The organism is Bacillus cereus group sp. BfR-BA-01382 (genome assembly GCF_022663475.1).
In the GTDB taxonomy this organism is placed as follows: Bacteria; Bacillota; Bacilli; order Bacillales; family Bacillaceae_G; genus Bacillus_A; species Bacillus_A thuringiensis_S.
Genome location: NZ_JAKUFQ010000018.1, coordinates 1 through 57,671 on the forward strand (window position 1 = coordinate 1; position 57,671 = coordinate 57,671).

Consider the following 57,671-nt stretch of genomic DNA (forward strand, 5'->3'; position numbering starts at 1 on the left):
CAACCACAACAGCAGCAACCTTATGTGAATCAGGCTCAACAACCACAACAGCAGCAACCTTATGTGAATCAGGCTCAACAATCACAACAGCAGCAACCTTATGTGAATCAAGCTCAACAATCACAAGCTCAGCAACCATACATGAATCAACAACAGCAGCAGCCTTATATGAATTCGCAATATTATATGCCACCACCATCGCCCTATGCTAATCAACAAGCGATGTTTTATCCACCAAAACAGCCGTACCCGACGCAGAGTAAACAAAAGCAACAACAGCCAAGTCAGTTTTCTAGTTTTGTTTCTCAATTTAAAACATCCGATGGTAACTATGATGTAAATAAAATGATGAATACAGCTGGACAAATGATGAATGCGATGAATCAGGTGACAGGTATTGTAAAGCAAGTTGGAGGCTTTTTTGGTAAGTAATGTTGAAGAGTTGTCTATGAAAGTATGGTATATGAAATAAAGGACTAGACAAATTTCCTTGTAATAAATGGGTATATATAACAAACGGCTTTCTCTCTTTTCTCATACTGTAAAGTGTAATCAGATTTTTTTAACGAGAGAGGAGAGAAAAAACTATGCATCATTGTCATCCTTGTTTTGGAGGGCATAAGCCTGTAGGACCTATTTGTACAACTGCTCCTGTCGTTCATCCGACGAAACAATGCGTAACACACTCTTTTTCAACAACGGTGGTGCCACACATTTTCCCAACACATACAACACATGTACATCATCAACAAATTAAAAACCAAAACTTCTTCCCACAAACAAATTCAAATGTAAATGTTGTGGACCCAATCGACCCAGGATTCGGCGGTGGATGTGGACCGTGTGGCCATGGTCATCATCACCACGGTCATCAAATATCTCCATTTGGGCCAGGACCGAATGTATCACCGTTTGGACCAGGACCAAATGTATCACCGTTTTTACCAAACAATGTATCACCAGTAGGTCCAAATATCGGACCAAACGTTGGTGGAATATTTAAAAAGTAAATGATATGTTAGAACTAGCGAAATGCTAGTTCTTTTTTTGTAATTGGAGTGTTGATATGAAAGTTATTGCAGTAACAGGATATAAGCCATTTGAACTTGGAATATTTAAAAATGATCATCCAGGGGTGGGGTGTATAAAAAAGGCATTACACCGTAAATTAACCACTTTTGTAGAAGATGGTTTAGAATGGGTTATAATAAGCGGCCAGTTAGGTGTAGAATTATGGGCTGCTGAAGTTGTTTTTGAAATTCAAGTAGAATATCCAGATTTAAAATTAGCGGTATTCACTCCGTTTTTAGAACAAGAAGAAAATTGGAAAGAAGATAATCGTGAATATTACGAATTTATTCTTTCTCAAGCAGACCATGTTGATAGTATCACGAAACGGAAGTATGAAAGCCCAGAGCAATTTAAATTAAAAAATCAATTTTTTATTGAAAAAAGTGATGCACTTTTAGCGGTATACGATGAAGAAAAACCAGGAAGTCCCAAATATATTGTAGAAACAGCAAAGAAAAAAGGGGAAATAGAAAATTATCACAGTTATTTCATTCTTTTTTCTGAGTTACAAGATATAATAGAAGAGGAACAGTGGAATAATGCAGAATAATATGTAATATAGTACTCGTATATATGATTGACAAAAAGCATTGTTTCTGAAAAAATTTAGTTAATGAAAGTTTTGGTAAAAATTTGAGGTGAAGAAAATGATTTCGGATAAAATTAAATTAACAGCGAAAGATATTTTAGAAAAAGAATTTAAAACAGGTATGAGAGGTTATCAGCAAGAAGAAGTAGATAAGTTTCTTGATATGATCATTAAAGACTATGAAGCTTTCCACAAAGAGTTTGAGCAATTAAAGCAACAAAATGCTCGTTTAAAGCGTGAATTAGAGGAACAAAAACTAGCAGTAACGCAAGTTCCACAACAACCTGTACAAACACCAGTTGCACAACCGGTTTATAACAACACGAATACGGATATTTTAAAACGCTTATCTAACTTAGAAAAAGCTGTATTTGGAAGTAAGTTATACGAATGATGTAAGGTGGGAAAAGGTTTAAGCATTTTACATAGAAAAAAACGTTGCAAAATCTTTTTGTTTCCACTATACTAATGGATGTCATAACGTTTGGGTAATCGCTGCAACGCCAACGTTGTAGAGGAAAGTCCATGCTCGCACGGCCTGAGATGGCTGTAGTGTTCGTGCCTAGCCAATTCATAAGCTAGGGTATTCTGGCTGTAAGGCTGGTTTAACGGCAGGGAAAAAACCTAAGTCCTTTCGGATATGGTTTGACTACCTTTAAAGTGCCACAGTGACGAAGTCCTTGAAGAAATGATAGGAGTGGAACGAGGTAAACCCCACGAGCGAGAAACCCAAATAATGGTAGGGGAATCTTTTCCAAGGAAATGAACGACGGGAAAGGACAGGTTTTATAACCTGTAGATAGATGATTGCCACCGGAGTACGAGGCGTGGGCCGTTTGTAGTACAAAGGAACAGAACATGGCTTACAGAACGTTATGAACCAACTATGAAATAACTCAGCTCTCCTTTGTTAGAGGAGGGCTTTTTATTTGTATGAAGTTATAAAGTATGAGTTAAAATGGTTAATGAGAAAATTTTTCGTAAAATGTAATGATTAATAGGAACAATTGCTATTAATTATTGTTTGAATATACATAAGAGGTGAATGCAAATGGGAAAAGTTACTTTAATTGCAACAGCGGCAATGGGTATTGAAGCGTTAGTTGCCCGAGAAGTTCGCGATCTTGGTTATGAATGTCAAGTAGAAAACAGCAAAGTAACATTTGAAGCAGATGAAAAGGCGATTTGTCGCACGAATTTATGGTTACGTACTGCGGATCGTGTAAAAATTAAAGTTGGCGAATTTAAAGCAACAACATTTGATGAGCTATTTGAAAAAACGAAAGCATTAAACTGGGGAGATTATATTCCAGAGAATGGCGAGTTCCCTGTTATCGGTAAATCTTTAAAATCTGAATTATTCAGTGTTTCGGATTGCCAACGTATTGTTAAAAAGGCTGTCGTTGAAAAATTAAAAACAACATATAAACGTACAACTTGGTTTGAAGAAGATGGTCCGTTATTCCGTATTGAGATTGCAATGCTCAAGGATATTGCAACATTAACAATTGATGCGAGTGGTGTTGGACTTCATAAACGTGGATACCGTATGGATCAAGGGGAAGCTCCGTTAAAAGAAACATTAGCTGCGTCTTTAATTAAATTAACAAACTGGAAGCCAGATCGTCCATTTGTTGATCCATTCTGTGGATCAGGTACAATTCCGATTGAAGCGGCATTAATTGGGCAAAACATTGCGCCAGGATTTAACCGTGGTTTCGCATCAGATGAGTGGGGCTGGGTAGGTAAACAAAACTGGCGTGAAGCGCGTCAAGAAGCTGAAGATTTAGCGAACTATGATCAACGATTACAAATCATAGGATCAGATATTGATCATCGTATGATTCGAGTTGCTCAAGATAACGCAGAAGAAGTAGGTTTAGGTGATTTAATTACATTTAAACAAATGCAGGTAAAAGATTTCACAACAAAAGAGGATTATGGCTACGTTGTAACGAATCCTCCATACGGAGAACGTTTAAGTGAAAAAGCAATCGTTGAACAACTGTATAAAGAAATGGGACAAGTATTCCGTCCGTTAGATACATGGTCAGCGTATGTATTAACAAGCTACGAAGCATTTGAGAAGTGTTACGGAAAAGATGCGTCGAAGAAGCGTAAACTGTTTAACGGATTTATCCGTACAGATTACTACCAATACTTCGGAAAACGTCCACCGCGTAATTCATAGTATAAAACTCCTCCAGCGCGCATATACTGGCTATTATGTAATGCGTAAAGGAGGAAGTGATATGGATAGTTTCCAATTATCAATGATTCAAAAAGCTATTCACCGTACGTATGATGAGCTCGGAAAAGAAGTGGATAGTCAAGGTGCGATTGTAGATGAAATACAAAAAGCACAAGAAGAATATTTGTCAGCTCTTTCACATGAAACAGCGATTGATAAACGGTATTTAAAGTCATTAATATAGAAGAAAATTTTCCTTTTTCGAAAGGAAAATTTTTTTTCGTGAATTTCTATGTATGGCAACAGGGGAAAGCAAATGCATACATATGCGTAGCAGTTGCTATTATCTTTTTATAGAAAAACTTTTTGGTTGGAGGCTAAGGATGTTTACTGAGAAGAGATTACCATTTGAAGTAGGAAAACAAGATAATTTTTATGATAAGTTGAATGAGTGGATTGGAGATGTGTTTTACGACATCCTTCCGGAAAAAGGCTTTGAAGAGCGTGATGAACAAATTTTTATGGCGTTTCAGTTAGAACGCGCTTTCCAAGAAAAGAAAGTTATGTTCGCAGAAGCGGGTGTAGGAACAGGGAAAACAATTGTATATCTTCTATATGCAATTTGTTACGCGCGTTATACTGGGAAACCAGCTATTATTGCTTGTGCAGATGAAACGTTAATTGAGCAGCTTGTGAAAGAAGAAGGGGACATTGCTAAGTTATCTGAAGCATTAGGGCTATCTGTTGATGTAAGGCTTGCAAAATCAATGGATAATTATTTATGCTTACGTAAACTTGAAGATGTTATGAGTGGACGAGCTCCAGAAGTAATTGAAGACGTATATTACGAGTTACCACAGTTTGTATTCGATCATGGTACGATGCAAAACTTTACTCACTATGGTGACAGAAAAGAATTTCCACTTTTAAATGACGAAGAATGGTCAAAAGTAAATTGGGATTACTTCCAAGATTGCTTTACTTGTGATTCTCGTCATCGCTGTGGACAAACTCTTTCTCGTGAACATTATCGTAAAGCAGCAGATTTAATTATTTGTTCTCAAGATTTCTATATGGATCATATTTGGACGTACGATGCTCGTAAGCGTGAAGGGCAAATTCCATTATTACCAGAAAGTAGCTGCGTTGTATTCGATGAAGGACATCTTGTAGAATATGCAGCTCAAAAAGCTTTAACATACCGTTTAAAGCAAACGATGATGGAGCAACTTTTAACGAGATTGTTGCAAAACGATATTCGCGAGGAGTTTGCACATTTAGTAGAAGAAACAATTTGGCAAACAGAGCGATTCTTTGATGTGTTACAAGAGAATAAAAAGGAAATTGCCGGTTCTGATCGTTTAGAAATTACTGTGACAGAAAAAGTAACAGCTGAAGCGAAGCGACTTTATGCAAAAATTGGTGAAGTCGGTGATGCATTAGTATTTGAAAGTGAAATGCATACAGTAAACACGTATGACTTAAATATCGTTGATGAGCATTTAGATGTGTTAGAACATTCACTTCGTCTGTTTATGCACGAGAAAAATGTAATTACATGGGGTGAAGAAGGTGATGGTGCCTTCACGTTAGTTATTATGCCGCGTGCAGTTGAAGAGGTGTTACAAGAGAAAGTATTCTCGAAGAAAATCCCGTATATTTTCTCTTCTGCGACATTATCGAACAACGATTCATTCGCATTTACAGCAAATAGTCTAGGGGTAAAAGATTACTTATCATTCTCAGTTGCCTCACCGTTTGATTATGAGGAGCAAATGGCGGTAAACTTACTATCGCATACGAAAGAAAATGAATGGGAAAGAAAGTGTCAATATACACTTGAAAATATACAAAAAACAAATGGACGTACGCTTGTATTATTCCGTACAACACAAGAACTTGCAGCGTTTAAAGAATATGTAAGTAAAGAACAAATGTCAGTTCCGTTCCTATATGAAGGAGATCAGGAAATTAGTCAGCTCGTTTCTCGTTTCCAAAATGAAGAAGAGACTGTACTTTGTGCCGTTCATTTATGGGAAGGTTTAGATATTCCAGGTTCATCATTATCACATGTTATCATTTGGTCATTACCATTCCCTCCAAACGATCCTGTGTTTGAAGCGAAACGTAAGCACGTAAATGATCCATTCTGGGATGTAGATGTACCGTATATGATTTTACGACTTCGTCAAGGGATCGGACGTTTAATTCGTACGAGCGACGATAAAGGTGCTATATCAATCTTCTTATCTGATTCAGAAGATGAGAAAGTAGTTGCAGCTGTGAAAAATGTACTGCCAGTAGAAGGTAAAGAATTATAAGGAAAAAGCTTGGCGCTTGCCAAGCTTTTTTCTATTATAAAAGGAATTTATGTTTCCGTGTCGAATTAAGTTTGAGGTAGAAAAAGGAGGCTTTTATACGATGACAGTTGCTACATATGAAGTAGAAAAACAATTTTTAACATACGTGAAGAAGATACAGAATTATGGAGAAGCATTAAGTTTAATGTTTTGGGATTTAAGAACAGGTGCACCAAAAAAAGGTGTGGATCAGCGTTCTGAAGTAATTGGTATGCTTTCGTCAGAAGTGTTTGCTATGTCGACTTCAGATGAGATGGGAAACTATTTAACAGAGCTTGAAGCTTTAATACGCGAAGATAAACTTTCTGAAACGACGAAGAAAATGGTTGAAGAGTGCCGGAAAGAATATGATAGAAATAAAAAAATTCCACAAGTTGAATATGAGGCTTATGTGAAATTAGAAGCGAAAGCGGAGAGTGTGTGGGAAGAAGCTCGCGAAAAATCTGATTTCGAAATGTTCCGCCCGTACTTAGAAAAAATTGTGGAATTTAAAAAGAAATTTATTACATATTGGGGTTATGAAACATATAAATACAATACATTATTAGATATGTATGAGCCAGGTATTACAGTGGAAGTTTTAGATCACGTATTTGGTCAACTTCGTGAGCGCATCGTACCGCTTGTAAAAGAAATCTCTGAGTCTAAAAAAGGATTAAAAACAAGTGCTTTATCGGAACGATTTTCAAAAGAAAAACAAAAGAACTTTACATTAGAATTATTGAAGCAATTGAATTATGACTTTGAAGCAGGTCGTCTTGATGAAACAGTACATCCTTTCGAAATTACATTAAATAGAGGGGATGTTCGTATTACGACACGCTATGATGAAAAAGATTTTCGTATGGCTGTTTTTGGAACAATTCATGAATGTGGTCATGCAGTATATGAACAAAATATTGCAGAACAATTTGAAGGTACACCACTTTGCAGTGGTACATCTATGGGTATTCACGAATCACAATCATTATTCTTTGAGAACTTTATCGGCCGTAATAAATCATTCTGGAAGAAGAATTATGATTTATTAAAAGAGTATAGCAATGGTCAATTTGATGATATGTCAGTTGATGAGTTTTATGATGCAATTAACGAATCGAAACCGTCATTCATTCGTATAGAAGCAGATGAGCTTACATACCCGCTTCATGTTATGGTTCGTTATGAGCTTGAGAAAGAATTATTTGATGGTACATTACAAGTGAAGGACTTACCAGCAGCTTGGAATGATAAGATGGAAGCATATTTAGGCATTCGTCCGGAAAATAATGCACAAGGTGTATTGCAAGATGTTCACTGGGCTGGTGGTTCATTTGGATACTTCCCATCTTATGCGCTTGGTTACATGTATGCAGCACAGTTTAAGCAAAGAATGTTAAAAGACATTCCGAACTTTGACGCATTATTAGAAGAAGGAAACGTAACACCAATTCGTGAATGGTTAACAGAAAATATTCACCAATACGGTAAAACGAAAAAGCCACTTGAAATTTTAGAAGATGTGACAGGCGAAGGATTAAATGCAAACTACTTAGCAGATTATTTAGAAGCGAAGTATAAAGAAATTTATGAGTTATAAAAAAGAGCTGCTTAATTGCAGCTCTTTTTTTAAGGGGGATAAAAGAATGCTTTATACATATACAGTAATGACGCAAGAAGAAGCAGAAGAGATTGCATATAACTGGCACTATGAAGGGAAATATTCTTTTTATGATATAGCGGCAGATGAAGAAGATTTAGATGAGTTTTTACATGATGAGAGTAGAGGGAATCATACATTTTCTATAAAGGAAAATGGCACTCTCATTGGTTTTTTTACTGTTTGTAAAATGAATAATGGAACGGTTGATATAGGACTTGGAATGAGACCTGATATAACTGGCAATGGATTTGGTTTACAGTTCGTGAATGCGGGACTAGCTTTTAGTGAAGAAAAATATGGGTGCAATTATATAACACTATCAGTAGTGAAATTTAATGAGAGAGCTATTAAAGTATATAAAAGGGCAGGGTTTGAAGCAGTTGGGACGTTTATACAAAAAACAAACGGTAGTTGTTTTGAGTTTTTGAAAATGAATTATATATGTGGAAAATAACAAAAAACAGAAGAGGGTTCTTCTGTTTTTTGCAACTTCATTAACTTTCAGTTGATAGCATGTGTACAGCTATTTCATGCATGTCTTTCAAACCTGATACTTGAGCGTATTCAGCAACAGTGATACTATTTGTTGTTAGAAGTTCGATAATATGTTCATCCATTCTTGACCAAGTTTTACCGCCAGAATTGTCATAAGAATTAATTAACTTTGTTAGTCCATCTTTCCCAAAGAGCAGATAATGGGAAGCGAAATCGATAGATACATCAGCTATCCCTACTTCTGTCCAATCGATTAAGCCAGTTACATTATTTTTCTTATCAATCAGGATATGACCTGGATGTATATCCCCGTGCTTTACTCCTACATGAGATGGCCAAAAAGAGTCTTCAGCTAGCCATGCTTGCCAACGATCCCATAAGTTTTGATTGATGTGGTATTGTTCCTTCACTCGATTCATCCTTTGTTTCATAGAAGTTCTTAATTCATTAGCAGTAAGAATTTCAACACCTATATTATTAAATTTTTGCTGAGGTAATGAGTGTAAATTCGCTAGAACTTTTCCTAATGAAATATTGTATTCAGTTGGTGCATTCTTTTCATTAAAGTTCCATATATATTCTTGTCGTTCTATATCGATAGTAGCGGCAGGAACGTCACTTAGTTGTTTATAAGCGATTAGTTCCTCAGAGAATATAGACCAATCAGGAACTTGGAATTCTACATGTTTTTTCATAAGTTCTAATGCTTTTTTTTCTCGTTGGACATGTCTCATAGATTCTGGTCTACGAGGAATTCTTAGTATCCATTTATCTCCGTTTTGTTCTTTAACGTGTGCTACTTGAAAGTCAACGCCAGATTCATTAATTACTATTGAATCTTCTAATATATTTAGTCCTTCCTTATTTGCTAATTGTTTAACTTTAAGTGTATTCATTCCCATTTCCTCCAAATGTTTATTCTAATTTTAATGTTTTCTGTTACTAATTGTTTCTAACTACATCAATATGATTAAAGTAGCGAGATATAAGGAAATGTAATCATAAAAAAACCACAGACGAGCTTCTGTCTGTGGTTAAGAGTAAACGAGGATATAATGAATAAACGCCTCTCTTTGTATGAAAAAATATACGAAAAAAAGACAGACGTATATCTGCCTTTCTTCATGTGGAAAGTGTACTCTTCCGTTGAAGATTATTAAAAATGTGCAGACTAATCCCGTTTACTCTGCTTTATGAAAACAGAGCCTTTGAACATATTAAGTTACTTATTGTTCAAAGTTTGCTGACGTAGTCTTCCTGCGTGCATCATCTTTAATAATCCTCCTTTTAATAGTATGGTAACACTATACTTTGTTTATAAGTAAATATCAATAAAAAATACTAGATATAATATCTTAAAAATCGAATTAACTAAAAATTTATATTCGGAAAATAGAGATAAAGGATATTTGCTTTTGTAATTGGAAATTGTGGAAGAAGATGTGTATGATAGAATTTTAGTAGTAAATAGTAGGTTTAGCAAGGAAAGGTAGAGGTAGTATGATTACAATTAAAACGAAAAATGAAATAGATTTGATGCATGAATCTGGAAAATTACTTGCTTCATGTCATAAAGAAATTGCGAAAATGATAAAGCCAGGTATAAAGACACAAGAGATTGATACGTTTGTTGAAATGTATTTAAAACAGCATGGTGCCACATCTGAACAGAAAGGTTACAATGGGTATCCATATGCGATATGTGCATCTGTAAACGATGAAATGTGTCATGGGTTTCCGGCCGATGTTCCTTTAAATGAAGGAGATATTGTAACAATTGACATGGTAGTAAACTTAAATGGTGGTCTTTCAGATTCTGCTTGGACGTATAGAGTTGGAAATGTTTCTGAGGAAGCGGAAAGGTTAATGGTAGTAGCTGAGAATGCATTGTATAAAGGGATTGATCAGGCGGTAATCGGTAATCATGTAGGAGACATTGGGTATGCAATTGAGAGTTACGTAGCAAATGAAGGTTTTTCTGTCGCAAGAGACTTTACGGGACATGGAATAGGTAAAGAGATCCATGAAGAACCAGCAATTTTTCATTTTGGGAAACAAGGACAAGGGCCTGAGTTGCAAGAAGGAATGGTAATTACAATTGAGCCAATTGTAAATGTAGGTATGCGATATTCGAAAGTAGATTTAAATGGATGGGCTGCAAGAACGATGGACGGGAAATTATCAGCGCAATATGAGCATACAATTGCAATTACAAAAGATGGGCCAATTGTTTTAACGACGCTTTGAAATAATATGTAAGAGTTTACAAAACTCGAACGAAAATGATGTTTTTATAAAATTTGTACGTGTTTTGTTAATAAATACTTTTCAAAGTATAAAAAGTGCGTTATAATCCATCTATAAAATAAATAGTTAGCTACACTCATATAATCGCGGGGATATGGCCTGCAAGTTTCTACCGAAGTACCGTAAATACTTTGACTATGAGTGAGGACGAATATATTGCTTGTTTAGCATTCTTTTTTGCGAAACTCCAAAAGCGCGTCTCTCACTTGTAACGAGTGGTGGCGGCTTTTGGAGTTTTTTATTGCATAAGAGGGGGAACAAACATGAAAGTATTACAAGAAAAGATTTTGAACGAAGGAAAGGTTTTATCTGGTGACGTATTAAAGGTAGATGCATTTTTAAATCATCAAATTGACCCAGTACTTATGCAAGAGATTGGAAAAGAATTTGCTAAACGTTTTAAAGAAGAGAACATTACAAAAATCGTAACGATTGAATCTTCAGGCATCGCACCAGCAGTTATGGCTGCATTAGAGCTTGGTGTAAAAGTAATCTTTGCAAGAAAACGTAAATCGTTAACGTTACAAGATAATATGTACGTTGCAAACGTATACTCATTTACGAAACAAGAAACGAATGAAATTTCATTATCTCGCAATCATATCGATGAAAATGATCGTGTATTAATCATCGATGACTTTTTAGCAAACGGTCAGGCTGCTTTAGGTTTAATGAGTTTAGTAGAGCAAGCTGGAGCGAGTATTGCAGGAATTGGAATTGTTATTGAAAAAGCATTTCAAGATGGAGGAAAGAAGCTTCGTGAACAAGGCGTTCGTGTTGAATCACTAGCAGAAATTGCATCACTTGATAACGGCACAGTTGCATTTGTACAGCATGAAACTGCGGAGGTGAAATAAGCAATGAAGCAGCATCCATTTAAAATTGCATCGCTTGGTATGCAGCATATGCTTGCTATGTATGCTGGCGCAATTATCGTACCGCTTATTGTAGGCGGCGGACTTGGTTTAAATCAAAAAGAGTTAACATACTTAGTCTCAATTGATTTATTAATGTGCGGCGTTGCGACAATTTTACAAGCATTATCAAATCGCTTTTTCGGTATTGGACTCCCAGTTGTACTTGGTTGTACATTTACAGCGGTTGGGCCGATGATTGCAATTGGAAAACAATACGGTGTGTCTTCTATCTATGGGGCAATTATTGCTGCCGGGTTATTCGTTGTTATTTTTGCGAAATTATTTGGAAAGCTTGTAAAACTGTTTCCACCAGTTGTAACAGGGTCTGTCGTTACAGTAATTGGAGTTACACTTGTTCCAGCCGCTATTAATGATATGGCTGGTGGAGTAGGAAGCAAAGATTTCGGAAGTCTTGAAAACTTAGCGTTAGCATTTGGAGTGTTATTATTTATCATCATTATGTATCGTTTCTTTGATGGGTTTATCCGTTCAATTTCTATTCTATTAGGTTTGTTGTTCGGTACTATCGTTGCAGCATTTATGGGGAAAGTAAGCTTGCAAGCAGTTGGAGAGGCGGATTGGTTCCATGGTATTCAGCCATTTTACTTCGGTACACCAACATTTGAATTAACACCAATTATTACAATGATTCTCGTTGCTTGTGTAGGGATTGTAGAAGCAACAGGTGTATACTTTGCATTATCTGATATTTGCAATAAAAAAATCGGTGAAAAAGAATTAACAAAAGGGTATCGTGCAGAAGGATTAGCGATGGTGTTAGGTGGTATTTTTAACGCGTTCCCATATACAACATACTCTCAAAACGTAGGACTTGTTCAATTAACTGGAGTAAGAAATCGCGTTATTATTTATACTTGCGGTGGTATGTTAATCGCTCTTGGGTTTATTCCGAAAATTGCAGCTATCACAACAATTATTCCGAAGTCAGTACTTGGCGGTGCTATGCTCGCAATGTTTGGTATGGTTATGGCATATGGTATTAAAATGTTAAGTAGCGTTGACTTTGGAAGACAAGAAAACTTATTAATCGTTGCATGTTCTGTTGGAATTGGGCTTGGCGTAACAGTCGTTCCTACATTATTCTCACAACTTCCAGAAAGCATTCGTATTTTAACAGATAACGGAATTGTACTTGGAAGTGCATCAGCAGTATTGTTAAATATCGTATTTAATATGGTGCCGCAGCGCAAAGTGAAAGTAAAAGAAGAGCCGGTGTCTATGCAAAGTGCAGTAAGAGAAGCGTAAAAAAGCAAGGTCTCGTTATGAGACCTTGCTTTTCTTTTTAAGTGGCATCATTTTCCCGTAAGTACCAAGACGCCAAATGTACTCAAGTGGCCCGTATTGGTAATGTGAAAGCCACCAGCGGCTAATAAAGATTTGTAACGTGTAGAAACCGACGCAGAATAGTGGTCCAACCCATAATGGAGCAAGATAATCATTTTTGAATAGTAGCCCAAATACAAGTAATGTAACAATTGTATGTGAGATGTAATTCGTTAACGCCATTCGTCCAACGTATTGGAATGGACGTAATACTGTTTGCCATTTTTCTTTTTGTAATAAACGCATTAACGTGACAATGTAGAAGATGAACAATGTCTTTCCGCTTATCATCGTAATACCCATAAGTGAAAATGGTGTGTATGGTTGATTGTTCATAAAGAAGTAAACCATAATAAACCACATCGGTAATGTTAAAATGAACATAATGATTTGCCATTTTTTAAGTTTTGGATCTAATTCCTTAGCACGGCGGAAAATGTCTTTTTTACCGGCATATAATCCGAGTAAAAACAATCCTAGTGTTTCAGGAAGCATAATAAGACTGTTACTTATTGCTTCAGAATAGAAAGAATAGAATCTGTCTGTAATTTGTAAGCCCCAGTTTTCTAACGGCATAATGGCTATGGAAAGGCCTAGTTCATCTACCGGCACTAATAACATGACAAGAGAACCTAATAATGTGAACAATTGCATGAAACTTAATAGTACAATTGACCATATTAAAATAGTACGTGTCTTTCTTTTGTAAAATAAAAATAAGAAAAACCCGGTAATTGCATAAGTATGTAAAATGTCACCGTCCCATAAAAGAACGTAATGTAAGAACCCAAATAATAATAAGATAAGTAAGCGGCGAACAAACAAAGTTTTTGGACGATCGGTCTTCGCCTCAGCACGATTCATAAAAATATAAAAACCTAATCCGAATAAAAACGAAAAAATTGTATAAAATTTCGTTTGAATAAACATATCGTAAAATAGGCGAATATAGCTGTCTATCCCTTCGTAAATTCCTGTAATATCACGTGAGTCAACCCCGGCAATAATTGGCCAGTTAACAAGAAAAATACCTAATACAGCTATTCCTCTAATAATATCGATGGAATGTATCCTCTCGCCTTGTGAAATGTTTTGTGTCATTATTTTCCTCCTTGTTAAGTAATTCCCTTTTATTATACAAAATGTAAAGAAGAGGGTATATAGGTAATTTCCAATTTTTAAAACTGTTAAGATGCGTATTATGAGATATAATAAGAGTGCACAACAAGTTTTAACCTTCTTCAAAACAGGCAGTAAAGCTCCTTCCTATAAGGGGCTTTCTTTATGAAAAGTGTTGATAATGATTCTCTTTAATGATAAACTGTATTCAAAAGTGATAATCATTATCAAAAAAGGTTGGTGCGTAAGTATGGTATATGCATTAGTAGCAGGTACAGTCGTTGTATATGCAGTTATTACAAAGTATGTTTTAAATGGAGTAGGAACAGCAAAATGAGTGATATGACATAAAATCCCTTTCATTTGTAAAAAGAATGAAAGGGATTTTTTATTTTTAATGAGAATATGCTGAAAATTTAGTATGATAGTAAAGTGAAACTGTAATCAATGGGTAGGTGTAACTCTCACTGGTTATGAGCTCGCAAATAGCAGGGAAAAGTATATACATCTTGGATAAAGGGGAACAAGGGGATGACAAACATAGTACAGACAAACGGTATGAGAAAACTTGTTTGTTTTTATGAAGAGTGGCAAAAACACGGCGATGCAGAGAATAGTTTAAAGTTGTTTGAGGTGATTCAAAAATATAAACAAGAACAGCTTATGATAGCGTTCTGCGGTCACTTCTCTGCAGGGAAATCAACGATGATGAATCATCTATATAAAGCACAGTTGTTACCAACAAGTCCAATTCCGACAAGCGCTAACGTCGTTAAAATTGAAAAGGGATTTGATCGTGTTGTTGTAACGATTAAATCTGGAGAACAGTACGAATATGATGGTGCATATTCAGCGGAAGAATTAAAACAAATTTGTAAAGACGGTGATGAGGTAATTGGTGTTCATATTTATCGGAATGATGCGCCAATTCCTGAGGGTGTTATGTTAGTTGATACACCAGGGATTGATTCAACAGATGATGCCCATCAATTAGCGACAGAATCAACGCTGCATCTAGCAGACGTAATTTTTTATATGATGGATTATAATCACGTCCAATCGGAAGTGAATTTACAATTTGTTAAAGAATTGAAACAACGTAATAAAACGGTTTATCTCGTTGTAAATCAAATAGATAAACATAAAGAAAATGAATTATCGTTTGAGGATTATAAAGATAGTGTAAAACAATCGTTCTCTAACTGGGATATTGAAGTAGATGGAGTTTATTATACGTCATTAAGAATGATGAAACATCCACAAAATGAAATTGGAAGCTTAGAAACATTAATTACATCTATTATGAAAGAAAAAGAGCAGTATGTAAGAGATGGAATGGAGCGAGAAACAGAATATTTAATGGGGGAACATTTCTCGTTTATTCTTTCTGAAAATGAAAAAGCTCTTTTGACATATGAGGAAGAGTTAGCATCACCGCTTTCGATTTCAGAAATAGTTGAAAAGAAAGAAGAGCTAACGGAAATTAAACATCGCGAGGCTAGTAAAGAATCTCATGTGAGAAACGAATTTATAAAAGGTTTACAAGCTATATTAGATAACGCGTATTTAATGCCATTTGAAATGAGAGAATTGGCAAATGCATATTTAGAAACGAAATTAACAAAGTTTAAAGTTGGTTTGCTATTTGCAAAAGGAAAGACGGAGCAAGAAAAACAAAGACGTGTAGAGGCGTTTTATTCTGCCCTTCAAAAGACTGTTGAAACGCAACTTGATTTTCATGTGAAAGAATTTATTGTGGCCTTCTTAAAAGAAGAAGGATTGTTCACGGAGGAAATTGGGAAAGACATATATGCTTTAGAAATTGCTTTTGGACCAGAAATGTTAGCTGAAGTCATTAAACAAGGTGCAGGTTTCACAGGTGATTACTTACTTCTTTATACAGCGGATGTAGCGAATGAACTGAAGAAACGTTATTTTACAAAAGCTCAGCAAATTTTTGATAAAAGTGCAGTCGTTTTAAAGCAAAAGGTGAAGGAAGCAGTTGCTCGTATGGAACAAGAGATTGAAAAATATACGATGTTGCAAACGGCAAAAGAGACGGAATTACAATACAGTAACAATTTAGAGACATATGAAAGTTATTTACAAAATATTTGGCGCGAGCGTGTTGCTACACCAGAAGGATTGCAAATAGAGGAGATATTGCAACGTGAAAAACAAATTGTTAGTGAGAAATTTACACTACAAGAGCAGGAGATTGTAAATGATAACGGGGCGGCTCATGAAGAAGAGATAAAAGGAACAGCAGTTTTAAATATTCAGCGTATATTAGAGAAAGTGAAGAAAGCTGAAATGATATTAGAGCCATTGCCAGCGCTGAAACATGTACAGCAAGAGGTAATAGAAAAAAGGCGTCGTGTGGAAACGAAACAATTTACAGTAGCGTTATTCGGAGCTTTTAGTGCTGGGAAATCATCATTTGCCAATGCCTTACTAGGTGAGAAGGTACTTCCTGTATCACCAAATCCGACGACGGCAACGATTAATCAAATTTTGCCGGTTACAGAGGAAAAACCACACGGAACATTAATGGTTCAATTCAAATCAAAGCAAGCTTTATTAGAAGATATGAAAGCTGTTTATAAGCTGTTTCATTATGAGATTACTACGTTAGATGAGGCGTTAGCACAAATTGATAAAGTTATGAAATATCCTTCACCAACTGGGAAGCAAAAAACAACATTTAGCTTTTTACGAGCGGTACAAAAAGGGTATGATGCAGTTTCTACTTATTTAGGAGAACAAGTACAAGTTACATTAGAAGAGTTCTCTGATTATGTAGCGAACGAAGAAAAATCATGCTTCGTTGAGTATATGGAGCTTTATTATGATTGTGCTTTAACAAGGCAGGGAGTAGCGCTTGTAGACACACCTGGAGCGGATTCTATTAATGCTCGCCATACGGATGTTGCATTCCAGTATATTAAAAACGCAGATGCTATTTTATTTGTAACATATTATAACCATGTATTCTCTCGTGCTGATCGTGAATTTTTAATTCAGCTTGGTCGTGTAAAGGATACCTTTGCCCTTGATAAAATGTTCTTCTTAATTAATGCGGCGGATTTAGCAGAGTCTGAAGAAGAACTTGAAATGGTAAAAGGTTATATCGCAGATCAGCTACTGCAATACGGTATTAGAAATCCGCGTTTATTTGCAATTTCAAGTTTATGTGCGCTTGAAGAGAAACAAGGAAAGAATGTTGAAAAAGAGAAGTATGGTATTTTACAAAACTCTGGAATTACTAAGTTTGAGGAATCATTTACGTCCTTTATGATGAGAGATTTAATGCTTGTTTCTGTGCATGCTCTATATGGTGCGTTGCAAGGGGCAGATCAGCTTTTAGTAAACATGATAAATGGTGCAAAGCAGGGGAATGAAGAGAAAGAGAAGCAAACGAAAAAATATGAAGCAGAGCGTGGTCAACTACTTCATATCATTTCATCATATAGTGTACTTGCTGAAGAACAGGCGATGCAAAATGAAGTGAAAGAGTTGCTTTATTACGTGCAACAGCGTCTATTCCTACGCTATAACGATGTGTTTACTGAATTTATTAATCCGGCGTCACTTCGAACGGATGGAAATGTGAAAACACAATTGCAACAGTGTGTTATGGAATTAGTAGCATTTATTCAGCATGATTTATTACAAGAAATGCGTGCGACATCATTACGTCTTGAAAAATGGATAGACGAAGCGATGAAGCGTGCAAAGGACGAAATTGTAGTGAACTGTAAAGTAGAAAATCAATCAATTTCTATGAATGGAACAGTGGAGTATGAATATAAAGATATTACACATAAAGAACCGTTCCCTTCAGTTGAAATAAAAGATTTCAAAAAAGCACTGGCACATTTTAAAAATGAGAAAAGCTTTTTTGAAAAGAATGACAAAGCTTTTATGCAAGAAGACGCTAAATCTGTATTAGAACCGCTCGTATCAAACTATGTAGCCGATGAAAAAGATTTATTTGTTCATCATTATAAGCAAGAATGGGATATGAAGTGGAACTTATTCCAAAAAGTGATGCAACAAGATGTGATGAACTATTATGAAAGTATATTGTTTGCATTGGCTGAAACGATCGATGTATCTCTATATCAACAAAGTAAAGAACAATTGCAAAAGCAGTTAGTAGAGATTGAAAAAGAAATTTATGTTATATAGTCGTTATGAGAAAAAGATTCGTTCAATTTTCTTTTGCAGTACAGTATCTAAAGATTTGACAAATCCAGCAAATTCATCGGTAGAAATCATATGAGTAAGAACGAGTCGTCTGCCATCTGGTGTTTCACCGCATAAGACGAATGAAGAAAATTCATATGTTTTGTTTTCTACTACTAATTTTGGGTAGGAATACGTGTCGCTTTTCTTCTTCTTTCCATCAATAGAGATGACGTTGCATTTTTTCTCATTGTTGTCCATGATGAACCCCTCCTTTCTATTAATTATGGTAGACAAGGAGGGTTTAGAACAATAGAGAAAGGGGAATTTTTATGGGTGTAGTAATAGAGTATATTTCGAAAGAAGAAGCTATACCGAAGTCTTTATTGCTACTTGCTGATCCAAGTGAACGGCAAATAGCTACATATGTACAAAGAGGATTAACATACGTAGCAAAGCAAGAGGGTAGCGTTATCGGTGTATATGTTCTTTTAGAAACAAGGCCAAAGACGATGGAAATCATGAATATTGCGGTTGCAGAGCATGTGCAAGGAAAAGGGATTGGAAAGAAGCTAGTAAGTCATGCTGTAGAAACTGCTAAAGGATATGGTATGTCAAAACTGGAAATTGGTACAGGTAATTCTAGTGTTTCACAACTTGCTTTATATCAAAAATGTGGATTTCGTATTTTTTCTATTGATTTTGATTACTTTTCGAAGCATTATGAAGAAGAGATTATTGAAAATGGCATTGTATGCCGTGATATGATTCGGCTTGCAATGGAATTGAATTAGAACGTATAACTTATTTAGGGGGAAGAGAAGATGGAAGTACATAAAGCAATTACAGCACATTCTCGTAAACAAAATGAAAGTGTAAAAGCATGTTTACAATTAGATGCGCAGCGTGAAGCAGCTATTGAAGCAGCCGTATCTCTTGCGTCAAATGGGAAAGAATTTTCGGTTGATGTCATTAATGTTGTAACAAAGCAAATTAATGATCTTGCAAAAAATGGTGTTACCTTGCAGCGTAAATATGTTACAGAAGAAATGGTTATGGAGTATGTAAGTCGTTTACAAGAGAAAGAAGGTCGTTAAAGATGATAGTTACAGTCGAATGGTTACGTGAGCATATAGAAGATGAGAACGTCCGTGTAATCGATTGTCGTTTTGATTTAGCGAATCCTAATTGGGGTAGAGAAAAGTATGAAGAAGAACATATTCCTCATGCTTTATATTTTGATTTGAATTTAGATTTATCAAGTCCTATAGTAGAGCATGGTGGCCGCCACCCGTTGCCAAGCATTGAAGAGTTTGCGGACAAGCTTTCGGAGGTTGGTATTGATGAACATACGACAGTAATTGCGTATGACAGTCAAGCTGGTGCAAATGCTGCTCGTTTATGGTGGTTATGTAACTATGTAGGACATGAGAAAGTATATATATTAGATGGTGGTTTCCCGGTTTGGAAAGAGAATGGACTACCGACAACAACGGAAATTCCTGTTGTTATACGAAAAACATTCAAAACAAACATACAAGATCATATGCTTGTATCGATGGAAACAGTAAGAGAGAATATCCAGGCAGGTGCAGATGTTACGTTAATTGATTCAAGAGAGCCAAAACGTTATGCTGGTGTAGAGGAACTTGTCGATCATAAAGCAGGACATATTCCGACAGCAGCAAACTATTTTTGGAAGGATGGAATGTTGCAATCAGGACAATTTAAGAATGAAGCTGAGCAACAAGGACGATTCCAAAATCTGTCGAAAGATAAGGAAACCATTGTATATTGTGGTTCTGGTGTTACGGCATGTCCAAATATCATTGCGTTAAAATTGGCTGGATTCCAAAATGTTAAATTGTATGCGGGTAGCTGGAGTGATTGGATTTCTTATCCAGAAAATCAAATTGCAAAAGAAGAAGATTAATCACTTGCATGCAAAAATAATTTGTATTAAAATAAGGTCACAAGCAAGAGATTGCTCGAAAAACTTTGTATTTTACACATTGGAAACAATGTGATAATATAACGACAAGTAAATAATACATCCTGCGGTGTACGTAACTTATTTATGTCTAAAACCGATGTTAGTTATACGGAAGCTCAATATTTAGCGACCATCATCAAGCCTTCCTTGTGGAGGAAGATGTACGGTAACTGTGAGGGCATCCACCTGCGAGTAGCGGGTTTTTGGACATTTACGAGGAGCGGCACGTGCGGGGGTCTTATTTCAACTAACCTTATATAAAATTCCTACGGTGTACGTAGCTTATGCATGTCTTAAACCAATAAGTTTAATATGGAAGTTCAATATTTAAATGTAGCTAACATGCCATCTTTTTAAGAAGGAAGTTACAAACATTTGTGAGAGCATCCACCTGTGAGAGCAGGTTTATGGACATCTAGAGAGAACGGCATATGTGGGGCTATATAAAAACCTTACGTTTTATACGTAAGGTTTTTTTGTTGCATAGATATATCAATATTATCTTGATTCACCTGTGAAGTTTCCGTAATAAATGTAGCACTTTCTGTCTTCATCAATCTCTCTTGAATCCAAGGAGAATTCCATAGACATGCCGTCTCGCTGAATATATATAATATCTGAATGAAGAGATGGTAAAATTTCTTCGTAGTTCCATACATCTTGACTATCTACTAAGCTTGAACTCGTTTCACTTAGTTCTCTAATTTCAAAACCGATGTGGGAGTATGTAGGGTCTGAAGGGTCATTGGCGAAAACTTCTTTTTGAATATAAATAACTGCTGTTCCGTCTGGATCAACCGAAGTTGCAGTAACAACATAAGTATTTTTCTCTTTAATAAAATATTCACAAGTCATGCGTGCGATAATTTCAGAATTAGAAATATTGGCGTAGTTCCATAAAGCAGGATACCCTTTCGTTTCATCATTAAGTCGATATTCTAAGCGCATTTCATCCCTCTTCTTCCTTTTTCTTCTACTTTATCATGCCATCCTATATAATAGGAATAGAATTTAAAAAGGGGAGTGCGAAGGTGACAAAAACGAAATGGCTAGTAGGTGGTGTCGTAACGTCTTTAATGACTGGCACTTTATTTGGTTGCGCACAAGATCTTCCCCCAAAACCGAATGATAATAGTTGTTCTGATTGGGATTGGGATGATGAACTTGGGGTATGGCAGTGTGATGATAGTAGTTCAGGTTATCGTGGGCATTATTTCTATGGTGGGCGATATTATCAAAATAAATCCACTTTTAAAAATTCATCGGCGTTTAAATCGTATCAATCGTCTGCTGAATTTAAAGGTGGAATTGGAAGCGGTTCAAAGGGAGGATTTGGGGGCTAAAATATGTCGCAATACATAAGGGATCGAAAAGATTTTTATTTAAAATATCCGAATTTTTGGTCGGATTTATATGAATGTGAATATAGTTTGTTTCATGTTTTTTCTATAACAAATCAGACTTTGGAACAATTACACTTAGCGACTGAACGAATGGGTAAAATATTTTTTAAGACTGCTAGACTTTTGCGAAATTTAAGTGACGAACAGATTCTTGAGCTTGGTTTTCCTCCTGCGAGCTTATCATTCATTAGAATGAAAGGATTATATCCTGAATCTGTTATTTCACGATTTGATTTCGTTATAACGGTTGATAACCAAATTAAAATGCTTGAGTTTAATAGTGATACACCAACTTTTATTATGGAATGCTTTCAAATGAATGGAAAAGTTTGTGAAAACCTAGGTTATGATGATCCAAACTCGGATCAAGAACGATTACTATCTTCTGGTGTTACGAAAGCTGTAATGGAAGCGACAAAGGGATTAGACAATCCAAATGTTGTTTTTACAGCACATCATGAACATATTGAGGATTGGAATACGACTATGTATTTAAGTCAGTTATGCCATGTTGAAAATAAAGTAGTGCCAATGTCAGAACTTAGAATTACGAAAGGTGCTCTAGTTGATAAAGATGGGGCGAAGATTGATGTTTTATATCGTCAAACATATCCGATAGAAGATTTAATTGAGGATCAAGATCCTGAAACAGGAGATTTGGTAGGTGTGGAACTGCTGCAACTTGTAAAAGCCGGAAAGCTTTTTATAATAAATCCTTTGTCAGCATTTTTACTTCAGCCAAAATCAATTCAGTGTCTTATTTGGGGGTTAGCAGAAGAAGAAGTCTTTTATACAAACGAGGAACAACAGTGGATTAAAGAATATATGTTACCTACATATTTAGAACCAGATTTATTTTTAGGAAAAGGTTCTTTCGTTCAAAAACCTTCATTTGGTAGAGAAGGAGATACAATTACGATTCGCGATAAGGATGAAAATATTATGCTTCAAAATGCACATCAAACGTATAAAACTTCACTGCCGATATTTCAAAAGTATATAGAACTTCCAGTCGTATCCTTGGAAACAGAAAAAGGGATGGAGAAACTGTCGTATGTGTTTGGTTCTTTTTTAATTGCTGGAAAAGCAAGTAGTATCGGTATTCGCGCGGGAGAAAAGATTACAGGAAATGAATCGTACTATTTACCGGTAGGTATAAAAAGGAGGGGGAAAAATGATTAATTTTTTATCATATTTAGCAGTAACACTCGGACTTTTATGTATTGGTCTGTTCTTGATGGAAGTGACAACGAAAGTTAAGGAATTTAAGTTAATGGCTCAAGGGAATAAGGCGGTAAGCTATGTGCTTGGAGGACGATTACTTGGGTTAGCTATTGTTTTATATTCGACAGCAGCTAATTCAATTTCACTTCTTGATATGATTTCGTGGGGAGCAGTTGGGATTTTGGCTCAAATTATCGTTTTTTATTTAGCTGAGTGGCTTACACCACGCTTTAATATAAACAAAAGTCTTGAAGAAGATAATCAAGCAGTCGGTCTTTTTCTTATGTTTTTATCGCTTTCAATTGGGATTGTAATTGCTGGCTGTATAACTTATTAAAAACTTTACGTTTAAACGTAAAGTTTTTTATTTTATTCCGCTATTTGCCGGGCAGCCCGATTGGTGAGGGCTAATAATCAGTGGGGGATGAACAAAACCCCACTGATTAAAGTTTCACTTTATATATGTTAGTTTGCCATACCTTTTGAAAAAATTGTAGGCTACGGTTGACATCTATTTTAAATAAGAGTAACATTTTCAATGTAATGAAAATAAGTCTCTGTTAGGTGAGGCTCCTGTATAGAGAAATGCTACTGCCCAAAAATGTCGAGAGACGCCAATGGGTCAACAGGAATGATCGAATTAAGGTTTTTCTTAACGTAGCTGGTAATGTACCTATGCTATACAGTGCTAAAACTCGGTGAGGGAGAGGTCCGTAGATTTCTAATTATATTAGAAATCGTTTATTTGTGTATGTAATGGCCACTACTCTCTTAAGGGTAGGGGTCTTTTTTGTTACCAAGCTATGAGTAATTTCATAGTATAAACTATAAAATTAAACGAGGAGGTGAGGAGCATGTCAAATTCTGACTCGGTTCCGTTACCCATATACTTCAAATCAAAAATATATGATGTAGGCAGGAAACGATTTGTTCCTCCCTCTATATTTATCACAATGTAGCGTTTATAAAGCGCTAGACACTTTCACAGTAAAGTGGATAAATTGAGAAACAAAGCGTTTCTTCCTATGTTGTAAAGGAGGAGACGATAATATGTTATATGCAAACAAAACTGTGGGTAACACGTCATATAAACTAAGTAAAAAATCAATAAAAGAACAAACAATGCTTCAAAAAAATAAAGATTTATTAATTGAAATTGCAACAAGAGATGTAAAATCTGTATTTGCATATTTTAAAACAACAAGAGACGGACTATCAATGAAAGAGGCACAAAAACGTATTCAAGTATATGGCCGAAATGAACTAACTTCAAAAAGAGCACTTCTTGCAGAAGTAATGATGAAGCTTGGTGGCATGATCCCAGGTTTTTCAAAACAACGTGTGTGTGATGAATTACAACGTGAAACGATTACTGTATCTAGAGTAGAATGTTCTAGTAGTACAGGGCTAAATAGTGAACTGAAAATGATGGAGATACCAGTGCAAGAACTTGTACCTGGAGATATGATTTTTCTTTCGGCTGGAGATGCTGTGCCAGCTGATGTACGTATTATTTATGCAGATGATTTATTAGTAAATGAGTCTGTGTTAACGGGAAACGAAGCGAGTATAGAGAAGTTTGAAAGCTGCTATCACCTTGAACGTAAACGATTTATTCCATTAAAACGGATGAAAGATTATAATCCACTTGAGCTTGAAAATGTATGTTTTAAAGGTTCGCATATTGTTAGTGGAAATGCAAAGGCTGTCGTTGTTTCTACTGGAAAAAATACGTATTCAGGCATATTGCATACTTGTTGTAGTAGGATGTCTTAATGTGTGAATGGTGCTAAATATACAAAAACCATGTATAATAGACAAAGTTGAGCAAAAACGTAGAATGGTAATCTATTTATATAACCTTACGTGATAACGTGAGGTTATTATTTTTTTAATAGGAGAGGAATTATGAAAAAAGTATTATTAGTTGATGGTATGGCACTATTATTTCGTGCTTTTTACGCAACAAGTGTCTACGGACAATTTATGAAACGACAAGATGGAACCCCTACGAACGGGATTCATGGTTATATGAAACACTTGTTAACAGCTACGCAAGCGATCGAACCAACACATATCGTTACATGCTGGGATATGGGAAGTACGACATTTAGAACAGAATCGTTCTCGAATTATAAAGCAAATCGTGCAGCGCCACCAGAAGAATTAATTCCTCAATTTGATTTAGTGCAAGAAATGACTGCGAAATTATCCATTCCAGTTATCGGTATGAAAGGCTACGAAGCCGATGATTGTATCGGTACGCTTGCAAAACAATATTGCAATGAAGCTGAAGTTTATATTTTAACTGGTGATACAGATTTACTTCAACTTGTTGATAAGAACGTTACAGTTATGCTTCTGCGTAAAGGAATTGGAAATTACGAATATTACACACCGGAGAAAATCATGGAAGAAAAAGGTGTAGAGCCGTGGCAAATCGTCCATGCAAAAGCTTTCATGGGAGATACAAGTGATAATTATCCAGGTGTAAAAGGTATCGGTGAAAAAACAGCGTATAAGCTTATTCAAGAGCACGGAACAGTATCCGCTGTACTAGAAAATGTAGAATCATTAACGAAAGCGCAGCGTACGAAGATTGAAAGTGATTTAGAGAACTTAAATATTTCGTTGCAATTAGCACAAATTCACTGTGAAGTTCCAATTTCATGTGCACTAGAAGAGGGACTACACACAATGGATGAAGAAAAACTTAAATTTGTTTGTGAAGAAATGAATTGGGGAAGACCTGAAATATTAATAAATATGCTATAAATAGTTTAGAAAGAGGGATGTTGCATAAGTCGAACTTTGACTTATGCAACACCTTCTTTTTGTTTTTATAAACAGTATTATAGTAAATAAAATTATGTCGAAATCAATTTTAAATATATAAATGTTTCGACAAGATATAATGATAAAAGTTGATGGAAATAGTAATTTTTATAATGAAGTGAATTAATTTCAACATAGTTTTAGAGAGTCTTTTTTTCGTGTTCACAAAGTTGTCAGAAAATAAACGGAATTTTCATATGAAGTTCAAATAGAATTCACAACAATCAATTATTATAAGGACACACAGATAATTCTTTATCTTTTATATAAACCATCCCCCAAGGAGGACAATGAAAATGAGAAAAAAAGTGAGAAAATCTTTTAAACAATTATTAATTGAAAATAAACAATCACTATTAAATAATAAAGAAAATATGAAAGAAATTGAAGAAAGAATTGAGAAACGACATGTAGCATATAGTGGTGCCAGTAATTAAATAAAATAAAAAAGATAGCCTATATAGGCTATCTTTTTTATTTTATATTGAAAAAACGCTATTCATCTCTTTAATTTTGTAAATATGCAAGATATTTTTATAGTGTTTTTCTATCAATATTACTCATTTTTCGAGGTTGAAATTGGTATATACCAATTTTTGAGATTTACTATTCATAATATTACAAAAAATGTTACAATACACTCAAATTTATACTATAAAATCATTTTAATATGAAAAATTGGAATGAAAAGAAAGGAGAGGAATATGAATAAAGATGTCGCTTTGAAATGATTAGTATCATTTCATTAGGAGTTGATGTAAAAAGATGAAGAGATACGAAGAATTGGACTCTATAAGAGGGATTTCTTCATTAGTAGTAATGATTGGTCATCATTTAATGATTTTTTCAGCATTTCAAAATTACAGTTATGAAGATAATAAACCATTTGTTGTGTATCTATTAAAAGAAACACCTGCTCGTCTAATTTTTAGTAGTGGTAACGAATCTGTTATTATCTTTTTTGTTTTGAGCGGATTTGTTTTGTATGAATCTATTCAAAAAAACTATAGTAGCTATGGGTCATACCTTTTAAAACGTATATGCAGAATATATATTCCTTATATTGTGGCAATAATTATAGCGATTATATGCCAGACTACAATTAGTGAATATGGTATTTCTTATTTAAGTGAATGGTTTAATCGCTCATGGACGATTGAAAGTTCTTCAAGCTTAATCGCACAACATATTTTATTGGTTGGGAAATATAATACAGATGCATATAACGGTGTGATTTGGTCGCTTGTCCATGAAATGCGAATATCAATAATTTTCCCGTTAATTTTGATGATTTGCTTACGAAAAACGTTAAGGGGTTCATTACTATTATTGTTTAGTTTTAGTATATGTTCTGTCATCATATTATTTTTGTTTCGTTCGGGCTTAACATTAACAAGCTATGCATTAACTTTGCATTATACGGTGCTATTTTTACTAGGAGCACTAGTTGCGAAGTATAAAAATAATTTAATAGTTTTTTATAGTAATTGTACTAAAAACACGAAAATTGCATGGTTTTTATTTGCGATTTTACTTTTTATGTATGAAGGGCTTATTGGAGAAATGAAAGTGCTCAATAATTTTATATTTCGAGACTATGTAGTGGCGATAAGCGCATGTCTATTTGTCATATTAAGCTTGTCAATATCAACTTTGTCGTCCTTACTACGTAATAAATACTTGTTATATTTGGGGAAGATTTCTTACAGTCTTTATTTATATCATATTATATCGTTATTTTCCCTTATATACATGCTCCATAAAATATTACCGTTGCCTATTATTTTAATTTTTTCACTTGTTTTTTCGTTTATATTTGCAATGCTTTCGTATATATATGTAGAAAAATTTGCATTGAGAGTCGGAAAGTATGTAACAAAACAAGTGGATAGAAAGGAGAAAGGGTTATCTGTAAAGAGTGACTTGCAGGATGTTATTCAGAAAAGGGCGGTGAAATAATTGAAGCAAGAAATGAGTATAAAAGATTTTCAACAATTATTGAAAAGAAGATTCGTAACGATTATTTTAACGATGTGTTGTTTAACCGCTTCTTTAGTTCTTATCTCTATGTATGTTTTAAAGCCGTCATATCAATATTCAACGCAAATTCTTGTTGGGAATTTAGATGAGTTTAATAAGGAAAATTCAACAAATAAAACACAAGAAAATAAGCAACTAGTAACATCGTATGTCGATATTTTAAAAAGCCCATTAATTATTTCAACAGTTAAAAAAACTTTGAAATTAGAGCAATCAAGTTATGAATTAGCACAAAAAATCTCGGTGGTAAATACGGACAACTCACAAATTGTAACTGTTACAGTAAAAGATTCCAATCCGAAAGTCGTGAAAGACATAGTAAAGGCATTGGCAGAGCAATCACAAAAAAGCTTTCAACAGTACACAAATGTACAAGGAGTGAAAGTATTAACTGATCCTGAGTTACAGGAACAGGCCGAAAAATTGTTTCCGAAATTTCAACTAATCATTCCTATTTCTTTAATTGTTAGTTTTTTTGTTGGTATAGGTTTAGCTGTATTTCGAGATTATTTTGATGAACGTATATACGTGGAACAGGATTTAGAGAAAATAACTACAGTTTCTGTTATTGGTTACATAAATATGAAACCGAATAGAAAAAAGAAACCTACAGAGGTTGATAAACAATCATCTATATATCGAGGTGAACATGTCGATGTTTAGGACAAAGAAACAGCTGCCATTCAATATGCATGATGATCTGATGAAAGAGCAGTTTTATACGGTATATCACGAGCTGAAAAAATCTGGAAAACAACTGTTCACAGTTAGTTCAACGAAGGACAGAGGTGTTGTTGCCTCGCTTATAGTAAATATGGGGCTAGTGTTTGCGGAAATGAAGAAAAAGGTGTTACTTATTGATGTGAATTTTTCTGACCCTAAACTACATGTATTATTACAAAGTAATCACATGATAACAGTAAACGATATAATAAGTTCTTCCCCCTGCAATTATGAATCTTTTTCTAGTAATTTGTCTAAATACTTATATTGTATTCCTGCAAAAAAAACAGTACACACAGGGACACCCTTAATTGCTATGGATGAATTTGATAATGCGATTGCTAAGTGGAAAGAAGATTTTGATTACATTTTCTTTTATTCCTCTGAAGTATTTGACCTTCCTGCTACGCACATTATTGCAGGGAAGTGCGATGGAGTGGTTTTAGCAGTTAAAAAGCGAAAAGATTCACTACGTACAGTGCAAAAAGTAATAGCGGATATAAAGAGAAAAGAATGTGAATTAATAGGTATAATTTTATATTCTTGAATGTGGGGGTAACGATCCATGATTCGTGAAACAAATCAAGCCAAGTTGTATACGATTCCGGCTCAAGAAAAGCCTAGCATATTGAATCGAAGTGTAAAACGCTTGTTTGATATTATATTTTCAATCATATTGTTACTATTAACGATACCAATTATGTTGTTCTTTTGTATTATGATTACTTTAGAAACATCAGGGGCTCCAATTTACTTTCAAGAACGTTTAGGTATAAACGGGAAGAAGTTTAATGTATTTAAATTAAGGTCGATGGTAAAGGATGCTGAAATGAACGGACCACAATGGGCAAAAGAACATGATCAAAGAATTACAAAAGTTGGATTGTTTATAAGAAAAACGAGAATTGATGAATTACCACAACTCTTAAATATTTTAAGAGGAGATATGTCTTTTGTAGGTCCTAGACCAGAGAGAGAGTTTTTTTATAATGAATTTGATGCGTATATTCCAGAATTTAAGGATCGTTTAATGGTAAAACCAGGCTTAACAGGATGGGCACAAATAAATGGAGGGTATAATCTTGATCCAAAGGAAAAGTTGAGGTTAGACATGGAGTATATTGAAATGAAAACGATTCGGATGGACATCCGTATTTTATGTAAGACCGTTTTAATTGTATTGAACGGTAATGGTGCAAGATAAATATATATGTAAACAAACAACATATGTAAGTAGGTTACTTGCAAAGGAGAACTGGTATGGGTAGATCTATTCTAAATAATATTATCCATCTATTTTATAGCACGATTTTAGCTAACCTTCTTCAGGCTGTCAGTTTAATTGCTTTAGCAAACTTTTTTAACGCACAACATTATGGGATGTTTAGTGTTGCCATAGCAGTGACGTTTGTTATGTTATTTTTTACAGACTTAGGACTTAGTAATACATTTCTTCGAGAAGGGGCAAAGGATGGAGCAGATTTAGAGAAGATTTTATCATCGTATATAAAAACAAGAATGATTCTACTTATTTTTATTTCTATCATCGGTTATATTTCTATTCATTATATGTATGTAGATAAAAATTTAATTTATATGATGATAAACGTAATGTTTTTCATGTTAATAGGATTAACTTGGCAAAACATAGGGATTGCCTATTTTCAACTGACGGAACGTATGAAGTATATAGCGCTCATTAAAGTTGTATCATCATCGGTTGTTATTATAATTACATGTTTTTGTATTTTCGGAGAGTTACCGGTGTATGTAACGGCTCGCTTATATGCTTTTGGGTATATGATCGGCGGTTTATTCAGTATATATATCATGAGAAGAAAGACGAAAATGAATATGAAAGTCGTAATTCATAAAGCGTTATTTTGGCAATTAACTCCTTTTATTATTAGCGGTTTTTTAATAATGGGTACGCCACAATTAGCGCCTATCTTGCTTAACTATACATTGCCATTAAATATGGTAGGTGTTTTTGCAGTGGCGTACCGGATGCCAGCAGCTTTATATCAAGTACCGGGGGTAATTGCAGGTGCATTTTTTCCAGTGCTCTTTAAGCATTATAACCAGAATAATTTAGAAGAGCATACGAAATTAAATTTGCTTCAAATTAAATCAATGGCGATTGTAGGAATATGTATGACGATCGGTTTATATCATTTAGCACCATACTTTATTTCTATATTTTTTCATGAAGAATGGAGCAATGCAGTAGAACCACTCCAAATATTATCATTTCTTATTGTGCTACAAAGTTTAAATATTGCCATTGCTGACGGTTTAACGACGAGTGGATGTCAAAATAAAAGAACTGTTGTGCAGTGTGTAGCATTGGTGATAGGTGGGTTTATGCTTTATAGCTTTAGTAGTATTGGTGGAGTGATAGGAGCGGCATACGCTATGGTTTTATTTGAAATCGTCGCTTTAGTGGGATATATAGCGGTAAGTGTAGTGAAGAAAAAAATTGTATTCCAAATTGTAATACCGTATACAATTTATTTTGGTGTAACCTTTATTGGAGTGCAATATATAGTGCATACATATCATTTGATTGCGCTTGTTCTTAATATACTAATTGTAGTAGCTGCCATATTCCTATATGATTATGAGCTAAAAAAACTTCTTCTTTCTTTTATAAGAAAAATACGCAAAAAGGATTATATTACGAAACAGGGGATATAGCCTATGGGAAATAATATGAAAGTATCGATGGGATGGATTATTCTTCTAATATTATTTGTTATGTTAAGTAAATACAATTTATATATTGGATTTTCATTGAAGGTATATATGATTTTTTTAGTCATATATTTTTGTTTAACAATTAAAGACTTTCATATTCAAAAGTTATATTTTCATGAAGTTGTATTTTTACTGTTTTATTTCATTTATTGTTTAAGTGGAATTCTTTCTATGTATTTAAATGCTAGTATTCGTATGATTTTTGGCGTGCTACTCGTTTTAGGATGCTATTTTATAATGAGGAATTTATTGGGGAATACTGAAATAGTGGTACTTGAATCATCTATTGCTTATGTAGGAGTAGTATTTAATGTTGTAAGTCTAATACTCTATATAATCGGTTTACAATACTTTGGTTTATACGGTGGAGAAGAGAGAGAAATTTTTGCTGGGTTATTAGTTGATAGAGGATATCCACGGTTAATTGGATTGCTAGATGATCCTAATATTTTCATTTTCTATAATACAATATTTTTTATGTACTATATGACGAATTTACAAAATATCACCAATATATTAGGGTTGATTTTATGTGTTACGACGAGTCTATTAACCTTTTCAAGGGGCGGTATATTAGCTCTTGTACTTGTCGTTTTTGTATATATATGTATGTCTAGTTTCGTTAAAAAAGTAAAAATAATTATGAGCTTAGTATTGTTTAGTTTAGTTATTTTTAGTTTATCGAATAGTGTAATGGGGGGCCAATTAGATGACATATTAAATAAACGAATCTCTGATTTTTCCCATGATAATGGAAGTGGTAGATTTACATTATGGGAAGCTGCTTTTAAATATTATTTATCCAATCCATATATCGGAATCGGTGCTTTTAACTTTTCGAATTATTATGAGTATCAATTTAATGAAAAATTATATGTACACAATACATTTTTAGAAATTTTGTCTGAATCGGGTACAATTGGTTTTCTTCTATATAGCGCGTTTTTATTCATATTAATGTTCAAGCTAGCGCAGCATACTTTATTTCGTGAAAAACCATACCTTCTATTGACTATGATTGCATTTTTATTTCAGATGATGTCATTGTCACTCATTATTAACGAAGCGTTCTTTTTATTTTTAGCAGTTGTTGTGAAGTATATTTCAATATATGAAGGAAGGAGAAAGATAGATGGTAAAATGTCTATCAGCACATAACGAGCCGCCTTATGTTTCTGTAATAACACCTTCTTATAATAGTATACGATTTATAGGTGAGACAATTTTATCTGTACAGAATCAATCGTATGAAAACTGGGAAATGATTATCGTTGATGACTGTTCAACCGACCACTCTGCCGCAAAAATTAAAGAGATAATAGAAGGAGACTCACGAATTAGGTTATTATCATTAAAAGAAAATGTCGGTGCTGCTAAAGCTCGGAATTTAGCGATTCAAGAGGCGAGAGGAAGGTACATTGCCTTTTTAGATAGTGATGATATATGGTTGCCGCATAAATTGAAGACACAATTATTATTTATGGAAGAAATGAATATTGCTTTTTCATATGCGTCGTATAGTTTAATTGATGAAAATGGTAATGAACTAAATCGCGAAGTGAGTGTACCAAAATCTGTTGACTATCATTATTTAGCAGGGAATACAATTATCGGGTGTTTAACAGTGATGATTGATCGTGAAAAAATTCCGTATGTCGAAATGCCTAGTATACAGCCGGAAGATACAGCGTTATGGCTGAACTTATTACATGAAGGGTATGAAGCAAAAGGGATACAGCAAGTATTAGCAAAATATAGAATTGTTACAAATTCTGTTTCTAGAAATAAAATTAGAGCAGCTTTCCGGTATTGGAAATTGTTAAGGGAACAAGAACGACTGAATTCGGTGCAAATTTTTTACTATTTTAGTAAGTATGCTTATCATGCTTATAAAAAAAATAAAATCAATGTAGTTGGGAAGACGCAATTATGAATATACTGTTGATGACAGATAAATTGATAACTGGCGGAGCCGAGAGCTATTTCTGTAAATTGGAAAGTAATTTGCATTATGAGGATTTTGAGATTTATACAGCTGCAGGTAATGGAGAACTATATGAATCTCTTACTAGAAAAGAAAATTTTATATTACTTAGTCGATGGAATCATTTGAGAAATATTTATTATTTACGAAACGAAATTTGTAAACGAAAGATAGAACTTATTCATGCAAATAGTTTGCGAATGGTATTATATGCTTTGCTACTTCAAAAGTTTATTAAAAAAAAGATAAAAATTGTTTATACGAAACATAATGTAACGATATTAGAAAAGAAAATGCCAACGCTTTTTCGTTATTTCATGAATAAATATGTGAACAATATTATTACAGTAAGTGAGTTTGAAAAGAATAATTTAATCTCAATTCATGTAGCAGAAGAAAAAATAAATACAATTTATAACGGTGTCGATATTGAAAAGTTTTTATTCCAGCAGAAAAAGAAAGAATCTACATATAAAATAGGGATATTAGCTAGATTATCCAAAGAGAAAAACCATCAACTATTTGTCAAAATTGCAAATGTGTTGAAAAAGAGACATGATTTTCTGTTTTATATTGCTGGTGATGGACCAGAGAAAGAATCGATTATGAAAGAAATAGAAAAATATGGATTGCGACAAAGTGTAAAGATGCTAGGAAATATTTCAGAACCGCATGAGTTTATAGGGAAAATGGATGCCTTACTTTTATTATCTTTTCGTGAAGTATTTCCAATGGTAGTAATTGAAGCGATGGCTACAGGGACACCAATTGTTTCAATAGATGTTGGCGGAATACATGAAGCGGTAATAGATGGAGAATCAGGTGTTTTGGTATCTGAATATTGCGAATTGGAATTCGCAAGTGCACTGGAGGAACTACAAGGGAATGAAGAAAAGGTAAATGCTATTAGACTCGAAGCACGAGAGAAAGCAGTGAGGTATTTCTCGTTAACTAAAATGATAGAAGAAACGAAAAATATATATGAATTAAACAAATGACCGGGTAGGTCGTTTGTTTTTTTTATTATAGAAACTTTTAAGAGAGAACTCACATATTATATGAAAAAGGTAATATGAGGAGTGAATTTATTTTGTCAGAATATATTTCTTCCCAAGAAGGTTGTGTGCCAGAAAGTAGCGTTCATATTAATTGTTTTGGCGCAGTTCCGAACTCAGGAAATGATAGTTCATTAGCAATTCAACAAGCTATTGATTATTGTGTAGCTAACCGAATTTCGACGGTAAGAATTACAGGAGTAAATACGTACAAAATTGTAAAGCCAATTGTTATTAAATCAAATGTAAGATTAGAGTTAGATCCTACCGTAACGCTGCAAATTGATGGGGATTTTAATGCATTTGAGCTACAAAGTAACGCTTCGGTAATTGGTGGTACTATTCAAGTTATAAATCCATTGTTTCAATCTGCTGTTATTTATGTTTCTGGTTCACAACAAATCGAAGTACCTAATCAATCGGTTATATCAAATATAAATATAGTAAATGCAACCCCATCGTATAAAGGAAAAGCTATACATTTTTATTGTCAAAAGGCATGGGATTTTATTAGTTTCTTTCAAGTTAAATTTATTCAAATTAAAAACTTTCAAACTGCAATACATTTGAAGACAGAATATATAAATGATATCAATACACCTTGCTGGATTAACGCCAATGTATTTCAATCTATATTTATTGATGGATGCGGGTATGGGATTGAAGTAGATGGAAATAGTGATTTGCCAAATGAAAGTTCAGGAAATACGTTTCATGATATTCAAGTGCAATGTAGACAACAAACGAAAAAAGTAATTCGTTGCTCAGGTGCGTATAATACATTTGATTGTATGATTTGGGATACGTACCGGATGAGTAGTGAACAAATTGTCATTGAATTTTCTTCTAATTCTCATCGTAACTACCTTTTTTCAAATCTGCTTTCGACAACTATTGTAGATAAAGGGCAATACAATGTTTGTAAGTCTACCTATGAAGAATCTCTTCGAATTCAGTTACCGATTACGTTAAATAAACCTCACTTAATAGGCAATCAAGATGATATATTAGTAAATGCTCAGCAAAAGTATATTGTTAAGCAAGTAAGTGGGAAAGTACCGTACGGTGGAAATCTCGCAAATTGCTTTAATTTAATAGATGAACAAAGTGTAAACTATATTGACGTTCCAGATAGTAATCCAGTTGTCATTGAACTGGATTTTACGAAAAAACCAATACAAATGTTAAATTGTTTTGGAATGTATTTTGGATGGGGAGAAAGCGCGAAAAAAATTAAAATTGAATATGCATTAAGCGCAACTGGAAATTGGGTTATCGCATCGGATGTTCCATTAAATGTAGGCGATACAATTATATCGAATATGAAGGCGAATCAACTATATAAAGTAAGAATTACATTAAGTGGTTATTCTCAAGATCATAAGCGTTTTCGAATTAATCGCATTTTTGCAAGGTCTTCTATGGAAAATGGGAATGCTTGGTTAGCTACAACTGGTGGAAGAATGTTTGGAGATATTGAAATAGAGGCAAGTAAAGGCATAATCATGAAGACAGCTAGTGGAGTGAAATGGAAAGTTACTATTAATGAAGCTGGCCAACTTATTACGACTAAAATAACTTGAGGTGATGCTTAATTGTATATCCTTGGACGAGTTATAACGTAGTGTGATAAAGGCAATGAAAAAGAGATTGTAATTTGGTTTCAACCAAACTACAATCTCTTTTTTAATTTAATTCCACCAAATCCAAGTCCAAAGGTAATTTCTTGCATTTTGGGGAGTAATCCGTATGAAGCGTTCACCGTCAAAGAAGCAATTTAAATTTGGAAGTGTTTCGTCTGGATTTTCTGGAACAAAGGTGACGATGTTTTCGTTGCTTGTAACGGTTACTGTAATTGGTGGATCGGTAGGCGAGACTTGAAGTTGTAACGAAATATTGGCCGTATTTTTAAATTGATTATTAATAGGTGGACTTATTACTTGTACGGTGAATAACACGATAATTGTTTCAGTTGGCTCTAAATTAGTGGCAACTAGGAAACCGATATTTGGGTTCGCTAGTGGAGAGCGTTCACCGTTAATAAAGACAGTGCCGTTTATAAATTGTAAACCTGCTGGAATGGTATCTTGTAAAGAAATATTTGAGAGTGAAATTTCGGAAGTATTTGTAATACGCACCGTGTAATCAAAGTATTGGTTTAAATAAGCGGAGCTGACGGAAGCGTTTTTCGTGACTGTTGCAGTTACAAATTGAACTGGTATACGAACAATATTTGAATTAACAATGAAAGTAATAATTGGATCCTGTGGTGTCAATTGAAAAGCAGCGGTAACTGTTGCAGAATTTATAATTGTACTGTTTGAAGGAATAGAAGTTACGAGAACTTGAAATGTTATAGTTGCTACTGTATCTGCAGATAAAGAACCAATATTAATACCAGTGTCTGGACGAACATTTTGAACCGAAGTACCGTTAATTGTTACGCTATTTTCTATAAATGTTGTACCAGCTGGAATGCTGTCTATAACAGAAGTACTGATTGTCGGAATGGGGGAGTGATTAAATACCGCTAATGTGAATGTAATGATATCTCCTATAACGACAATAGATTTGTCAGTTGTTTTTTCAATGCGAACCATCGGATCAATGACTGTCGTTGTAACGGTATTTGTTTGTTTTGTAATTGTAATAGGTGGTTTTGTTGGATCAATGATAACGGTATAGGAAACAGAAGCATCATTATTAATTGTAGATTGAAGAGTAGAAGAAGATATTGTCACTTGGAACGTAATAATAACAGATTCATTAGGAGCAAGATTTCCTAACGTAATACCATTTTCAGGATTTTCATTAGGCTGATTGATTCCGTTAATCGTAACACTATCAGCAACAAAAGTCGTATCTATTGGTACGGTGTCTATGGCAAGAAGGTCTTCAATCGTTACATTACCGCTATTCGTAATCGTAATTGTATACGTTAAAGTTTGACCAGGTAAGGCATTCGTTACATCAACAGATTTTATGGCAATGACATTATCATTTTGGACAGTAGTTGTGACGGTATTTGTTGTAGTCGTATTTGTAACGGGTACGTTATTTGGGTTGACTATATAGTTAAAAGTAGTAATTGCGTTGTTGTTTAGTTCATTTGGTGTTGGAATAGAAGTCACAGTTACTTGGAATGAAACGATAGCATCTCCACCAACAATTATAGTGCCAATTGGTATGCCGCTTACTGGATTCACTCCTGGAAGAGCTTCTCCGTTTACAATGACGCTATTTTCTATAAACGTAGTACCTTGAGGAATAATATCTTGAATGTTTACATCATTTGTTGCAACATTACCGGTTTGATTTAGTGTAATCGTATACGTTAACGTATCACCAACCGTTGCAAATGCAAGGTCAACAGCCTTATTACTATTCAAATTCGCGTGATTAATTTCTGTTGCGGCAGCTGATGAAATAATAGTTTCGGTAATAGGTGGTCGATCTGGTACCGTGTATTCATATTCAATTGTACTCGTGTTAGAGATTGGATTTGTTTGTGGAATCGAAGTAACCCGTACTTGGAATAGAATAGTTGCTGTCGTATTAGGCGGAATGTTATCAATTTGTATACCGTTAAGAGGGTTGTCATTTGGCCGAGCATTGCCGTTCACGATAACACTATTCTCTATAAAGCTCGTATTTGCTGGGATGATATCTGTAACAATAATGTTTTCGACTTGTATATTTCCGTTATTTATGATGGAAATTGTATAAGGGATGATAGTTTGTAAGTCAGCATATTGGATAGGCGTTGTTTTTGTCGCAATTACATTAGCAGAAATAACTTCAGTGAAGGTAATATTGCTAGTCGATATTTGTTCTTCCGCGTTTATTGTATAACGAGAAGTTGATTGATTTTGAACATGGCCGCTAGCAGGAAGAGCTACGACGGTAACAGAAAATGTGACTGGGATAGAAGTGTTAGGAGTAATCGTTCCTACAAGTATACCTGCACTTGGATTGGCGTTAAGCTGAGGAATGTTATTTACTAAAACGCTACCGTCAATAAAAGTTGTTCCATCAGGTATATTGTCTGTAAATACAACAGCAGTGGCATCCGTATTCCCTGTATTCGTTAAAGTTGTTGTATAAGTTAAAATGTCACCAATTGTTACAGAGGTCAAATCAACAGTTTTAAGTGAAACGATATCAGCATCATTAATTTGAACGAAAGTAGTATTGGAAGTAGTAGATTTTTGAATTGGTGCAAAGTCAGGATTGAAAATAAAGTCGTAGACGATGTTTGCAGTATTAGGTGCTGGATTTACAACAGGTAAATTCGTAACGGAAACTTGGAATGTTATTGTAGCTATTTGACCTGCTGCGACATTAGGAATGGAAAAGCCGATATTCGGATCTGCTGCAGGAAGTACAGTATTGTTAACTATTACACTTCCTGGAATAAATACTGTTCCATCCGCTATAGTATCTGTAAAAAAGATGGAGTTAGTTGTAGTCGATCCGTTATTTTGAATGAATACTGTATATTCAATGGTTTCATCAATGTTAGCTAATACAGTATTAGCGGATTTTGTAGCAATAAGAATAGCATCAATAAATTGTATATTTGTACTATTGGAAGATGTCGTTTCTGAAATTGGTGGTGCGCTTGGGTCTGGTTCATACTCATAGTGAATGACTGCGATATTATTAATGTTATTTTGTGGCGGTATAGAGACTACGCTTACTTGAAAAGTAACAATAATTGTATTATTTGGAAGGATAATATCAAGGTTGATACCGGTAATTGGATTTTCATTAGGTCTCGGTATGCCATCTACAAGAATGCTATTTAGAACGAATGTGGTCCCAGCTGCAATTGCGTCAATTAGGAGAGTATTTGTAATAGGTACTGTACCGGCGTTTGTAACTGCGACTGTATATGTGATGATTTGACCAATGCGTGTAATGGATCTATTGGCGGATTTACTGGCACTAACATTTGCCGTCCGCACTTCAGTATTTACTGCATTTGATAACGATCTACGCTGAATAATTGGAGAACTAGGGTCAATTTGGTATTCGTACGAAGTGTCTGAAATATTAATGACTGTATTGCCCTCTGGTATATTTGTAAGTTGTACTTGGAATGAAATAGTGACTGTTTCATTTGGTTGTATCGTGCCGAGAGTTACTCCGTTTTCAGGATTAGCGCCAGGCTGAATTACATTATTTATTGCTAAGCTATCTTCAATGAATATAGTACCTTCTGGAATGTTATCAATGAAAACGGTATTGTTAGCTGGAACGCTTCCTATATTTTGAAGTGTATTTGTGTAGGTAATAATTTGCCCGATTGATACGAAAGTTACATCCGCACTTTTAACAGAAATAATATTTGCATTTTGAAGTGATGTTGTAACGATATTAGAATTTGCAGAACGATTTACTGGTGGGGCTGCAGGAATACTTACATATTGGTAAGTTGCTGAAGATTGATTTACAATTTCGGTTTCAGTAGGTGGATTATTTGTTTGCACTTGAAATAGTATCGTTTTGGAACTGTTTGCTGGAATTGTTCCAATCGGTATTCCGTTTTCTGGATTTACACCTGGCTGAAGGATACCGTTAATTGTGACACTATCGGGAACGAATGTAGTCCCAGCTGGAATAGAATCTGTGAAATTAATATTTATTGCGTCAACATTGCCGATATTTTTTACTTCAGAAATATAAAGTATAGTTCCGCCAATATCAACAGTTGTTGGATTGGATGTTTTTGTAATTGTCAATTGTGCTTGCACGAAATTTGTAATGACGATATTACTAGTAGATGTTTCAGTAATAGGCGGTTGCCCTGGGTCTGGCTGAATTGTATAAGTTGTGTTGGATTGATTTGTAATTGATTCTTGCGAGAATGAATCGTTAATAAGAATTTGGAACGAAATAAGGTGCGTAGCGTTTGCAGCTAGGTTAGGCAAAGTAACACCTACATTAGGATTGGCATCAAGTATAGCTGTTCCGTTAAGTGTAAAACTATTTTCTACAAAGGTAGTCCCTTGAGGGATAGTGTCTGAAAATGTGAGATTCGTAGTTGGGATATTTCCTGTATTTTCTAATGTTATTGTATAAGTCAAAATATCACCTGTTGTTGCTTGTTGTGCATTGACTGCTTTTAAAGAAAGGATAGTCGCATCCGAAATTTGTGTGAAAGCTGGATTCGAAGTAATTGTTCGAGAGATGATAGGAGCAGTTGGATCGGCGATAAAAGTATAGTCAATACGGGCTGTATTAGAAATTGGGTTCACGCTTGGAATAGATCGAACGATAACCTGGAATGTTACAGTGACGATTTCTGACGGTGCGATGGGGTTTAATGGTATTCCTACGTTAGGGTCGGCACCTGGAACGGAAACACTATTAATAGTTACGCTATTCGGAATAAATGCAGTTCCTTCTGGGACCAAATCTGTTAAAGTAACTGTATTTGCAGTAGTATTTCCGTTGTTTTGAACGACTACTGTGTAAGTGATTGTACCGTCAGTAGATTGTACGAGAGAATCTGTACTTTTAATTGCGGATAACGATGCATCAACAACAGCTGTATTAACCGTATTAGACGAGGATGTTGCTGTAACAGGAGGTTGACTTGGATCGACAATATACGTGTAACTTGTAAGTGCTTGATTTATAATCGCTCCTTGCGGTGGAATAGAACTTGCAAGAAATTGGAACGTAATAGTAGCGGAATCACCTGGTGCGATAATACCAACTGGAATACCAAGAGTTGGACTTGCATCTGGAAGTGAAATCCCGTTGAGCGTAACACTATTTGGAACAAATAATGCTCCTTCAGGAACTCCGTTAATGAGTAATACAGAGTTTGCAGGGAAGTTTCCAGTATTCGTTAATGTTGCTGTATACGTAATTACATCTCCGATAGATACGATTGTTCGATTTGCTTGTAAAACAGTTGTAACAGTCGCGTTATTAATTTGTGTTGAAGCGCTATTAGAATTTATCGTACTTGTAACAGGAGGAGAGGCTGGATCAACGATGAATGCGTATTGAATAGATGCTACGTTTGTAATCGGATTTGAAGGTGGGGTTGATGTAACAATGACTTGGAAAGTAACGGTTAAGGAACTACCCGCGTTAACTGTTCCGATATTAACTCCGTTATTTGGATTTGCGCCTGGAAGGCTACTTCCATTTACAGTAAAACTATTTTCAACAAAGGTTGTTCCTGCTGGAACCATGTCTGAGAAATTTACATTCGTAGCGTTTGTATTGCCATTATTTTGAATCAAAACTGTATAAGTGATTGTATCTCCAATATTTGCAAAGGCTGTATTAGTAGTTTTTACAGCTGAAAGTATTGCTGAATTAATAGAGGTAACGAAGACGTTCGTTTCCACATTGCCAGGTTGAGCCTGTAATGCATTGCCTACGTTATATTGGAAGTTAACAAATCCTAAGTTTTGGAGTTCAGGTGTGAGCGTTGTTGGGTTGCTTACAATTTGAACTTGGAATACGATTGTTACGATTTGATTTGGAGTTATTGTATTTATGCCAACGCCGTCAATGATAGAAGCGGATGTTAATGGAGTTCCATCAACAACAACTGATCCTGCAACAAATTGTGTCCACGATGGTATAGGGTCTGAGAATACAACATTGTTAGCTGGGATATTTCCTGTATTCGTAATAGTTGTTGTATACGTAATCGTATCACCAATCGTTGCAAATGCTTTATCTCCTATTTTAATCGTATTTAAAATAGCACTTTCAATTTGTGTTGAAACGCTATTAGAAGTAATGTTTTTTGAAACTGGAGGATTAGCTGGATTAACGATATATTGAAAGCTAACGCTAGCTTGATTAGTAATTGGATTTATAGGCGGAATTTCATTGGCATTAATATGGAATGCTACGATGACAGATTCGTTTGGCGCAATATCACCAATTGGAACGCCTGTAATGATATTTGCATTTGGGATGCTAGTTCCGTTCAGTGTAAAACTATTCGGTTCAAAGGAAGTTCCGTCTGGAATAAGGTCGGTAAAAATAACATTCGTCGCACTAACATTTCCGCTATTTGTAATTGTAACGGTGTAGGTAATATCCTGCCCGATATCTACCGTAGATACATTTGAATTTTTTTGTGCAGTAAGGGTAGCGCTATTAATTTGTGTTGTCGTTGTATTAGATTGATTGGAAGTTGTAATAGGTGGCTGGCTAGGATCAACGACATAATGATATGTGATAGAAGCAGAGTTAGAAATGGGATTAAGTGTTGGAAGTGTAATAACAGTTGCTTGGAATGTAACGATTGCCGCATTACCACCATTAATGGAACCAATATTTACACCAGTAGATAAATCAGCGTTTGGAATGGTTTGCCCATTAACTGTGAAACTATTTGGAACGAAACTTAAATTACTATCAAGAATGTCAATAATAGTTACATCAGTTGCAGTCACATTCCCGGTATTAGGGAGGTTAAGTGTAAATGTTATTGTATTACCAACATCCGCGAAAGTAAGATCTGCTGTTTTTGTGCTAATAATAGTTGCGTTGTTTATTTGAAGGAGTGTAGTGTTGGAAGTAGCTGTACTCGATACTGGCGGATTACCTGGATCAACAGTAAACTCATACGTCGTTGATGCTGTATTTGGTGCTGGGTTACTAGGAGGAATACTGTTCACTGTCACTTGAAAGACGATACTATATATTTCATTTGGTGGAAGTGTTGCAAGTAATACACCTGTATTTGGATTCGCGTTAGGTTGTAAAACGCCATTGACAGTTAATGTGTTAGGAACAAATGTGAGTCCACTTGGTAATACATCTGTGAAAACAATGTTAGTTGCATCGGTATTTCCTACATTGGTAATAGAAGTAGTATAAAAAGCAGTTTGCCCGATATCTGCAAAGGATACACTTTCATTTTTCGTCATGGATAATATGGCTTCTTTAATTTGCGTTGAAACAGGATTGCTAATTGAAGTTTCTGCATCAGGTGGTGAGACTAATTGGTACGATGTTGATGAGAAATTTACAATGGGGTTTTCCGTTGGTAATGACGTTACAGTAACTTGGAACGAAACGGTTACTGTAGTCCCGGCTGTTATAGTCCCAATATTCACACCATTCGATGGATCCGCACCACTTTGAGGAACCCCATTAATAGAGAATGTGTTTGCAATAAAAGTAGTTCCGCTCGGCATTGTATCTGTAAATATAACATTTTGTGCGGATGAGTTTCCATTGTTTGTTAAAGCGACAGTATAAGTGAGTGTGTCTCCAATACGACTAAAGGATTTATCGACTTGTTTTAATGAAAGAATGGTAGCTGTATTAATCGTAGTGAACAATGTGTTTGAAGTAACATTTCTTGAAACAATAGGGGCATTTGGATCAGCGATAAATGTGTAAGAAGCACTAGCGGAATTGGCAATAGGATTTTGAACAGGTGTAGAAGTAGCGGTAACTTGAAATGCTATAGATATTGAGCTGTTAGGAGCAATTGCTCCAATCGTTATACCTGTATTAGGATTAAGACCAATTTGCGTGATGCCATCTATTGTAACGCTATCAGTAATAAACGTTGTACCATCTGGTATAAGGTCGGTGAAAGTAATATTCGTTGCATTTGTATTACCATTATTCGTTAAAATTGTCGTATAGGTAATGGTATCACCTAGCGTTACAATTGTTTGATCAACTGATTTAATCATCATTATCATAGCATCTAATACAGGGTTTGTAACAATGTTTGTTGAAGTAGAAGTAGTAGCAGGAGTTCCGTTTGGATCAACAGTATAAGAATATAAAATTGTATCGTTACCCATAATTGAGCTTGAAGGGGGAACAGAAATCACATTTACTTGGAAAGTAACAGTTACTGTTTCACCAGGAGCGATATTTGGTATATTTACTCCGAGTGCTGGCTGTGCACCAAGCTGCTGGATGCCATTTATAGTGACCGAATCTGGTACAAAAGTAGTACTAGGAGGAATCGCACTTGTAAAAGTTATATTTGTAGCTGGTGTATTTCCTGTATTCGTAATAGTCGTTGTATACGTAAGTGTATCCCCGACGGAAATAATAGATTTATCAACACTTTTTGTTGTAGTTAATACTGCGCTATTAATGGTCGTTGAAACTGTATTAGATACAGCTGTTTGTAATGCAGAAGGTTGGCTAGGATCAATCACATGTTCAAATTGTATGGAACTAAAATTAGAGATAGGATTTATACTTGGAATGTTTGTAACAAGTACGTTGAGAGAAATAACGGCCGTTCCATTTGGGTTTATATTTCCAATCTGTATCCCGCTAGCTGGATTTCCGATTTGCTGTGTACCAGAATCGTTTGTAAGAGTGCCAGATATGAATGTCGTTCCGTCAGGTAAAATATCTGTGAAAATTATATTTTGTGAAGTGACATTTCCAGGGTTACTTAATGTAATTGTATAAGAAATTGTATCGCCAATCGTTGCGAAAGTTTTATCTACAGATTTGATTGCCACAATTTCTCCGGAATTTATTTGTGTCGCAACGGGATTGGATGTCGTACTTCTTGAAACGAGTGGTAAATTAGGTCCTGTAATAAATTGATAGTCAATGGAGGCACTATTTACAACCGGTGAGTTTGGTCCACCAGGTCCAATTGTGAAAATTGGATTTGGAATACTAACTACTTGAACGCGGAAGGTGACGTTTGTAAAATCTCCTGCAATAATATCCCCAATTGGTATTCCATTCGCTGGATTTACCCCAGGCAATAAAACTCCGCCGACTCGAACGCTATCTTCTATAAATATTGTGTTATTTGGAATAGGATCTGTAAAAATGATATTCGTAGCAGTTGTGTTCCCTACATTTTCTAATAAAACTGTATACGTTAAAAATGAATTTCCAGGTGCTACGTCAGAAAATAGTCGATCCACACTTTTCGTTGCTTGAATAATTGCTTCATTAATTTGAACTAAAGTTGGATTACTTGTAGCTGTTTCTGTCATCGGTGGCTGGGTAGGGTCAACAATGATCAAGTATGTCGTACTGGATTGGTTCAAAGTTGGATTTGTAGCTGGTATTGAGCCAACGATAGCTTGAAAGCTAATTGTTGTCGTTCCTCCAACTGGAATTGAGTCTAAAGAGATCCCGCTATCTGGTCTAAATCCAAGTTGTGGGAGGGTATTAATTTGTACGCTATCAGGAACGAATGAAAGTTCAGGTGGTAATATATCGATAAAAACAGGTGTGTTTGCGGTAGTATTTCCGCTATTAGTGAGAGTAGTTGTATACGTAATTGTATCGCCAACAGCGGCAAATGCACTGCTCGCAGTTTTCGTTGCGATAACGGAAGCTGAATTTACTTGCGTAAAAGTTGTATTGGATTGAACTGTTCGTGAAACAGGCGGTTCATTTATATCAACAATAAAGCTATATTGAAGCGATGATTTGTTCGGAATTGGATTAGGGTTTGGAAGCGTTGTGATGTTTACTTGGAAACTGAGTGTAACCGATGCATTTGAATTTAAGTTACCAATATTGATACCGTTTTGTGGATTTGCATTCGGGACGGTTACACCATTTATCTTAAAGCTATTTGGGACAAGGGTAGTACCGTTTGGAATTGTATCTGTAAAAACAATGTTGTTCGCAGTAGTATTTCCTGTGTTTGTAACAGATGAAGTGAATGTAATTGTATCACCAATCGTAGCGAAAGTTGTACTAGCACTTTTATTTATTACTAAAGTAGCGTCAATAATCGGTGTAACTGTTGTGTTTGTAACGGTACTACCAATAGCTGGCGTTTCAGCTGGATTCACTGCATATTCGTAGTTTACAAGAGCATTATTCGTTAAAGTTCCACTAGGTGGAATAGCCAGAATTTTCACTTGGAATGTAATGAAAGTAGTGTTTCCTGGTGAAATATCGTCTAAATGAATCCCTAATGAAGGATCTAATCCAGGTTGGGAAACGTTATTTATTGTAACGGAATTTGGGATGAAGGATGCACCTGGTCCAAGCCCATCTGTTAAAACTGTAGCGCTAGCAGGGATATTTCCTGTGTTCGTAACTGCAATTGTATAAGTAACGATATCTCCAATTGCAGCATTCGGTGTGTTCACTGATTTTGTAGCGATAATCGTGGCATTATTGATTTGAGTTGTTATTACGTTACTCAGCGCATTAGCGGATGCTGGAGGTAAGTTAGGATCTATGACATACTGATACGTTGTATTACTTTGGTTCGGGATTGGATTCGGGTTCGGGATAGAATTTACTTGTACTTGGAACGAGATGAGTGTATTTGCATTCGGATTTATTGGGTCGATTGCAATTCCGCTTGCTGGATTGACATTAGGCAGTGTATTCCCGTTTACAGAAACACTATTAGGAATGAACGATGTCCCGTTTGGAATTACATCTGTAAATATTACATTTGATGCAAGTGTATTCCCGTTATTCGTTAAAGTAGTCGTGTACGTAATAATATCATTTACGTTAGCAAACTGTTTATCTGCCGATTTAGTAGCGGCAATTGAGGCGTTATTAATAGTTGTCTGTACAGTGTTAGAAGCAACCATCTGCATCACAGCGGGTTTGGATGGATCATACGTATATTGGAATGTTGTGCCTGATTGATTTGTAATCGGATTTACAGCAGGGATAGTTGGTACAAAAACTTGGAATGCAACGGTGCGTGATGAATTTGCTCCTATCATACCAATCGAAATGCCGTTAGCAGGATTTGCATTAGCTATAGGGACATTATTAATCGTTACAGTATTAGGAATGAAGAGGGTACCCGCTGGAATGATATCTGTAAACGTTACATTAGCAGCAGGGATATTCCCGTTATTTGTTAAAATAGTCGCATATAATATGATATCACCGACATTAGCGAAGTTTGTGCTTGTTAGCTTTGTAGCAATGATATTAGCAGTATTAATTTGTGTAGTTACTATATTGCTAGCAGCGTTTCTAACAAGAGCAGGTAAATTTGGATCAGCGATAAAGCTATATTGAAGTGAAGCGCTGTTTTGAATTGGGTTTGGTGAAGGTAGCCCATTTGCACTTATTTGAAAAACAATCGTTGTAAAACCACCCGAAGGAATGGAGCCGACTTGAAGACCGGTACTGGGATCTGCACCTAGTTGTAAAGCACCACCTATAAAAATACTATTTGGTACGATAGTGGTGCCATTAGGGATTATATCAGTAACAATAACATTATTTGCTGTAGTATTGCCAAGATTAGCTAAAGAAATTGTATATGTGATTGGTTGCCCGACATCGGCGATAGTTAAATCTACTTCTTTGACAATAACTACATTAGCTAAATTAATTTGTGTACTTACAGTGTTACTTACAGATATTTCTATAGTTGGTGGATCTCCCGGATTTAGAATAAAACTATACTGTGTACTAGATGAATTTATCGTTGGGTTTTGTGTTGGTAAAGAGGTGACGGTTACTTGATAAGAGACGGTAAGTGAGCCGTTAGCAGGAATGGAAGGTAGTGGAACACCTATATTTGGATCTGCGTTATTTTGGAGTACACCATTAATAAGAAAAGTGTTTGGAATAAAGGTAGTACCGTCTGGATTTGTATCTACGAAAGTAGGACTATCAGCAGAAACACTTCCTGCATTCGTCAAAGTAACAGTATAAGTTAATATATCCCCTACGGTAGCGAACGCTTGATCCACTGTTTTTGCTGAAATGACATTTGCATCGTTTACTTGAGTAAATGTAGTGGTTGAAGTAGTGTTTTTATTTACAGGTGAAGCGTTTGGATCAACGATAAAGTTGTAGGAGACGAAAGCGCTATTTGAAATAGGGTTTGGATTTGGAATGCTAGTTATTACTACTTGGAATGAAGCTGTAATTGTAGTATTAGCATTGATGCTACCAATATTGATGCTAGCTGGTGTTATGCCCGGCTGAGTAACACCGTTAACTATAACACTGTTCGGTACAAAGGAAGTGCCATTCGCGATGGAATCGGATAGTAATACGTTGTTCGCTGCAACATTTCCATCGTTAGTAAGAGCAAAGGTGTAAGTTAATACATCGCCAACTTCCGCAAACGTCTTATCTACAGATTTATTAGCATGGAGATTTGCTAGTCTAATTGTAGATGTAACAGAATTAGAATTTGCTGTTTTTGAAGTTGGTGGCAGACTTGGATTTACAGTGTAAATGTAAGAGGCAAAAGCGTTATTAAGGATAGGATTTTGTGAAGTAATATTAATAACTGTTACTTGGAAAGAGAGGGTAAAAGTAGCTCCAGCAGGAATTGTGCCAATAGGTAAAGCAACGAGAGAATCTACATTTTGCAAAACGCCGTTGAGCGTTACCGAACCTAATGTTAATATCGTTCCATTTGGAAGTGGATCTGTTAGTTGTACGTTATTAGCGGCTGTATTTCCACTGTTTGTAATAAGGATTGTATAACCTATCGTTTCACCAATTGTGGCAAATTGTTTGTTAGTTGATTTTGTTAATGTTACATTCGCATTGTTAATTTGAGTGGAAACGAGATTAGAAGAAATGTTTTTTGTAACGGGTGATTGGATAGGATTGACGGTATATTGATAAGAAGCACTTGATCCATTAGATACGACATTTGACGCGGGTATTGTGTTTACTACTACTTGAAATGTAACATTTTTTGTTGTGCCGCTTGGGATGGATCCAATGTTCACGCCGTTAGCGGGATTTGCGCCCACTTGTGTAGTGCCATCTATTGTTAAACTGTTTAGAACAAAAGTTGTTCCAGTAGGAATGACATCTGTAAAAATAACATTGTTCGCATTTGTATTACCTGTACCTGTAAAAGAAACGGTGTACGTTAGTGTATCACCAATATCTGCAAAATTTTTATCTACTGCTTTTACCATTGTTACAGTAGCGTTATTCACTTGAGTAGATACGATATTTGTCGTATCAGTCCCACTTACTGCAGGTTGATTTGGTACAGGAATATATTGATATGTTGTTGTTCCACTATTTAATATTGGATTTGTTTGAGGGATAGAAGGAACGAGCACTTGGAATGAAATAGTAGTAGTGGAATTTGCGGCAATCGAACCAATTGATATACCATTAGCGGGATTTGCTCCAGCTTGAGTAACTCCGTTAACAGTTACACTTCCTGGAATGAAAGTAGTTCCGCCAGGAATCGGATCCGTATATATAACGTTCGTTGCAGCGATATTTCCTATATTAGCTAAGGCAATACTGTAAGTTAATGTTTCACCAATATCGGTAAAAATTTTGTTGACTGATTTTGTTCCATTAATATCTGCCAGGTTAATTTGTGTTCCAGCAGAATTGCTTGTTGCAAGACCGTTAAAGGTTGTTCCTCCGGCGATAGGTGTATATTGAAATGTAATATTAGCGGTATTAGAGATAGGGTTTTGACTTGGAAGAGAAACGACAGTAGCTTGGAAAGTTACTGTACGAGAAGCACCATTATTGATTGTTCCAAGAGATATACCAGCGGCGGGATTTGCGTTTGTTTGCGGGACATTATCTACTGTTACAGTGCCAGGTATAAAGGAAGTCCCGTTAGGGAGAATGTCTGTAAAGGTAACATTATTCGCCGGAAGAAGTCCGGTGTTAGGGATCGTAACTGTATAAGTGAGAATATCTCCAATTGCAGCAACACTTTTATTCACGCTTTTTGTTGCTTGTATAGTAGGTGAATTTATGTTGATTTGTAAACCGACTGTATTTAACATATACGCATCTCCGTTAGTTGTTAAACGGATTGCGGCGGACACTTGTGAGTTTGTTAAATAAGGAGAAATATCAATAGAAGTAATATCCCAGCCCTGTCTCCCAGCGGAGATGTTTGTGCCTGTAGAAGCACTTTGATTTCGCGTTCCAAATGTCCCAGTTGTATCTAAGTTTCCAGCAGCATTATTAACTTGAGAACCGAAGAAATTATTTACAGCATTATTTGGCCCAGATAAAGCATTTAATGAACTGAAATTTGGTCCAAATAATGCTTGATCCCCTATTAAATCTGCATCTCCTTCAATAGAACTTAAAAATAATCTCCCGCTTACAGGTCCTCCTGAAGGTGTTAAAAATCCAGAAACAGCTACATCTGCACTACCGGTATCAGCAGAAACACGGTTACCCGCTACATAAATGGTTAAGTTTCTTGCAGGCAATGTCCCGTTTTGATAAGCGACAATGAGTGTCCATCCAGCCGAGTTAATAGATCCATTTGAAGCATCTAAAGGATCAACAAGTCCAGGGACAGCTCCTGTAGTATAGGAACCAGAACCTCCCGCTTGAATAAGAGTTGTTACGTCTGCTGAACGAGTATAAAAGCCAAATGTAATAGAGTTTGAAACGAATGTTTGATTTGAAGCTGTAACAGCTGAAGGAGTAATTGAGTATGTTGAAACGGGTGTCGTAAATGAAATAGGATTTCCTAGAACACTTGTAATATTTTGATCGCGAGTTAAATAATTTCCTCCCCATATGAGTTCTGCGTAAAGAATAGTACTGCCAGCAGGGATATTTAAAATAGCGGTAGAACTATTTTGTGTATAGTTTAACGTTGTACCAGCAGGAAAAGTAGGAACTTGTAAAGCTGTATTCGTAGTTACGAACGCACCAATGGCCCCGATTGTACCAGCACGGTTTTGATTACTAATTTTACTTAAGCCTAAAGTATTACCTGTAATAGCGAGTGCGCCGTTAGTGGTGGTAGAAAATCGATTCGTAATGGGCATGTTGTCACCTCATTTACAATATAGTCTTGGTCAAAATAACATATGTGTGTGACAAATAAAGGGAAACATGTACAAGTTGATTTAGTAATAATGATTTAAATGTCTAGATAAGGGGATGGAGTATGATTGAATTGGAAATTAGGGTGGAGCGTCTTAGGAAAGAACAAATAGGCGATATTGTAGCGTTATCTTCTTATATTGGCTGGGATTATAACAGAGAAGAAATTGAAGCAGTTTTTAACTCAGGTATTGTATACGGCGTCTGGAATGAGAGAAAGGAACTTATTGCTAGCGCAGCAATTATATTATACGGGGAGGCGTTGGCATCTATTGGAATGGTAATTGTACATCCAGATTATAAGGGGAGAGGGATTGGAAAGATGATAACGAATTCATGCATGAATAGCGTATCAGCTCAAACTCCATGTATGCTTATTGCTACGGATGAAGGGAAGCCCTTATATGAAACATTAGGATTTAGGGTAGTAAGCTATGTTTCTAAATATATTTGTAACTCGTACAATGCGAATCATAAATGTGCAGAAAATGAAGAATATATGATGGTTTATAAAGAGAGTGATTTAGAAGGAATAATAAAAATAGATAAAGGCGCATTTGGGACAAGCCGAAACGAGTTTTTAAAACAAAGAATTATGCAAAGTGAGCAGTGTGTCGTTGTAAAGGATACGAAAGAAAATGTAGTAGGATACGGTATAAGTATACAAACGCCAGAAAATAAAATAATAGGACCAGTCGTTGCTAAAAATAATGCGATGGCGATGAGAATAGTACATGATTTAGCAAGAGGGCATAATGGAAAATTAAGAATGGATGTACCAGAAGGAAAGAACGATTTCATGAAAGAATTAGAGATTGCTGGTTTTAAAAAGGTGAATACACCACCAATTATGATGAAAAATAGTAATCGGTTAATAAAAAGAAATAGTGAACTATATAGTATTGCAGCACAAATTTTTGGATAAAGAAAGAATCCTTTTAAATGAAGGATTCTTTTTTGAGCTAATTTAATCACGATATTGGTCATGAGTTGGCTGAAAGAGGTCTTCCTCGATATCTCTCACCATAGAAAAATGATCAACGTTATAATGACCGTGTAAAGTTTTATTGTGATGAGCAATAATTTGCTCTGCAGATAATACGTTAGAATCAGTTGTGGAATGACCGTTTTTAATTAATGTAACATCAAATCCTTGTACAGTCGCAGTTCTAACTGCGGTGTCGATACAATGCTCTGTTTTACATCCACCGATAACGATATGGCCAATTTTCTCTTCTTTTAAAAGTTCAAGTAAAGAAGTGCCGTAGAATGAATTGGTTGCTGCTTTATTAATAAAGATTGCAGACTGAGGTACTTGAATTTGATTATGTACTTCAAATCCTTCTCCGCTGCCAGAAGCAACATCGATATCTCTTACGAAAACAATAAGAGCATTGGAATCTATTGCTTTCTGCATGGCTGTATTTAGTGTAGATAATAGCTCGGTTTTACGAAAAACTTCATTTTCTTGCTCATTTCCATCAATTAATTCTTGTTGAGCGTCGATAATTAATAGTGCTTGTTTCATCGTGTCTCCCCTTTAATATGAAATAAGTTCCACTGTACATATTCCTTCAGATTGTTAGGAAATCCTCCATTGCAAGCGAATTAGAAGAGCGATTTACAAAGTTGTCAAAGAAATTTCATTCTCATAGCGTGTAAAAACATGTATGATAGGAGATGGAGAATTTTTGAGTAGGTGGGAATAACATGCAAACAGTAGAAGATTATCTTTCATTCTTACATACGAAAGGATTTAAATTATCAGAGGAAGCACAAGGGTTTATTATGTTCGGACAAGGATATACTGGTGCGTCTGATGGGATTGTGAACGCAGCAATAGAAGCGACAATTAAACATCAATTGCAGTTTGATGGTAGTTATTTCGTTGCGTTATTAGAACGATTGAAAGAGGAAGAAATTACAGATAAAAAAAGCGCTAAGGCTTTTATGCGGAAGTTACAAGCATAACTTCACGCAGCCTGCGCTTCTTTTTTTGTTTTGGAAGGCCATTCAACAAAAATCATGCCCAGGAAAATACATAGACATCCGATAATAGCAGAAATAGAAAGTTGTTCATTTGCAACGAGAACGCCTGTTAATGCAGCAAAAACGGGTTCCATTGCGAAAATAATTGCTACTCTCGTTGGAGAAGTGTGCTTTTGGGCCGATGTTTGAATGAAAAAAGCAATAGATGTTGCAAACAGGGCAGTTAGAAAGAGTGCGAATAAAAAAGATTGATTCGTCCATAGTGATACTGAAAATAATTTTTCCCAATCTTCAAACAAGAAAGCGCAAATAGAAGAAAATATACCAACAGCTAATACTTGAGATGTGCTTAATAATAAAGGTGATATTTTCTTAGAAAAGAAGCCGTTAATAAGAATATGGGCAGCGAAAGCGATTGCACAACCGAGAACAAGTATATCTCCTATATTTAATTGGAAAGAATCAGCAGCTGTTAATAAGTATAAACCTGCTGTTGCTACAGCAATACCAAGTACGATAAAAATGGTAGCTTTTTGTTTTAAAAAGATAAAAGACAAAATTGGTACCATAACGATACTAAGCCCTGTTAAGAAACCTGCTTTTGAAGAAGTTGTATAAAGTAAGCCAAATGTTTGTAATACATAGCCAACACATAAAAAGAACCCAACGATTAATCCAGCGAGGCTACTCTGTTTTATATCTTGTTTTGAAGTGTTTTTTGAGAAAATCATTTGAACGAATAATAAAATAATTCCAGCGAATAAAAAGCGAATACCATTAAAGGTAAATGGACCAACGAAAGACATAGCATTTTGAACGACAACAAACGTAGCTCCCCAAATAAAAGAGACAAATAATAAAGCAAGAGGAGCAATCCAATCTTTTTTCACACTCATACCCCCGTTAATTTTGTAATATAGCTTTTCTAGCTAATTCATCAGCTACTTTATTTTGACTACTTGGAATCCACTTAATAAAAAAGAGATCGAAGTTTTTTATGTACTGTAGTGCTTCATCTAAAAGAGGTGCAAATATTTTATTTTTTGCGTATTCCTTTTCAACAGCCCGTTCGACAAGCTGGGAATCTGTACGAAAAGAGACAGTGCTATAATTATGCTCGATGCAATATTTTAATGCTAGAAGTAAAGCGCGGTATTCTGCTTCATGATTGGACATTGTTCCAAGTGGTAATGATAATTGTACAGGTGGTTGAACGCCTTTAATAAACACTCCTGCACCAGAAGGACCAGGATTTCCTTTTGATGCACCATCAATATATACTTCAATCAAAATGAGAAACCTCCAAATTATAAGGTTATCCCCTACTTAAATATTTTTTTGAAGTAGGGGATAGAGTAGTTATCCGATTGTGATGCTGTAACGACATGTAAATGTTTCATTCGCTTGTAAAGATTGAATTCCCTTTTTGTCCTTGAAATCTTTTGCTGGATTTACTTCATCAGCGATTCCATACCAAGGTTCAATACATAAGAAAGGTGCGTTATCCCCTGGTGTCCATACGCCGACAAATGGGAAGCCATCAAATTCTACTTTTACAAATTTATTATGTTTATGAGAACGAATCGAAATTTCATTCGTATTCATATTTTCAAAAATAAGCGCATCATTTTTGAATAAATCATATGTAAGTGGCAATTCAGTTGTATTTTCAGCGATTAATTGCTTTTTGTTTGAAAGGTAAGGTCCTTCTAATACGCTTGTTTCTAAGCGTTCCGAACCATTAAACGATAAGTGATAATCTGTAAATGATTCACCATCCAATAAAGGGAAGTTGAATCCAGGATGTGCCCCAATTGAGAAGAACATCTCTTTAGAAGTAGGATTGTTTACTTCATATGTTACATGAACGCTTTGTCCTTCTAGCTCATAAGAAATGAGTAATTCGAATTCGTATGGGTATTTTTTTAACGTTTCTTCATTATTAGTAACGATATAAGTAATCTTTGTTTCACTTTGTTCTTTCACAGAGAAAGTAAGATCACGAGCGAAACCGTGTTGTGTTAATGAATATGGTTTACCGTCTACGTAGTATGTATTATCTACTAATCGGCCGACAATTGGGAACAAAATTGGTGCGCGACGTCCCCAATATGTAGAATCACCTTGCCATAAATATTCTGTGTTGTCTTCTTTTAAGCGAACGCTTTGTAATTCTGCACCTTTGTCAGAAATGGAAACGATCACTTTTTCATTTTGGATTGTTGCTATCATGAAGTGAAACCTCCTAAATCTTTCATATGTTTCATTATACGTTGTCTAAAAGAAAAAAGGTAGTTCATGATAGGAATCTATTGACGAAAGAGGGGCTACCACGTAAAATATAATCTTGTTGCTAAAAAAAAGAATAACGTGGTTCGAAACCATCCCACGTAAAAAAACTAAGGAGATTTTGTCATGAATATTAGAACTTTAGTCGGCAATGGTATTTTAGCGGCATTATATATTGCTGTTTCTATGCTTATTCAGCCATTTGGCTTTACGAATGTACAATTTCGTATTTCAGAGATGTTTAATCATCTCGTTGTATTTAACAAGAAAGCAATTTACGGAATTGTATTAGGTGTATTTTTAACGAATCTCTTTTTCTCACCTATGATCGCTTATGATTTAGTATTTGGAGTAGGGCAATCTATTCTTGCATTAGTTGCAACGATTATTTCTATGCGATTTATTAAAGGTGTTTGGGCTCGTATGATTTTTAATACGGTTATCTTTACGATTACAATGTTTATGATTGCAATTGAACTTCATCTTGCATTGGGTTTACCATTTATGTTGTCTTGGTTAACATGTGCAGTCGGTGAATTTGTTGTAATGGCCATTGGTATGCCTGTAATGTACTGGATTAATAAGCGAGTACAATTTGAAAGATTTATGTAATAGATGAAAGAGCTATTCCTATAGGGATAGCTCTTTTTGTATGTAATCATATTGAATATAATGCTGTGACTCTAGATAAAATATAATAAAATAAAGTGAGGCTTTCATTAGCTGGCTACATATAAGAAGTCTTATATAAGGGGAATCTAGTATGAAATATAAAATTCATTGGTTGTATAAAACGAAGCGAGGATTGCAGACGGAATTAACAACAGATTATATGAACATAGAAGAAATACTTCAATTTGCAGAGGATTTTGAGAAAACAGGAAGAGCTAAGGAACTTTTATTTTACGATGAAATGGATGCAGAATGGTCATTAAAGGAAATGAAAAAACTGAGTAAACAAGTAGAGGAAGAGCCCCAAGAAATACTCGTTTATTTTGATGGGGGGTATGATGTGCAAACGAAAGAAGCTGGCGTTGGTATATGTGTGTACTATAAAAAAGGAAATACAAACTACCGCATTCGCCGCAATGCATATATAGAAGGTATAGATGATAATAATGAAGCGGAATATGCATCACTATTATACGGTATGAATATACTCGAGGAATTAGGGATTAAATATGAAGCAGTTACACTTCGCGGAGATTCTCAAGTTGTATTGCAGCAATTGGCGGGAGAATGGCCTTGTTATGATGAGCATTTAAACCATTATTTAGATCAAATTGAACAAAAGGCGAAGCAAATGAAATTAAAACTTGTATGTGATCCGATATCTAGAAAACAAAATAAAGAAGCACATCAATTAGCAACGCAAGCATTAGAAGGGACAGTCATTGATAGTCATAAAGAAATAACCGAATAGAGAGGTGCAAAGGTGGATAAAAAGCAACTCATTACAGAGGTAAATGACTTATTAGAAACATATTGTGAAGGATGTTTCTTGCGAGAACATAATCGAAAGACAAATAGTAAATATTATGCACATTCATTTTGTATAAGACAATGTACAGTTGGAGAAACATTGAAAAAGTATGGAGAACAGTTGTCATAAAAAAACATCCAGAGAAAATTCTCTGGATGTTTTTTAGTGCTTTGCTTCGTTTAATTGCTGCTCGCATTTGCTTAGTTTCTTTTCCTCGTTCATTAAAAATGGTTCATCTAAATCTACTGCAACAGATTTCATAATTTCAAGCTGTGAGCGAGCTGCTTCTACTGCAGTAGTGGCATGCTCTAATGTGTCTGGATCCATTGAAATTGTTGCAGAACCTACCATCTTTTGTGCTGTTTCTACACGGAATTTTACTTCTTCAAAATCATTTACTTCTGATCCCATTAATAATTCCTCCTTTGTATAGTGCGCATTTTACATAGTTTTTGCTCTGTAAAACGGAAATATACAAAGGAATAACAAAGAAGGTTACCAAGTAAGGTAACCTCCTGTTATATGTTGGATTAAAGTTTTACTACGTTAGCAGCTTGAGGTCCACGGTTACCTTCAGTAATGTCGAAAGATACTTCTTGACCTTCTTCTAAAGCTTTGTAGCCGTCTCCTTGAATAGCAGAGAAATGTACGAATACATCGTCAGCGCCTTCCATTTCGATAAATCCAAAACCTTTTTCGTTGTTAAACCATTTTACTTTTCCTTGCATGTTACAATTCCTCCTAAAAGCGTTTACTATTTTCATTTAGTGAAATTCATTTAAAGAAATAATATAAACTAAAAATGCTATATTCTTGAATATTCTGCTAAATGATTAATTTAAATATACACGAATTGGGAGAATTTAGTCAAGTAAGCGGTTTTATTTTTTA

At 35.2% G+C, this 57,671-nt stretch carries 48 protein-coding genes, 3 other RNA genes and 3 riboswitches; of the genes, 40 read left to right on the forward strand and 11 right to left on the reverse strand.

The features are described from left to right. The 10 genes from MR160_RS10300 to MR160_RS10345 form a co-directional block, all read left to right on the forward strand. Positions 1–432, forward strand: a 432-nt coding sequence (locus tag MR160_RS10300) for a YppG family protein (RefSeq protein WP_242297317.1), incomplete at its 5' end; no start/stop codon positions are given. 155 nt (positions 433–587) lie between these two features. Continuing rightward, complete coding sequence (locus MR160_RS10305; protein WP_000546292.1) at positions 588–1,010, forward strand: CotD family spore coat protein; 423 nt, start codon at positions 588–590, stop codon at positions 1,008–1,010. 56 nt (positions 1,011–1,066) lie between these two features. Then, on the forward strand, positions 1,067–1,621 hold the full coding sequence (locus tag MR160_RS10310) for an SLOG family protein (RefSeq protein WP_000862927.1): 555 nt from the start codon (positions 1,067–1,069) through the stop codon (positions 1,619–1,621). 97 nt (positions 1,622–1,718) lie between these two features. Then, positions 1,719–2,054, forward strand: a complete 336-nt coding sequence (gene gpsB / locus MR160_RS10315) for a cell division regulator GpsB (protein WP_000622431.1) — start codon at positions 1,719–1,721, stop codon at positions 2,052–2,054. An 86-nt stretch (positions 2,055–2,140) separates the two neighbouring features. Further along, positions 2,141–2,531: RNase P RNA component class B (rnpB, locus tag MR160_RS10320), an RNA gene on the forward strand. Between the two features lie 180 nt (positions 2,532–2,711). Further along, a complete protein-coding gene (locus MR160_RS10325) occupies positions 2,712–3,851 on the forward strand; it encodes a THUMP domain-containing class I SAM-dependent RNA methyltransferase (protein WP_097826060.1) in 1,140 nt (379 codons plus the stop codon). 61 nt (positions 3,852–3,912) lie between these two features. Next, positions 3,913–4,095: a DUF3921 domain-containing protein gene (locus tag MR160_RS10330; RefSeq protein ID WP_000376895.1), complete on the forward strand. Its 183-nt coding sequence runs from the start codon at positions 3,913–3,915 to the stop codon at positions 4,093–4,095. Positions 4,096–4,234: 139 nt separating this feature from the next. Next, the gene (locus tag MR160_RS10335) at positions 4,235–6,172 is read left to right on the forward strand and encodes an ATP-dependent DNA helicase (RefSeq protein WP_000493696.1); all 1,938 of its coding nucleotides are present in this window, start codon (positions 4,235–4,237) and stop codon (positions 6,170–6,172) included. A 100-nt stretch (positions 6,173–6,272) separates the two neighbouring features. Next, the gene (ypwA, locus tag MR160_RS10340) at positions 6,273–7,790 is read left to right on the forward strand and encodes a carboxypeptidase (protein WP_000215085.1); all 1,518 of its coding nucleotides are present in this window, start codon (positions 6,273–6,275) and stop codon (positions 7,788–7,790) included. A 46-nt stretch (positions 7,791–7,836) separates the two neighbouring features. Beyond that, positions 7,837–8,307, forward strand: coding sequence for a GNAT family N-acetyltransferase (locus MR160_RS10345; protein WP_242297319.1), 471 nt, complete (start codon positions 7,837–7,839; stop codon positions 8,305–8,307). A 40-nt stretch (positions 8,308–8,347) separates the two neighbouring features. Here MR160_RS10345 and mphL read toward each other — a convergent pair whose 3' ends face one another. Further along, positions 8,348–9,244 (reverse strand): macrolide 2'-phosphotransferase MphL, encoded by an 897-nt coding sequence (gene mphL / locus MR160_RS10350; protein WP_242297321.1) that lies wholly within the window; start codon positions 9,242–9,244, stop codon positions 8,348–8,350. A 604-nt stretch (positions 9,245–9,848) separates the two neighbouring features. Here mphL and MR160_RS10355 point away from each other — a divergent pair. From MR160_RS10355 to pbuX, 3 genes are all read left to right on the forward strand, one after another. After that, positions 9,849–10,595, forward strand: coding sequence for a type I methionyl aminopeptidase (locus tag MR160_RS10355; protein WP_000628412.1), 747 nt, complete (start codon positions 9,849–9,851; stop codon positions 10,593–10,595). Between the two features lie 116 nt (positions 10,596–10,711). Next, positions 10,712–10,813: riboswitch (purine riboswitch) on the forward strand. Positions 10,814–10,918: 105 nt separating this feature from the next. Continuing rightward, entirely contained in the window at positions 10,919–11,512 is a 594-nt protein-coding gene (locus MR160_RS10360) for a xanthine phosphoribosyltransferase (protein WP_000866481.1), read from the forward strand. Positions 11,513–11,515: 3 nt separating this feature from the next. Beyond that, a complete protein-coding gene (pbuX, locus tag MR160_RS10365; RefSeq protein ID WP_000809215.1) occupies positions 11,516–12,838 on the forward strand; it encodes a xanthine permease PbuX in 1,323 nt (440 codons plus the stop codon). A 15-nt stretch (positions 12,839–12,853) separates the two neighbouring features. Here the strand turns inward: pbuX and MR160_RS10370 are convergent, their stop codons facing one another. After that, positions 12,854–14,017 carry a DUF418 domain-containing protein gene (locus tag MR160_RS10370; protein ID WP_000193087.1) on the reverse strand — a complete coding sequence of 388 codons (1,164 nt, stop codon included), beginning with the start codon at positions 14,015–14,017 and terminating at the stop codon, positions 12,854–12,856. A gap of 199 nt (positions 14,018–14,216) precedes the next feature. Here MR160_RS10370 and MR160_RS10375 point away from each other — a divergent pair, with 199 nt between their 5' ends. Together MR160_RS10375 and MR160_RS10380 are read left to right on the forward strand one after the other, a co-directional pair. Further along, positions 14,217–14,372 carry a hypothetical protein gene (locus MR160_RS10375; protein ID WP_000600126.1) on the forward strand — a complete coding sequence of 52 codons (156 nt, stop codon included), beginning with the start codon at positions 14,217–14,219 and terminating at the stop codon, positions 14,370–14,372. A gap of 194 nt (positions 14,373–14,566) precedes the next feature. Then, the gene (locus MR160_RS10380) at positions 14,567–18,226 is read left to right on the forward strand and encodes a dynamin family protein (protein ID WP_242297323.1); all 3,660 of its coding nucleotides are present in this window, start codon (positions 14,567–14,569) and stop codon (positions 18,224–18,226) included. Between the two features lie 3 nt (positions 18,227–18,229). Here MR160_RS10380 and MR160_RS10385 read toward each other — a convergent pair whose 3' ends face one another. Beyond that, the gene (locus tag MR160_RS10385; RefSeq protein WP_000369740.1) at positions 18,230–18,484 is read right to left on the reverse strand and encodes a DUF3931 domain-containing protein; all 255 of its coding nucleotides are present in this window, start codon (positions 18,482–18,484) and stop codon (positions 18,230–18,232) included. 71 nt (positions 18,485–18,555) lie between these two features. Between MR160_RS10385 and MR160_RS10390 the strand changes: the two genes are divergently transcribed. From MR160_RS10390 to ssrS (MR160_RS10410), 5 genes are all read left to right on the forward strand, one after another. Further along, positions 18,556–19,017 carry a GNAT family N-acetyltransferase gene (locus MR160_RS10390; RefSeq protein WP_000539328.1) on the forward strand — a complete coding sequence of 154 codons (462 nt, stop codon included), beginning with the start codon at positions 18,556–18,558 and terminating at the stop codon, positions 19,015–19,017. Positions 19,018–19,047: 30 nt separating this feature from the next. Further along, positions 19,048–19,320, forward strand: a complete 273-nt coding sequence (locus MR160_RS10395; RefSeq protein WP_000451820.1) for a YpbS family protein — start codon at positions 19,048–19,050, stop codon at positions 19,318–19,320. A 2-nt stretch (positions 19,321–19,322) separates the two neighbouring features. After that, positions 19,323–20,156 (forward strand): sulfurtransferase, encoded by an 834-nt coding sequence (locus tag MR160_RS10400; protein WP_000637581.1) that lies wholly within the window; start codon positions 19,323–19,325, stop codon positions 20,154–20,156. Positions 20,157–20,272: 116 nt separating this feature from the next. Further along, positions 20,273–20,455, forward strand: a non-coding RNA gene (gene ssrS, locus MR160_RS10405) — 6S RNA. A 21-nt stretch (positions 20,456–20,476) separates the two neighbouring features. After that, a non-coding RNA gene (gene ssrS / locus MR160_RS10410) (6S RNA) lies at positions 20,477–20,660 on the forward strand. A 54-nt stretch (positions 20,661–20,714) separates the two neighbouring features. Here ssrS (MR160_RS10410) and MR160_RS10415 read toward each other — a convergent pair. Then, positions 20,715–21,164, reverse strand: a complete 450-nt coding sequence (locus tag MR160_RS10415) for a hypothetical protein (RefSeq protein ID WP_001235522.1) — start codon at positions 21,162–21,164, stop codon at positions 20,715–20,717. Positions 21,165–21,247: 83 nt separating this feature from the next. Between MR160_RS10415 and MR160_RS10420 the strand changes: the two genes are divergently transcribed. From MR160_RS10420 to MR160_RS10490, 15 genes are all read left to right on the forward strand, one after another. Next, the gene (locus MR160_RS10420) at positions 21,248–21,559 is read left to right on the forward strand and encodes a hypothetical protein (protein WP_000169030.1); all 312 of its coding nucleotides are present in this window, start codon (positions 21,248–21,250) and stop codon (positions 21,557–21,559) included. A gap of 3 nt (positions 21,560–21,562) precedes the next feature. Next, positions 21,563–22,801, forward strand: coding sequence for a glutathionylspermidine synthase family protein (locus tag MR160_RS10425; protein ID WP_000084926.1), 1,239 nt, complete (start codon positions 21,563–21,565; stop codon positions 22,799–22,801). Then, positions 22,794–23,180: a DUF350 domain-containing protein gene (locus MR160_RS10430; protein WP_000606873.1), complete on the forward strand. Its 387-nt coding sequence runs from the start codon at positions 22,794–22,796 to the stop codon at positions 23,178–23,180. The genes MR160_RS10425 and MR160_RS10430 overlap by 8 nt, the downstream gene beginning before the upstream one ends. A gap of 212 nt (positions 23,181–23,392) precedes the next feature. Then, positions 23,393–23,558: riboswitch (M-box (ykoK) riboswitch) on the forward strand. Between the two features lie 335 nt (positions 23,559–23,893). Then, on the forward strand, positions 23,894–24,619 hold the full coding sequence (locus tag MR160_RS10435) for a P-type ATPase actuator domain-containing protein (protein WP_000964950.1): 726 nt from the start codon (positions 23,894–23,896) through the stop codon (positions 24,617–24,619). Positions 24,620–24,751: 132 nt separating this feature from the next. Next, positions 24,752–25,618, forward strand: coding sequence for a 5'-3' exonuclease (locus MR160_RS10440; RefSeq protein ID WP_000757068.1), 867 nt, complete (start codon positions 24,752–24,754; stop codon positions 25,616–25,618). A 356-nt stretch (positions 25,619–25,974) separates the two neighbouring features. Continuing rightward, positions 25,975–26,115: an FbpB family small basic protein gene (locus MR160_RS10445; RefSeq protein ID WP_001228048.1), complete on the forward strand. Its 141-nt coding sequence runs from the start codon at positions 25,975–25,977 to the stop codon at positions 26,113–26,115. Between the two features lie 328 nt (positions 26,116–26,443). Further along, entirely contained in the window at positions 26,444–27,637 is a 1,194-nt protein-coding gene (locus tag MR160_RS10450) for an acyltransferase family protein (RefSeq protein WP_000833052.1), read from the forward strand. Continuing rightward, entirely contained in the window at positions 27,638–28,381 is a 744-nt protein-coding gene (locus tag MR160_RS10455; protein ID WP_242297325.1) for a YveK family protein, read from the forward strand. Further along, positions 28,368–28,988: a CpsD/CapB family tyrosine-protein kinase gene (locus MR160_RS10460; protein ID WP_041488115.1), complete on the forward strand. Its 621-nt coding sequence runs from the start codon at positions 28,368–28,370 to the stop codon at positions 28,986–28,988. Before MR160_RS10455 ends, MR160_RS10460 begins: the two co-directional genes overlap by 14 nt. A gap of 18 nt (positions 28,989–29,006) precedes the next feature. Further along, entirely contained in the window at positions 29,007–29,645 is a 639-nt protein-coding gene (locus tag MR160_RS10465) for a sugar transferase (protein ID WP_000617647.1), read from the forward strand. A gap of 56 nt (positions 29,646–29,701) precedes the next feature. Continuing rightward, positions 29,702–31,138, forward strand: coding sequence for an oligosaccharide flippase family protein (locus MR160_RS10470; protein ID WP_136803974.1), 1,437 nt, complete (start codon positions 29,702–29,704; stop codon positions 31,136–31,138). A 3-nt stretch (positions 31,139–31,141) separates the two neighbouring features. Then, entirely contained in the window at positions 31,142–32,356 is a 1,215-nt protein-coding gene (locus tag MR160_RS10475; protein ID WP_000527867.1) for an O-antigen ligase family protein, read from the forward strand. Continuing rightward, positions 32,331–33,131: a glycosyltransferase family 2 protein gene (locus tag MR160_RS10480; protein WP_079245312.1), complete on the forward strand. Its 801-nt coding sequence runs from the start codon at positions 32,331–32,333 to the stop codon at positions 33,129–33,131. The genes MR160_RS10475 and MR160_RS10480 overlap by 26 nt, the downstream gene beginning before the upstream one ends. Further along, positions 33,128–34,180 (forward strand): glycosyltransferase family 4 protein, encoded by a 1,053-nt coding sequence (locus MR160_RS10485; RefSeq protein WP_001023692.1) that lies wholly within the window; start codon positions 33,128–33,130, stop codon positions 34,178–34,180. Before MR160_RS10480 ends, MR160_RS10485 begins: the two co-directional genes overlap by 4 nt. Before the next feature lie 92 nt (positions 34,181–34,272). Next, positions 34,273–35,820 carry a glycoside hydrolase family protein gene (locus tag MR160_RS10490; RefSeq protein WP_000006070.1) on the forward strand — a complete coding sequence of 516 codons (1,548 nt, stop codon included), beginning with the start codon at positions 34,273–34,275 and terminating at the stop codon, positions 35,818–35,820. A 108-nt stretch (positions 35,821–35,928) separates the two neighbouring features. Here the strand turns inward: MR160_RS10490 and MR160_RS10495 are convergent, their stop codons facing one another. After that, on the reverse strand, positions 35,929–50,961 hold the full coding sequence (locus MR160_RS10495) for a DUF7507 domain-containing protein (protein WP_242297327.1): 15,033 nt from the start codon (positions 50,959–50,961) through the stop codon (positions 35,929–35,931). A 122-nt stretch (positions 50,962–51,083) separates the two neighbouring features. Between MR160_RS10495 and MR160_RS10500 the strand changes: the two genes are divergently transcribed. Next, positions 51,084–51,944 carry a GNAT family N-acetyltransferase gene (locus MR160_RS10500; RefSeq protein ID WP_000571019.1) on the forward strand — a complete coding sequence of 287 codons (861 nt, stop codon included), beginning with the start codon at positions 51,084–51,086 and terminating at the stop codon, positions 51,942–51,944. A gap of 42 nt (positions 51,945–51,986) precedes the next feature. Here MR160_RS10500 and MR160_RS10505 read toward each other — a convergent pair whose 3' ends face one another. After that, a complete protein-coding gene (locus MR160_RS10505) occupies positions 51,987–52,547 on the reverse strand; it encodes a cysteine hydrolase family protein (protein WP_000806325.1) in 561 nt (186 codons plus the stop codon). A gap of 182 nt (positions 52,548–52,729) precedes the next feature. Between MR160_RS10505 and MR160_RS10510 the strand changes: the two genes are divergently transcribed. Beyond that, positions 52,730–52,990: a DUF6123 family protein gene (locus MR160_RS10510; RefSeq protein WP_001195212.1), complete on the forward strand. Its 261-nt coding sequence runs from the start codon at positions 52,730–52,732 to the stop codon at positions 52,988–52,990. Positions 52,991–52,992: 2 nt separating this feature from the next. Here the strand turns inward: MR160_RS10510 and MR160_RS10515 are convergent, their stop codons facing one another. The 3 genes from MR160_RS10515 to MR160_RS10525 all read right to left on the reverse strand — a co-directional run bounded on the left by MR160_RS10515 (position 52,993) and on the right by MR160_RS10525 (position 55,240). Continuing rightward, positions 52,993–53,898, reverse strand: a complete 906-nt coding sequence (locus MR160_RS10515) for a DMT family transporter (RefSeq protein WP_000711161.1) — start codon at positions 53,896–53,898, stop codon at positions 52,993–52,995. Positions 53,899–53,911: 13 nt separating this feature from the next. After that, positions 53,912–54,298 carry a reverse transcriptase-like protein gene (locus MR160_RS10520; protein WP_000573877.1) on the reverse strand — a complete coding sequence of 129 codons (387 nt, stop codon included), beginning with the start codon at positions 54,296–54,298 and terminating at the stop codon, positions 53,912–53,914. Between the two features lie 69 nt (positions 54,299–54,367). Then, the gene (locus MR160_RS10525; protein WP_000562116.1) at positions 54,368–55,240 is read right to left on the reverse strand and encodes an aldose 1-epimerase family protein; all 873 of its coding nucleotides are present in this window, start codon (positions 55,238–55,240) and stop codon (positions 54,368–54,370) included. Positions 55,241–55,372: 132 nt separating this feature from the next. Then, positions 55,373–55,417: riboswitch (PreQ1 riboswitch) on the forward strand. A gap of 6 nt (positions 55,418–55,423) precedes the next feature. Between MR160_RS10525 and MR160_RS10530 the strand changes: the two genes are divergently transcribed. From MR160_RS10530 to MR160_RS10540, 3 genes are all read left to right on the forward strand, one after another. Then, a complete protein-coding gene (locus MR160_RS10530) occupies positions 55,424–55,909 on the forward strand; it encodes a QueT transporter family protein (protein WP_001026475.1) in 486 nt (161 codons plus the stop codon). Positions 55,910–56,060: 151 nt separating this feature from the next. Beyond that, on the forward strand, positions 56,061–56,720 hold the full coding sequence (locus tag MR160_RS10535; protein ID WP_000875533.1) for a ribonuclease H family protein: 660 nt from the start codon (positions 56,061–56,063) through the stop codon (positions 56,718–56,720). 12 nt (positions 56,721–56,732) lie between these two features. Further along, positions 56,733–56,909: a zinc-finger domain-containing protein gene (locus tag MR160_RS10540; protein WP_000358801.1), complete on the forward strand. Its 177-nt coding sequence runs from the start codon at positions 56,733–56,735 to the stop codon at positions 56,907–56,909. A gap of 33 nt (positions 56,910–56,942) precedes the next feature. Here the strand turns inward: MR160_RS10540 and MR160_RS10545 are convergent, their stop codons facing one another. Together MR160_RS10545 and cspB are read right to left on the reverse strand one after the other, a co-directional pair. Continuing rightward, positions 56,943–57,191 (reverse strand): DUF2564 family protein, encoded by a 249-nt coding sequence (locus MR160_RS10545; RefSeq protein WP_000534400.1) that lies wholly within the window; start codon positions 57,189–57,191, stop codon positions 56,943–56,945. Positions 57,192–57,310: 119 nt separating this feature from the next. After that, a complete protein-coding gene (gene cspB / locus MR160_RS10550; RefSeq protein WP_001161731.1) occupies positions 57,311–57,508 on the reverse strand; it encodes a cold shock-like protein CspB in 198 nt (65 codons plus the stop codon). Positions 57,509–57,671: the final 163 nt, after the last annotated feature.

Coding starts and splice junctions, on each gene's coding strand:
- MR160_RS10305 (WP_000546292.1), top strand. CDS start 588: ATGCATCATTGTCATCCTTGTTTTGGAGGGCATAAGCCTGTAGGACCT.
- MR160_RS10310 (WP_000862927.1), top strand. CDS start 1,067: ATGAAAGTTATTGCAGTAACAGGATATAAGCCATTTGAACTTGGAATA.
- gpsB (WP_000622431.1), top strand. CDS start 1,719: ATGATTTCGGATAAAATTAAATTAACAGCGAAAGATATTTTAGAAAAA.
- MR160_RS10325 (WP_097826060.1), top strand. CDS start 2,712: ATGGGAAAAGTTACTTTAATTGCAACAGCGGCAATGGGTATTGAAGCG.
- MR160_RS10330 (WP_000376895.1), top strand. CDS start 3,913: ATGGATAGTTTCCAATTATCAATGATTCAAAAAGCTATTCACCGTACG.
- MR160_RS10335 (WP_000493696.1), top strand. CDS start 4,235: ATGTTTACTGAGAAGAGATTACCATTTGAAGTAGGAAAACAAGATAAT.
- ypwA (WP_000215085.1), top strand. CDS start 6,273: ATGACAGTTGCTACATATGAAGTAGAAAAACAATTTTTAACATACGTG.
- MR160_RS10345 (WP_242297319.1), top strand. CDS start 7,837: ATGCTTTATACATATACAGTAATGACGCAAGAAGAAGCAGAAGAGATT.
- mphL (WP_242297321.1), bottom strand. CDS start 9,244: ATGAATACACTTAAAGTTAAACAATTAGCAAATAAGGAAGGACTAAAT.
- MR160_RS10355 (WP_000628412.1), top strand. CDS start 9,849: ATGATTACAATTAAAACGAAAAATGAAATAGATTTGATGCATGAATCT.
- MR160_RS10360 (WP_000866481.1), top strand. CDS start 10,919: ATGAAAGTATTACAAGAAAAGATTTTGAACGAAGGAAAGGTTTTATCT.
- pbuX (WP_000809215.1), top strand. CDS start 11,516: ATGAAGCAGCATCCATTTAAAATTGCATCGCTTGGTATGCAGCATATG.
- MR160_RS10370 (WP_000193087.1), bottom strand. CDS start 14,017: ATGACACAAAACATTTCACAAGGCGAGAGGATACATTCCATCGATATT.
- MR160_RS10375 (WP_000600126.1), top strand. CDS start 14,217: ATGATTCTCTTTAATGATAAACTGTATTCAAAAGTGATAATCATTATC.
- MR160_RS10380 (WP_242297323.1), top strand. CDS start 14,567: ATGACAAACATAGTACAGACAAACGGTATGAGAAAACTTGTTTGTTTT.
- MR160_RS10385 (WP_000369740.1), bottom strand. CDS start 18,484: ATGGACAACAATGAGAAAAAATGCAACGTCATCTCTATTGATGGAAAG.
- MR160_RS10390 (WP_000539328.1), top strand. CDS start 18,556: ATGGGTGTAGTAATAGAGTATATTTCGAAAGAAGAAGCTATACCGAAG.
- MR160_RS10395 (WP_000451820.1), top strand. CDS start 19,048: ATGGAAGTACATAAAGCAATTACAGCACATTCTCGTAAACAAAATGAA.
- MR160_RS10400 (WP_000637581.1), top strand. CDS start 19,323: ATGATAGTTACAGTCGAATGGTTACGTGAGCATATAGAAGATGAGAAC.
- MR160_RS10415 (WP_001235522.1), bottom strand. CDS start 21,164: ATGCGCTTAGAATATCGACTTAATGATGAAACGAAAGGGTATCCTGCT.
- MR160_RS10425 (WP_000084926.1), top strand. CDS start 21,563: ATGTCGCAATACATAAGGGATCGAAAAGATTTTTATTTAAAATATCCG.
- MR160_RS10430 (WP_000606873.1), top strand. CDS start 22,794: ATGATTAATTTTTTATCATATTTAGCAGTAACACTCGGACTTTTATGT.
- MR160_RS10435 (WP_000964950.1), top strand. CDS start 23,894: ATGTTATATGCAAACAAAACTGTGGGTAACACGTCATATAAACTAAGT.
- MR160_RS10440 (WP_000757068.1), top strand. CDS start 24,752: ATGAAAAAAGTATTATTAGTTGATGGTATGGCACTATTATTTCGTGCT.
- MR160_RS10445 (WP_001228048.1), top strand. CDS start 25,975: ATGAGAAAAAAAGTGAGAAAATCTTTTAAACAATTATTAATTGAAAAT.
- MR160_RS10450 (WP_000833052.1), top strand. CDS start 26,444: ATGAAGAGATACGAAGAATTGGACTCTATAAGAGGGATTTCTTCATTA.
- MR160_RS10460 (WP_041488115.1), top strand. CDS start 28,368: ATGTCGATGTTTAGGACAAAGAAACAGCTGCCATTCAATATGCATGAT.
- MR160_RS10465 (WP_000617647.1), top strand. CDS start 29,007: ATGATTCGTGAAACAAATCAAGCCAAGTTGTATACGATTCCGGCTCAA.
- MR160_RS10470 (WP_136803974.1), top strand. CDS start 29,702: ATGGGTAGATCTATTCTAAATAATATTATCCATCTATTTTATAGCACG.
- MR160_RS10475 (WP_000527867.1), top strand. CDS start 31,142: ATGGGAAATAATATGAAAGTATCGATGGGATGGATTATTCTTCTAATA.
- MR160_RS10480 (WP_079245312.1), top strand. CDS start 32,331: ATGGTAAAATGTCTATCAGCACATAACGAGCCGCCTTATGTTTCTGTA.
- MR160_RS10485 (WP_001023692.1), top strand. CDS start 33,128: ATGAATATACTGTTGATGACAGATAAATTGATAACTGGCGGAGCCGAG.
- MR160_RS10495 (WP_242297327.1), bottom strand. CDS start 50,961: ATGCCCATTACGAATCGATTTTCTACCACCACTAACGGCGCACTCGCT.
- MR160_RS10500 (WP_000571019.1), top strand. CDS start 51,084: ATGATTGAATTGGAAATTAGGGTGGAGCGTCTTAGGAAAGAACAAATA.
- MR160_RS10505 (WP_000806325.1), bottom strand. CDS start 52,547: ATGAAACAAGCACTATTAATTATCGACGCTCAACAAGAATTAATTGAT.
- MR160_RS10510 (WP_001195212.1), top strand. CDS start 52,730: ATGCAAACAGTAGAAGATTATCTTTCATTCTTACATACGAAAGGATTT.
- MR160_RS10525 (WP_000562116.1), bottom strand. CDS start 55,240: ATGATAGCAACAATCCAAAATGAAAAAGTGATCGTTTCCATTTCTGAC.
- MR160_RS10530 (WP_001026475.1), top strand. CDS start 55,424: ATGAATATTAGAACTTTAGTCGGCAATGGTATTTTAGCGGCATTATAT.
- MR160_RS10535 (WP_000875533.1), top strand. CDS start 56,061: ATGAAATATAAAATTCATTGGTTGTATAAAACGAAGCGAGGATTGCAG.
- MR160_RS10545 (WP_000534400.1), bottom strand. CDS start 57,191: ATGGGATCAGAAGTAAATGATTTTGAAGAAGTAAAATTCCGTGTAGAA.
- cspB (WP_001161731.1), bottom strand. CDS start 57,508: ATGCAAGGAAAAGTAAAATGGTTTAACAACGAAAAAGGTTTTGGATTT.